This window comes from Rhodanobacter sp. OK091 (genome assembly GCF_900142825.1).
Classification (GTDB): domain Bacteria; phylum Pseudomonadota; class Gammaproteobacteria; order Xanthomonadales; family Rhodanobacteraceae; genus Rhodanobacter.
Genome location: NZ_FRCH01000006.1, coordinates 1 through 57,671, shown reverse-complemented (window position 1 = coordinate 57,671; position 57,671 = coordinate 1). Strand labels below are relative to the sequence as shown.

At 62.0% G+C, this 57,671-nt stretch carries 34 protein-coding genes (1 of these 34 running past the window's edge); 11 read left to right on the top strand and 23 right to left on the bottom strand.

The window, feature by feature from the left end; translation table 11 throughout:
* The 4 genes in view from BUA26_RS18945 to rffA are tightly spaced (at most 49 nt apart) and all read left to right on the top strand, a layout consistent with a single transcriptional unit that may run on beyond the window.
* Positions 1 to 360, top strand: the end of a protein-coding gene (locus tag BUA26_RS18945; RefSeq protein WP_083573100.1) for a GNAT family N-acetyltransferase. Its footprint begins 423 nt before the window's first position; 360 of the gene's 783 nt are visible here — the last part of the coding sequence; the start codon falls outside the window, past its left edge; the stop codon is at positions 358 to 360.
* Positions 357 to 743, top strand: a complete 387-nt coding sequence (locus BUA26_RS18940; protein WP_083573099.1) for an EamA family transporter — start codon at positions 357 to 359, stop codon at positions 741 to 743. Before BUA26_RS18945 ends, BUA26_RS18940 begins: the two co-directional genes overlap by 4 nt.
* A 49-nt stretch (positions 744 to 792) precedes the next feature.
* Positions 793 to 1,413 carry an SAM-dependent methyltransferase gene (locus tag BUA26_RS18935; protein WP_072762463.1) on the top strand — a complete coding sequence of 207 codons (621 nt, stop codon included), beginning with the start codon at positions 793 to 795 and terminating at the stop codon, positions 1,411 to 1,413.
* A gap of 39 nt (positions 1,414 to 1,452) precedes the next feature.
* A complete protein-coding gene (rffA, locus tag BUA26_RS18930; protein WP_072762533.1) occupies positions 1,453 to 2,577 on the top strand; it encodes a dTDP-4-amino-4,6-dideoxygalactose transaminase in 1,125 nt (374 codons plus the stop codon).
* On the opposite strand, the gene BUA26_RS18925 is transcribed toward rffA, so the two are convergent.
* The 9 genes from BUA26_RS18925 to BUA26_RS18880 all read right to left on the bottom strand — a co-directional run bounded on the left by BUA26_RS18925 (position 2,574) and on the right by BUA26_RS18880 (position 16,311).
* Positions 2,574 to 4,235 (bottom strand): hypothetical protein, encoded by a 1,662-nt coding sequence (locus tag BUA26_RS18925; RefSeq protein ID WP_072762462.1) that lies wholly within the window; start codon positions 4,233 to 4,235, stop codon positions 2,574 to 2,576. The genes rffA and BUA26_RS18925 overlap by 4 nt on opposite strands.
* A gap of 2 nt (positions 4,236 to 4,237) precedes the next feature.
* Positions 4,238 to 5,806, bottom strand: coding sequence for a hypothetical protein (locus BUA26_RS18920; RefSeq protein ID WP_143154341.1), 1,569 nt, complete (start codon positions 5,804 to 5,806; stop codon positions 4,238 to 4,240).
* 208 nt (positions 5,807 to 6,014) lie between these two features.
* A complete protein-coding gene (locus BUA26_RS18915; RefSeq protein WP_072762460.1) occupies positions 6,015 to 7,328 on the bottom strand; it encodes a glycosyltransferase in 1,314 nt (437 codons plus the stop codon).
* Positions 7,329 to 7,353: 25 nt separating this feature from the next.
* Entirely contained in the window at positions 7,354 to 8,511 is a 1,158-nt protein-coding gene (wecB, locus tag BUA26_RS18910; protein WP_304442124.1) for a non-hydrolyzing UDP-N-acetylglucosamine 2-epimerase, read from the bottom strand.
* 172 nt (positions 8,512 to 8,683) lie between these two features.
* Positions 8,684 to 9,118 carry a hypothetical protein gene (locus BUA26_RS20305; RefSeq protein WP_143154340.1) on the bottom strand — a complete coding sequence of 145 codons (435 nt, stop codon included), beginning with the start codon at positions 9,116 to 9,118 and terminating at the stop codon, positions 8,684 to 8,686.
* 28 nt (positions 9,119 to 9,146) lie between these two features.
* A complete protein-coding gene (locus BUA26_RS20300) occupies positions 9,147 to 12,869 on the bottom strand; it encodes a glycosyltransferase (RefSeq protein ID WP_143154339.1) in 3,723 nt (1,240 codons plus the stop codon).
* The gene (locus BUA26_RS18890; RefSeq protein WP_072762456.1) at positions 12,866 to 14,281 is read right to left on the bottom strand and encodes an ABC transporter ATP-binding protein; all 1,416 of its coding nucleotides are present in this window, start codon (positions 14,279 to 14,281) and stop codon (positions 12,866 to 12,868) included. The genes BUA26_RS20300 and BUA26_RS18890 overlap by 4 nt, the downstream gene beginning before the upstream one ends.
* Positions 14,271 to 15,104, bottom strand: a complete 834-nt coding sequence (locus BUA26_RS18885) for an ABC transporter permease (protein WP_143154338.1) — start codon at positions 15,102 to 15,104, stop codon at positions 14,271 to 14,273. Before BUA26_RS18885 ends, BUA26_RS18890 begins: the two co-directional genes overlap by 11 nt.
* 40 nt (positions 15,105 to 15,144) lie before the next feature.
* A complete protein-coding gene (locus tag BUA26_RS18880; protein ID WP_072762455.1) occupies positions 15,145 to 16,311 on the bottom strand; it encodes a trans-sulfuration enzyme family protein in 1,167 nt (388 codons plus the stop codon).
* 261 nt (positions 16,312 to 16,572) lie between these two features.
* Here BUA26_RS18880 and rfbB point away from each other — a divergent pair, with 261 nt between their 5' ends.
* Genes rfbB through BUA26_RS18855 form a run of 5 tightly spaced genes read left to right on the top strand, consistent with a single transcriptional unit; the run spans position 16,573 to position 21,432 of the window.
* On the top strand, positions 16,573 to 17,643 hold the full coding sequence (gene rfbB, locus BUA26_RS18875; RefSeq protein WP_178368635.1) for a dTDP-glucose 4,6-dehydratase: 1,071 nt from the start codon (positions 16,573 to 16,575) through the stop codon (positions 17,641 to 17,643).
* Positions 17,640 to 18,530, top strand: coding sequence for a glucose-1-phosphate thymidylyltransferase RfbA (rfbA, locus tag BUA26_RS18870; RefSeq protein WP_072762454.1), 891 nt, complete (start codon positions 17,640 to 17,642; stop codon positions 18,528 to 18,530). Before rfbB ends, rfbA begins: the two co-directional genes overlap by 4 nt.
* The gene (gene rfbC, locus BUA26_RS18865; RefSeq protein ID WP_072762453.1) at positions 18,527 to 19,084 is read left to right on the top strand and encodes a dTDP-4-dehydrorhamnose 3,5-epimerase; all 558 of its coding nucleotides are present in this window, start codon (positions 18,527 to 18,529) and stop codon (positions 19,082 to 19,084) included. The genes rfbA and rfbC overlap by 4 nt, the downstream gene beginning before the upstream one ends.
* Positions 19,081 to 20,016, top strand: a complete 936-nt coding sequence (gene rfbD / locus BUA26_RS18860) for a dTDP-4-dehydrorhamnose reductase (RefSeq protein ID WP_072762452.1) — start codon at positions 19,081 to 19,083, stop codon at positions 20,014 to 20,016. Before rfbC ends, rfbD begins: the two co-directional genes overlap by 4 nt.
* 3 nt (positions 20,017 to 20,019) lie before the next feature.
* A complete protein-coding gene (locus BUA26_RS18855; protein WP_072762451.1) occupies positions 20,020 to 21,432 on the top strand; it encodes a mannose-1-phosphate guanylyltransferase/mannose-6-phosphate isomerase in 1,413 nt (470 codons plus the stop codon).
* Positions 21,433 to 21,641: 209 nt separating this feature from the next.
* Here the strand turns inward: BUA26_RS18855 and BUA26_RS18850 are convergent, their stop codons facing one another.
* From BUA26_RS18850 to xylA, 11 genes are all read right to left on the bottom strand, one after another.
* The gene (locus BUA26_RS18850) at positions 21,642 to 24,542 is read right to left on the bottom strand and encodes a TIM-barrel domain-containing protein (RefSeq protein WP_083573098.1); all 2,901 of its coding nucleotides are present in this window, start codon (positions 24,540 to 24,542) and stop codon (positions 21,642 to 21,644) included.
* 3 nt (positions 24,543 to 24,545) lie between these two features.
* Positions 24,546 to 27,083 carry a beta-glucosidase gene (locus BUA26_RS18845; RefSeq protein ID WP_072762450.1) on the bottom strand — a complete coding sequence of 846 codons (2,538 nt, stop codon included), beginning with the start codon at positions 27,081 to 27,083 and terminating at the stop codon, positions 24,546 to 24,548.
* An 18-nt stretch (positions 27,084 to 27,101) separates the two neighbouring features.
* Complete coding sequence (locus tag BUA26_RS18840) at positions 27,102 to 28,706, bottom strand: DUF5597 domain-containing protein (RefSeq protein ID WP_218587863.1); 1,605 nt, start codon at positions 28,704 to 28,706, stop codon at positions 27,102 to 27,104.
* A gap of 8 nt (positions 28,707 to 28,714) precedes the next feature.
* The gene (locus BUA26_RS18835; protein WP_072762448.1) at positions 28,715 to 30,655 is read right to left on the bottom strand and encodes a sialate O-acetylesterase; all 1,941 of its coding nucleotides are present in this window, start codon (positions 30,653 to 30,655) and stop codon (positions 28,715 to 28,717) included.
* On the bottom strand, positions 30,652 to 32,892 hold the full coding sequence (locus BUA26_RS18830) for a cellulase (protein WP_083573110.1): 2,241 nt from the start codon (positions 32,890 to 32,892) through the stop codon (positions 30,652 to 30,654). The genes BUA26_RS18835 and BUA26_RS18830 overlap by 4 nt, the downstream gene beginning before the upstream one ends.
* A gap of 403 nt (positions 32,893 to 33,295) precedes the next feature.
* A complete protein-coding gene (locus BUA26_RS18825) occupies positions 33,296 to 36,211 on the bottom strand; it encodes a TonB-dependent receptor (RefSeq protein WP_255368421.1) in 2,916 nt (971 codons plus the stop codon).
* A 1,361-nt stretch (positions 36,212 to 37,572) separates the two neighbouring features.
* On the bottom strand, positions 37,573 to 38,745 hold the full coding sequence (locus BUA26_RS18820) for a sugar ABC transporter permease (RefSeq protein ID WP_072762446.1): 1,173 nt from the start codon (positions 38,743 to 38,745) through the stop codon (positions 37,573 to 37,575).
* Positions 38,742 to 40,262: a D-xylose ABC transporter ATP-binding protein gene (gene xylG / locus BUA26_RS18815; RefSeq protein ID WP_083573109.1), complete on the bottom strand. Its 1,521-nt coding sequence runs from the start codon at positions 40,260 to 40,262 to the stop codon at positions 38,742 to 38,744. Before xylG ends, BUA26_RS18820 begins: the two co-directional genes overlap by 4 nt.
* Positions 40,263 to 40,305: 43 nt before the next feature.
* Positions 40,306 to 41,319: a D-xylose ABC transporter substrate-binding protein gene (xylF, locus tag BUA26_RS18810; protein WP_072762444.1), complete on the bottom strand. Its 1,014-nt coding sequence runs from the start codon at positions 41,317 to 41,319 to the stop codon at positions 40,306 to 40,308.
* Between the two features lie 10 nt (positions 41,320 to 41,329).
* Positions 41,330 to 42,826, bottom strand: coding sequence for a xylulokinase (gene xylB / locus BUA26_RS18805; RefSeq protein WP_072762443.1), 1,497 nt, complete (start codon positions 42,824 to 42,826; stop codon positions 41,330 to 41,332).
* Positions 42,827 to 42,869: 43 nt separating this feature from the next.
* Positions 42,870 to 44,186, bottom strand: a complete 1,317-nt coding sequence (xylA, locus tag BUA26_RS18800; RefSeq protein ID WP_072762442.1) for a xylose isomerase — start codon at positions 44,184 to 44,186, stop codon at positions 42,870 to 42,872.
* Between the two features lie 515 nt (positions 44,187 to 44,701).
* Here xylA and BUA26_RS18795 point away from each other — a divergent pair.
* A complete protein-coding gene (locus BUA26_RS18795; RefSeq protein WP_072762441.1) occupies positions 44,702 to 45,892 on the top strand; it encodes a XylR family transcriptional regulator in 1,191 nt (396 codons plus the stop codon).
* Between the two features lie 113 nt (positions 45,893 to 46,005).
* On the opposite strand, the gene BUA26_RS18790 is transcribed toward BUA26_RS18795, so the two are convergent.
* Entirely contained in the window at positions 46,006 to 48,888 is a 2,883-nt protein-coding gene (locus BUA26_RS18790; RefSeq protein WP_255368420.1) for a TonB-dependent receptor, read from the bottom strand.
* On the opposite strand from BUA26_RS18790, the gene BUA26_RS20795 reads away from it, so the two are divergent.
* The gene (locus BUA26_RS20795; RefSeq protein ID WP_255368419.1) at positions 48,835 to 49,371 is read left to right on the top strand and encodes a hypothetical protein; all 537 of its coding nucleotides are present in this window, start codon (positions 48,835 to 48,837) and stop codon (positions 49,369 to 49,371) included. The two genes, BUA26_RS18790 and BUA26_RS20795, sit on opposite strands and share 54 nt — an antisense overlap.
* Positions 49,372 to 49,392: 21 nt before the next feature.
* Here BUA26_RS20795 and BUA26_RS18785 read toward each other — a convergent pair whose 3' ends face one another.
* Positions 49,393 to 50,235 carry an OmpA family protein gene (locus tag BUA26_RS18785; RefSeq protein WP_218587862.1) on the bottom strand — a complete coding sequence of 281 codons (843 nt, stop codon included), beginning with the start codon at positions 50,233 to 50,235 and terminating at the stop codon, positions 49,393 to 49,395.
* A gap of 11 nt (positions 50,236 to 50,246) precedes the next feature.
* On the bottom strand, positions 50,247 to 56,231 hold the full coding sequence (locus BUA26_RS18780) for an ESPR-type extended signal peptide-containing protein (protein ID WP_072762439.1): 5,985 nt from the start codon (positions 56,229 to 56,231) through the stop codon (positions 50,247 to 50,249).
* Positions 56,232 to 57,671 lie beyond the last annotated feature (1,440 nt).

Below are 57,671 nucleotides of genomic sequence, written 5' to 3'. Positions count from 1 at the left end.
GAATGGGCCATTGATTATATCTCTAGTGAGCCATCAGACCGGGAAACCTGGATAGTACGCAATCGTGGTGCGGTGATAGCATTCGCAACTTGCTCATTGATTGTCGGCGATGAAGTCGTGGAAGTCGTACTAAATGCGGTTGACCCAGCGCATGCTGGACACGGCGTCTACGGGCATCTGCTACGCCATATGCTGCGCACGTATCAACGACGCGGTTTGAGGGCAATCAGAATTTCGACCCAAGTGTGGAACTATGTCGTTCAGCGTGCGTGGACTCGCGAAGGTCTGGCTATCACGCATGCATATGACACTTATCACATCAATTCTTTATTCGGATCGAAGACAAGGGATCTACCATGAATGCCTCTGTAAGCACTCCAATCGCCTGGCTAATGGTATTTTGTACCGTCCTACTCACGGCATATGGGCAACTTGTTTTGAAATGGCAGGTTTCAACACCAGCGTCGGCTCCATTTGCATGGGCGGATAAATGGCCACCCCTCTTGCTACTTTTTCTGCGGCCTTGGGTAATATCAGCATTTGTGGCCGCCTTCGCTGCCTCACTTTGCTGGATGCTGGCCTTATCCAAGCTCGAACTCAATCGTGTTTATCCATTCATGGCATTAAATTTTTTGTTGGTTTGTCTGCTGGCGGTTCCGCTATTCGGGGAGACAATGACACTTGCGAAGCTTACGGGCCTAGGCCTTATCATCGTCGGACTCGTAGTTCTCAATCAAGGATGAACCCGGTGTCATAGAAGCTGCTCACTCCTACCGCTTCAGGAGCATTAGGATGGCCCAAATCACCAGCGGTATCCGAACAATCCTGTCAAATCCTTCAGCGTATGATTTTCTGCAGTCCGCATTAGGGGCTAGTCGTGCACGCAAACGCTTGATACGTGATCACATTCGCCCAAGGCCTGATGATCATCTTCTCGATATCGGCTGCGGTACAGGTGAGTTGCTGAAATACCTGCCCGCTAATGTTCATTACATAGGCTTCGATCTTTCCCCGGACTACATCAATGCTGCGCGCGAACGCTATGGCAACCGCGGTCGTTTCGAATGTTCTGATGTCGCAGACTTTGAGCCGACCGATCTCCTTGGTGTCGATCTCGTACTTGCAATTGGTGTCCTCCACCACCTTGACGACGACCAAGTAGTACACCTGTTACTGACCGCATGGAACAAGCTTCGCCCAGGCGGCCGATTCATTTCGCTGGATGGCACGTTAGTGAAAGGTCAGTCGCGAATTGCGCGCGCACTGATCCTCCGCGATCGTGGACAGAACATCCGCTCACCAGATGGTTATCAGGCGCTCGCAGCATCGAAATTCTCCATTACCGCATGCACGGTCCGCCACGACCTACTGTATGTCCCCTATACGCACTGCATCTTGGAGTGCACGCGCTGATTGCCACTGCAAACGCAAGCGCTTAGCAAGGATTTAGCAATGATTCCATTCAACAAGCCCTACATGACTGGTCGCGAGCTGTCGCAGATTGCCCAGGCGCACGCCAATGGCCATTTGTCGGGTGATGGTCCATTTACGAAACGATGCCACGCTTGGCTTGAGACGAGTACCCGCGCCAGCAAGGCATTGCTTACGCACAGCTGCACCGCAGCACTCGAAATTTGCGCGCTGCTACTCGACTTGCAGCCCGGTGACGAGGTGATCATGCCGTCCTACACTTTCGTCTCTACGGCAAACGCCTTCGTATTGCGCGGCGCAGTGCCCGTTTTTGTCGATATACGCGAAGATACGATCAATCTCGACGAATGCCAGATTGAGGCTGCTATCACACCACGCACCAAGGCGATCTGCGTCGTGCATTATGCTGGCGTTGCCTGCGAGATGGACGCCATCATGGATATCGCGCAGCGGTACGGGCTGAAGGTTGTGGAGGACGCAGCGCAGGGGATCATGTCCACGTATCGCGGCCACCCATTGGGTACTATCGGCGACCTCGGCGCGTTGAGCTTCCACGAAACAAAAAACATCATTGCTGGTGAAGGTGGCGCCCTGCTTTGCCGCGATCCGGACTTAGCAGAACGCGCGGAAATCATTCGGGAAAAGGGCACTAACCGCAGCCTATTTTTCCGTGGCCAAGTAGACAAGTACACCTGGGTGGATATTGGCTCGTCATTTCTTCCGGGTGAAATTACCGCTGCATTTCTAGCAGCCCAGATGGATGCAGCCGATGACATTACTAGTCGCCGCATGGCGCTATGGAATCGCTATCACACATGGGCTGCCTCACATGAAGAAGCCAGACGGCTGCGCCGACCGATAGTACCCGCGCATTGCACTCACAATGCCCACATGTACTACTTGTTACTTCCATCGCTGAAGGCACGGACTGCGTTTATCGACTCACTCAAGAAGGCAGGCGTACAAAGCGTATTCCATTACATTCCTTTGCACACATCACCGGCGGGTTTGCGCTACAGCCGCGCCCACGGCGACCTGCCAGTTACTCGTGGCATAAGCGATCGGTTGGTACGCATGCCCCTATGGATCGGGCTTGAAGATGTGTTTCAACAGGTAATCGATGCTGCCGATGGCGCTCTTCTTTAATCACACTCGCTGACGGCTCCGGCTCCAAAGGTTGCGGATTGACCTGGGGTCGTCTTCGGAACATAAACAAGCAGTTCGGTCCGGTCGCGTGAAGTTGGCACCATGCGATAATTCGTGTTCACGAATTGCCATACTAACGGATGGGTATTCGCGTAGCGGAGTTCATTCCGTCCATCAACAGCAATATCGTAGATAAACAGCAGCGCGGGGTCTGCTCGCCGCAAGCGATTTATTTCCTGCTGCTGGAATGCCTCATTGCGCGGCATAAGCGGATAGATCTCCCATACTGGAGACTTGGTCCCAAGCAGCGTATAAACCCCAGGCCACACTGGTGCCGCGAATACGCTACCCCCCGGGGGAACATAACGCTTTGCCAAGCACTTAATGTTTCCAATCGCGGCTGCCGTAAATCGATCTACAAGTAGACTGTCACCACGCACGTCGATAGCCTGCCAGTCATCCGGATTCTGGGTGTGTACCACAAAGCCGGAGTGCAGTGGCAGCGTTACCGATAGCGACGCTATGGCCAGAAGTGGAAGTACTACCCGGCGATGCACAGTTCTAGTACTGCCTTGGATCGGACAAATAATCAGTCCGATGATGCATGGGAATATCGCTTGCGCTAAATGCGCGACATCTGCTCGGGAGAACGCCACGTTTAGATAGGGAATCGCGGTCGCGACACAAGCGACGAAAGCCGGATTTTGGATTCTTCGTTCATGACGCATCTGTCGAAAAACAAACAACGCCCCTCCAATGCACAGAGCTGGAAGCGCCACAAAAAAACTCCCAATAAACCACTCCCTTGCAGTCATGGAAACAGATTCACCGGCACTGTGGATGGCCCACGGCCATGGCACGGGAAGCGGCAAGTTGGTGCCCTTGTACTCAAAAAGGGTGAAACGGATCCCATCCCAGAACATGGCCGTAAAACGGTGGTCCATCAGAAACCCGATCAGCATGGGACTATAGCCCGCGGTCACGCCTCCGATCCACGCCGGTATGAAACGGTGCCATTGCGGCTTTGGGTCGGCAAATAGCAGTATTGGGATTACGAGCAAGCAAGCGACAATGCCATAAAGTCCATGGTTGCGCCCCAGGATCGCTGCCACACCAACTACCACTCCATGCTGAAAGAAGAGCGTGACAGTGGGGCGAGTCAATAGTCTAGTCAGACTCGCAATCAGGATGATGGAGATTGCCGCATCATAGCCCTTCCAACGTGGTACCAGCCACAGCAGGAACATAACGGTTGCAAATGCGCATAGCCCTATACGAGCCGTTCTACCATCCGATGATCCGCGCAGTACCAGCAAGGTTCCCGTTATGACCCCTAGCATGGAAAACGCGGCCGTCGTCGCACGCACCGCGACGATGCCATTTATCTGTAGCAACCACATTAAGCCAGCTGCCCAGTAGTACCGACCGGGATCATAAGACATGAAGTCCCGGATCGGAATTTCTCCTAGCAATGTGTGTTGCACACCGTACCAAAGAAATCCCTCGTCCCAAAGATTGAAGTCAAGATGCGCTTCCAGAAAAAAGGCTCCGACACACGCTAGGACACTCGACACCACCACGATGACAACCATGGTTTTGTCTGTGACAGGATTCAGCCACGATCGGATTAAGCGAACTGGCGTGGTGGTCTTCGTCATCACTAATGGGTACCGGCAGGCACCGGTACCGACGGAAGCAGAGGCGGAACCGCAGCAGCAGTCGGCAACCGCGGCAGATAGCTATATCGCGCCTGCACCTTCGGCGAAAACACGTTCAGATGATTCACGCGGAGAAACTGCACAAGCTGTTGGCGTTTCTCCAGTGACCAACCGCAAACAACCAATTCGGGGAGGCACCCTTCCGTGTTCGCCGGATTCTCGGCTAGCTGGCCGATCTGGATTGCCAGCTGTTGATAGTAATGGGGTAGATAACGCTGCCTATGCCAAGCATCACTTGACAGCGGAACCTGTATGGCCAACATCGCAAGACAACCCGCGATCGGAAATACCGTGAGAAGCGTGTGTCGCCACGAGACGATCTTCGGCCCTAACTCGCTAGCCGTCGCCCACATGAGCAACAGCGCTACCAAATTGAACTGGAAAAACTGAACGTAGCGATCCTGATATAGATAGTCGCTGCCAAAATAGGAAACTCGTACCAACAGGATACCGGCCAGCCAGGCATACGAAAGCAGCATCAAGCATATGGCAACGAACATTGGCAAATTGTACTTTCCGCGCCACGCCCGCCACCAGAATGCTATATGCGCGGCTAGCAGAAGCGCGACCATGGTCGCCCTGACAATCGGCCACAGCACCCATGAAGAAATCATCCGGTCAGGAAATTCGTACACTACCGGCAGTGATAACGGAAGCGAAAACCATTTCCACCAATCCCCGGCCGACAGGCGTCCGACCAATTTCGACAGTTGAGCCGACATCGAGGGGTCTTGGGATGCGCCAATCACCGGTGCAAATCTATAACCAATCCTTACCACTACAATGCATGCAACGATCGTAATGATCGCTCTCCAGACCCCGGCACGTTGCGACCCATCGGAAAACGCCACAACCAATAACGCCAGAATGGTAGCAATCGCCGCAATCAATGCACTGTCATCTGCGACAACTCCAAGCAACAATGTCGCGGCTATCAAGACAACATAGCGTCGTCTTTGCAGAGCGTGCCACGCCGCTCCCATAAACAGCAAGACAGGCACTATAGTAAGGTAACCGATTGCGACCAATGACCATGTCCAGATGCCAACGGCATTCAGCGAGAGCAGCAATACGCACATTGCAACCCAAGCCAAATATCGCCTGTTATCTGTTACGTCACCGCACCTACCCGCCATCACGAATTGATGAAGAATCAGCACGCAGGCAGCGGCTGCGAATACTCCCACGACAGCTTCCATCGTGAAATCCAGATCGAAATATCGCCAATCGATCAGCAACAATAGCTTCAAGAGAGGTTGTGCATGGTCGTCACCATAACGTTTTACAAAGAAATCAGTGATTCCAAGACTGCCGTCTGCCGCCTTGCTCAGAAAAATATCCAAAAAATACCAGTCATCCGAACGAATAACCGGATTGGTTGTACGCAAGACATAGCAAAGCGTATTTAGGAGGGCCGCGACAGCGATCATCCATGCAGTCACACGCACCCATACGGAGTGGACTGTCGACAATGCCATGGTCGAACGATATTCTTCCTTAATCGAACTCACAAAATTTCCCTTAAGTAATTGTTCTGGTGGACACAACGTAACCAAAGTCGTAAAACCAACGTATAGCGAGCCCCACCATGCGCATCGTTAGTCAAATTGCGAAGTCAATCGATATTATTGACAAAAATGTACATCTCTTCGAAGTAGTGACAGACGGTACCGCCCTTCCGCAGAGACTATTGCCGCAACTGGAAATTGCTTAGATGATTCAGGTTCCTTCTACCTGAGTAACTTGTTGACAACGTGCAAGTAGGCATCGGGCCAAATTCGACCAACCGTAAGCAGAGGCAGTACAGCTGTCATCCGTCAGTAGCGCGTACAACCGTTCTGGTGCCTCAACAAGTGTCGTCAGAAAAATCCGCAGACTGGGCAGGTCATTGGCACACGACCAGCCCCGGCGCCATTCATCGAGCAGGCTTACGGCCGGATCATCTTCTACCGAATGGCAATGCAGGATCGGTTTACCACTGCCCAAATATTCATACAGCTTGCCGGGGATCTGGGCACTAAGCGCGTTGCCGATATTCACTAGCACGTCGCATTCCTGTTGCAACTTGAGTACCTTGGCGTGCGGTTGTTCACCAAGAAACACTATTCGGCCACCACTTCGTGCCGCATAGGCCAAATATTCCGGTCTCACCTCGGGCGCAGCAATGGTCAGCCAGATCTGCTTCAACTCAAGCACAGCCTCAAGCAGTGCGGTTGGGTCCCGAAACGGATAGAACCGCCCCGTGTAAAGCAAACGTAGTTCCCCTGGATGGGATTTTTGCGCCGAGTCTATTGTGGGTGATACCGTATCGTCAAAACCCTGGCTGATCGTGAAGATCTTCGACGGATCCATGGTGTCGTACCGCGCCATTAACAACTCACGGGTACTCGCAGTAGTCACACTGACTGCGGTGGCCACACGACATACTTGGGCCTCCAATTCACTGGCGCGGCGGTGCCACCGTCTTGGGGTGTACCCAGCAAGCACCGGATCTCCAAGATCAGCAAACCATGCCTGTACGCGTCCCGCTACTTGCAGGCCGAGTTGCAGTGTCACGGCTGGTTCGTGTGAGCTGATCAGTACGTCCGGCCTGATTGTTTCGATCAATTCATCGAGGGCTGCACTGGCGGGGGCGCGCCACTGTCCGCGGCTATCGGGGTACACCCAATGACTCAGACATCGCTCCAACCAATGATGCAGGCGCCCCTTCCAGTTCAACGTGGTTGAACCCACATGCGTGGCCTCGCCAATGTGAGACTGCTGTGGTGCCAAGACAGTCGCCAGCGGACGCGCTTGCTGACGGCGCGCAAGCCATCCCGCCAGGCCGCCAGCATCGCACCGATGCATTGTCACACCGCTCGGTATATCGAGGCTGTTTCCATCACGCGCAGGAATATCCGGCGCGAGTACATGCATCTCCACACCAAGATGTACCAGTTCGCGACTGAGGTAATACCAACGAATTGCCTGCGGCGAATTCAGCGGTGGATAATCGTAAGCGACAAGAAGAATCCGCATATCTGGCACCTTCATCGATTACGATCAGCAAGCGACATCGCTAGGCTACTGAAAGTAGAGCATCACGTAATACCGCCGCGATGCGTTGCGATGCTTTGCCGTCGCCATAGGGAGAAACTCCCCGCGCCATTTCCCGATACGCATCTGGATCATCCAGCAATCGCGATGCCTCGGCCACGATGCGAGCTTCATCGGTACCAACCAATCGTACAACGCCTTCGTCCACCGCTTCTGGGCGCTCGGTTTCCGAGCGCATCACCAGCACCGGCTTGCCCAATGCTGGAGCCTCTTCCTGCACGCCACCCGAATCAGTAAGGATTAGATACGCCCGCTTTTGAGCTTCGACAAACGGTGCGTAATCAAGCGGAGCACACAGACGGATACGCGGATGACCTCCCAATAACTCATGCGCCACCGAACTGATATTGGGATTCGGATGTACCGGATAGACCACTTCGATATCCGCATAGCGGTCTACCAGCGTGCGAATCGCCCTACATACTGCCCGGAACGGCTCACCGAAGTTCTCACGCCGGTGAGCCGTCACGAGCACAAGCCTCTTGTCGGAATCCAACGGGATATCGAGTGGCCAGTCAGTGGCAGCAACTTCAAGAAGGGCATCGATCACTGTATTGCCGGTAACGTGAATCGCCGAATCGGGGATTCCCTCTCGCAGCAGATTTTTCCGTGAACGTTCGGTAGGTACGAAATGCCATCGGGCCAAATGACCCGCCACCAATCGGTTCATCTCTTCGGGGAAAGGATTGTCCAGATCGTGTGTGCGCAGACCGGCCTCGACGTGGCCGAATGGAATGCGTCGATAAAACGCCACTAGCGCAGCTGTCATTACCGTGGTGGTGTCACCTTGAGCGAGAACTACGTCTGGTGAAAACTCGGCGAACTTTTCATCCAGCGCTGTAATCAGCCGTGCAGTCAATTCGGGCAGCGCCTGATTGGCTCGCATGATATTCAGATCCACATCCGGCTGAATATCGAACAAGGAAAGCACCTGATCCAACAAGCCACGATGCTGCGCCGTCGCCAACACGGTCACCTGTGCCCACGGCTCACGTTTGAGCGCCTTAATCAAGGGCGCCATCTTGATGCCTTCGGGGCGCGTGCCGACGATGCAAAGGATGTGCTTTTGATGATTCATGTATTTCCGAAACTTGATCGATAAACGGGTCGACATGGCCATGGCAGCCGATGCCAACGTATGATCGGCAGCACAAGTCCACGATATCTCTCACCAAATGAGAGGCTACTAAATAGCAGCTCAGGAGCAAGAAGGATGTTTGGATTCGCAAGAAAAAAGCGTAAGCATCGAATAGCGTGCAACTTGCTTTCCACCACTCTTTGCAAATCGTCCGTCATTTCACGACGAAGTAGACAACATTGCTTCTTTTGTCATTCGCGCCGCTCCCAACGCGAACTTGAATTGGATATTTTCCCACGGTTGTATAGCGTTCTGCAGGTACCACGGCACTGATCACATTGCCTGAAACAGCACTTTCCAGACGATGATCTCCCCACCATATCGCCGCACTGGAGCCAGTTGCAGGGTGATCCAGCTCTACCCACAGAGCCGCTTGGCCAGACGACTGTGTGTTGAAAGCCACTCCCGCACCGCTTTCTTTTGGACCATATTGAACGATCTGAAAATTGGATTGACCCTGCCGGTCAATTGCCGTCAAGGCCGGAGGTGATGAGGTTGCCGTAGTGGACTTGTCTTCCTTGCCGCAAGAAACGATGGCTACGAGAGCGAGGCAAATTGGTAATGTGGTGCACAGGCTTTTTATGCGCATCTCTTTGGACTCCTAGTTACTAGTTCTTCTACGGTTTAGGTCGATAGACGTGAGGCACCCACTTGCCCCATTTCTTTTCGTAGATGATCTTGTTCTGTTCGAATAGCTCTTGCCGCGTTTCCTGCTTGAGCTTGTTGAATGAAGCGGACAGGTTGTGATGTATGAACACATCCTCTGCACAGGCAATGGTCCAGCCGGCGTCTTCCACTCGCCGGCAATAGTCATCATCCTCGAAGAAGCCGATGCCGAACGCCTCGTCTAGCTCACCCACTTTGACATACACCTCACGTGGCATCATCACGCAGAAGAACGCCGCTGTGCGCAACGGCATGAGCTGGCCTGCATGGCGTACGGTATAGTCCGCGGCGATGTGCAACATTTCATCCATGTTGGCGTAGTGGATATCGATGCGCGCCTCGTTGCCGATGTTATTCGTGACAGGCCCGAGCATGCCAAGTGTCGCCGTGCGACGCAGATGACCGACCAGGGTAGCGATCCAGCCTGGCGTGACATAGGTATCATTGTTGAGCATCACCAGGTAATCACCGGTGGCTGCGGCCAGTCCCTGATTGTTGGCGGCGGCGAAACCGCGATTGTCCTGATTGAGGATGACGTGCCGATTCTCGCCGCTCGCGGCCCATGCGATGAGACACGCCGGCGTGCCGTCCGCCGATGCATTGTCGACTACGATAACCTCGAGATCGGGGTAATCGCTATAAAGTTCGATGCTGTGCAGGCATGCCTTGGTCAGTTCAAGATTGTTGTAGGTCACCACGACTACGCTAACTCGCGGTGCGGGTAGCGAATCGACACTCGCGATCAGATCGTGCACGCGATGCGCCCAGGTCTGTCCGGCGGCGAACTGCTGGCGTCGCGCGATCACCGCCGGCTCCGGTGCGGTCGTCAGCGCTTCGTTCACGGCATGCAGAAATGAGGCGTGATCGGTACCGGTGCGCACCAATTCGCCGAACTGGCGGATCTCCGGCAGAGAGATCGATACGACTTCTTTGCCAGCACTCAAGTACTCGTAGACCTTGACCGGATTGGTGGCGAGCGTCAATGGAATCACCTGAAAAGGCAGCAGGCAGACATCAAAGGCATGGAGATAGTGCGGCAACGTGCTATAGGACACCTCGCCGGTGAACTCGACGTTGGAAAGATGTCGCAGGCGCTGTTGCGCTCCGGTGGTGTCGGCACCCACCAGCAGTATTAGGCAGTCATCGAAACGCTGTGCCAGCTTTTCCAGCAGATCGAGATCGAACCATTCGGCGATGGCGCCGTAGTAGCCGATTATGCGGCGACCTTTGTCATCCTTGAATTTCTGCGCTGGAGGCTTGAAAAAGTGCTCGTATTGGCACGCGTTGCGGATCATCACGCGATGGGGGTTGTACTTGCCAGATTCTTCATACAGCCAGTCAGACGTCACCACCAAGAGGTCAGCGTCGCGCATGAGTTCGTGTTCGCGTGCCAGCACGTCCACACTGTTGTCGGCAAAACCGCCGTGATGATCCATACAGTCGTAAACCAAGCGCGAATCTGGCAGCACCTGTGCAGTCTCCAGCCAGTAGGGATGCTGCACCAGCGATGCGCAGCCACGGCTGCGCGTCCAACCTAACAGCAAGCCGATGCCGGCGCGCAACTGCTCCCGTGCCGGCATGTCGGGTGCGGCATGGTAGATCGCCGGGCTTCCCTTGAGATGCAGGTTGATCTGGAACAGCCGGCCGTCGCTATCGAGGGCCTCGACACTGAATCCAGGCTCATCGCGATTAATGAAATTGTTCGAAATGTAGAACACTCGATGACTCGCTGCCGCCAATTCACGCGCCAGATGCTGCGGCCGCTGGATACGGAAATGCCAGTCAATCACCGACCAGACGAATACGTCACGTTTGCCGTCGATCTGCAAAGCAAATCGCGTTGTGGATTGTGTCATCGGCATAGGGACAGCCACGGCCGTCATCGCAACCACGGTATCAACGGAAGTTGGCACAGCTGGGAGCGCAGCATGCGTCGGCAATGCGGAAGTCTGTATCTGGGAGCGCCTCAACCGGCGGCGCAACTGCTCGCGATCGGCCTCGCCAAGGCGCCCCCCGCTGCGCAGCATGCGTAAAGCCACTCGCATCGGCCGCGTCCAGCGCCAGGAACGGCTGGCTTTGATCATATCCAGCTCATCACTCACCTGCTCCAGCATGCGGATACGCGCATTGCGCTTGGCCAGCTCACCACGGATCACAATCAGCTCACCATGAAGTACTTCACGCGCCTGAGCTTCTGTCCGCCTTGCGCTTTCCAATTCCTCTCTCACGCTCACCGTTTCCTTCCTTGCATTTTCCAGTTCCTCTCTCACGCTTGCGGTTTCCTTCCTTGCATTTTTCAATTCCTCTTGCACGCTTGCTGCTTGCCGTGTTGCATTTGCTGCTTCCTGTCTTGCGCTTGCCGTTTCCCGCGTTGCACTTGCCACTTCCTGTCTTGCGCTCGCCGCCTCCTGTGTAGCATTTGCTGCTTCCTGCGTAGCACTTGCTGCTTCCTGTCTTGCGCTTGCTGCTTCCTGTCTTGCGCTTGCTGCCTCCTGCCTCGCGCTTGCTGCTTCCTGCATTGCACTTGCAGCATGCTGCCTTGCGTTTGCCGCTTCCTGCGTTGCACTTGCAGCTTCCTGTCTCGCGCTTGCTGCTTCCTGCATTGCACTTGCGGCATGCTGCCTTGCGTTTGCCGATTCCTGCATTGCATTTGCGGCTTCCTGCCTAGCGATTACCGCTTCCTGCTGACCATGTCGCTGGGCAGCCGCACTTTCTTCAAACAGTCGAGCAGCCTCGGCCCGGTAAGCTTCTTTGCCGTTCTCAGCCTCGATTAACTGTGACTGAATCTGGTCCCGTTGAGATTTTGGTTGTAAATCCATGATCAGCGGCCGCGCGAACTCGAGCCGCATCATTACTACATGTAACTGCGCATCGAGATCAGCCCAATCACCTCTGTCTCGTACTACTGTTTGGCTGGCGGCATAGACGTCAAGCAGGGGCTCGCGCCATACGACTGGCAGCAGGTCGCGCGTTGCCGCCATGTGCTGATGTCGCAGGTCATGACGCAGGTGCACGTCAACTTCGACTTCGCAGTCCTGCGAAGGGATCGGCCACGCCACGTCGAGGTCGGATGCGATCCTCGACATGCTGACATGCCAGTTGTCCAACAACTCGTTGTAATCGACAAGGCAACGACGCATATTCTGCGTGAGGCGCACGGGTTCGGCCAGATGTCGTAGCCACAATAGCGAGGCCGTCGCCGCAGACAGTCCATTGCGGTGCATTAGCGAACCCACCACCTCGCTTGGATCGCGCATCGCAAAAATTAGCTTGGGTTCAATTCCCATACGCCCCAGTGCCTTCAGCCACAAGGGTAACAGTCGACACAGGCGCGGATCCTTGACTGCCCAGATTCTGGCATCACCGAACTCGGAGGCTATCAGTGCTATCAGTTCGTCAATATAGGCCGCAGTGAGCGCCTCATCGGCCCACCCCAGGCGCAGCTCACGTGGGTCATCCCAGCTGGATCCGATATCTGCAAGCAGACGCTCGTGCAGATTCACCACGCGCTGGTTTTCCCAGAATCCTGCTTCATTGTCGAAGGCCCCTCCCGGCAGTTTGGAGCCCAAGGTAACGCCGTGCAAATTAATGACTCGGGTCAACGCCGAGGTACCACTGCGATGCATGCCGATGACCAGCAATGCTTGCTTACCGCTGGACCGTCTTAGCGTCATGCGTGCACCTCGCTGGGACCCAACACAGTGGCATATGACGTAATACAGAAATCAATGAAGCCTGTAGCCAGGCGTTCTGGCTGTGACATGACGCGGAACATCGCTGCATCGATCAAACGATCGATGTAGGTTTCTTCCCCTGCGAGGCAGGCAAGCACCCCCGCGTTTAAGAAATAGGTACCAGCATCGAGCAAGCAACGGAATCGAAAGCGTACCTCGACGGTTTGCCCAGCCTCGACCAATGGCATCGAATTTTGCGGCAGAGCAGTAGCGCCACCGCCCAATTCGAGACCGGTCAGGGTCTTGATCAACATGCCGAAGCGCACTTCGGTGGCGCTGTCATGGAAGTCCACCCGATACACATAAAGATATGTATCCCCCGCATGCAGCACATTGACTTTACGTCCTTCTGGCGTCTCGATGTGCGGTACGCCGATCCGAGCACCACGGGTGTCGTAGCGCACCGTACTCTTCGGTACCAGACCCTCGTCAAACCAGCCGCGCGATCCGCTGTCTTCCAGCAACGCGGACGGTGCGCTCACCGAGGAAACCAGTCGCGCATCCTCGCGATCCACCACCGACAGACTGGAAAGCTCCGTGCTAGCTGGAAGTGCATCGTCCTCGCGTTCAGCGCGAATCGCCGCGCGCACGGCCTCGGCTCGATCGGGTGGTACGTACAGCATCTTGTGATAGCGCGACACCACGAATTTTGGCGAGCCGCTCGAAAGCAATTCGCCGCGATCCAGCAGCACTGCACGATCACACAACTGTGTAACGATGCCAGCGGAGTGCGAGACGAACAGTACCGTGGCACCATCATCACGGATACGATTGATACGTGCGAAGCACTTGCGCTGAAATGCCTCGTCCCCCACAGACAATGCCTCATCCACGACCAAAATGTCCGGCGTCACATTGATCGCCACGGCAAACGCCAGACGTACATACATGCCACTGGAGTAGCACTTGACGGGCTGATCGATGAACTCCCCGATCTCAGCGAACGCAGCGATCTCGTCGAAACGTTCCTCGACCTGGCTGCGGCTGAGCCCAAGGACGGTGCCATACAGCATGACATTCTCGCGACCGGTGAACTCAGGATTAAATCCGGCACCCAATTCCAGCAATGCGGCAATACGTCCACTGACCTGCACCGTGCCCGCCGACGGCTCGAGCGTGCCGCAGATGATTTGCAACAAAGTCGACTTGCCCGAACCATTACGACCGACCACACCCAGTGTCTCGCCCTTGCGAACAGTGATATCGATGTTCTGGAGCGCGTGGAACTCCCGATACCAACGTTGCTTCGCCGCACGTGGAGACAGCATCTGATAGAGCCGATGCATCGGTTTGTCGTAGACCGGAAACGCCTTGCTCACCCGTTCGACGCGGATCGCCAGCTCAGAGGACATCGGCGAACCCCCGTCGAGTCAAACGGAAAACCATGTATCCGAGGTAGAGCACGATCAGAGCACACAGGGTATAGATACCCAACCCGGTCCAGTCCGGCATATGCCCCCACAACGCAACTGCGCGTGCCTGGTCGATAATGAAAGTCAGTGGATTGATGATCAAGAGCCATCGGTATTGCGGTGGAAGTGCCTCGATCGGGAACATCGCCGTTGAAAGAAAAAGCATCGCAGTAGCTAGTACGCCTGTAATCTGACTGATATCACGTAGGTATACGCCCAAAGCCGCCAGTAACCAGGACACCCCAAGCGTAAGCAGCACCAGCGGCAACAATACAAGCGGCAGCAGGACAATCGTCCAGGTTACGGTGTGATCAAGCACAAGATGCAGAGCCAGAAATACCAGAAAATTCATGAAGGTGTGAAACAACGCGGACGCCACCATTGGCCATGGCAGAATCTCTAGCGGGAAGATCACTCGTTTGACGAAGTTGGCATTGCTAGTGATCAGCTGCGGGGACCGGCTTAGACATTCTGCAAAGAACCCATGCACGATCAGCCCGACAAACAGGATGATCGAATAATGTGCATGACTTTGTTCGGCTTGCGGCCATTTCGCTTTCATCACGAAGCCGAACGCGAACGAGTAGACCATCAACATCAGAAACGGACTGATCAGCGACCATAGCAAACCGAAGCTGGCGCCACGATAGCGCCCCAGTACATCTCGTTTGGCCAACTCGAAAGTAAGCGATCGATATGTGCCGAGCGCGCCAAACGGTCCCGGCTTCGATCGCGGTGTAGTGGATATTGCATGAAACTCCAAGTCAAAACCCTCGTTCTCTCGTTCAGCTCATTGATCGCAATCAACCCAGCGCAACGGTCAATTCATTGCGCAGATCTTCGATGTTCTCCACCCCCACCGACAATCGTATCAATCCGTCGCTGATGCCCAGCCGCTTGCGGTTGGCCGCCGGCACCGACGCGTGGGTCATGATCGCCGGATGCTCGATCAGGCTCTCGACACCCCCGAGCGACTCGGCCAACGCGAACAGCTCGCAGCGCTCGAGCATGCGCTTGGCTTTTTTCAGGCCGCCCTTCACCTCGATGCTGATGATGCCGCCGAAGCCATCCATCTGGCGTTTCGCCAGAGCGTGCTGCGGATGACTCTTGAGACCTGGGTAGATCACCCGCTCCACGGCCGGATGCTTTTCCAGCCACTTCGCCAGTTCCAGCGCGCTCTCGCAGTGCGCCTTCATGCGCAGATGCAGTGTCTTCAGGCCGCGCATGGCGAGGAACGAGTCGAACGGGCCGGCCACCGCGCCGACCGAGTTCTGCAGAAAGCCCATCTGCTCGGCCAGTTCCTTGCTGCGGGCGACCACAATGCCGCCGACCATGTCGGAATGGCCGTTGAGGTATTTGGTGGCCGAATGCAGCACCAGGTCCGCACCGTATTCCAGTGGGCGCTGGATCATCGGTGAGCAGAACGTGTTGTCCACCACCAGGATCAGGCCATGTTTCTTGGCGAACGCAGCGACCTTGGCCAAGTCGACCAGCTTCAACATCGGATTGGTCGGCGTTTCGGCCCAGATCATCCGCGTGTTGGGCTTGAGCGCTGCCTTCATGGCCGCGCTTTCGTTCAGATCGATGAAGCTGAAATCCAGTCCAGCGGAACGCCGCCGTACCTTTTCGAACAGCCGGTAGCTGCCGCCATAAAGATCGTCCATCGCGATGACGTGGCTGCCCGAATCGAGCAGATCCAGCACCGTCGCTGCAGCAGCCAGACCGGAAGCGAACGCAAAGCCGGCCACGCCACCTTCCAGATCGGCCACGCAGCGCTCGTACGCCATGCGGGTGGGGTTCTGCGTGCGCGAATACTCATAGCCTTTGTGCTTGCCGGGGCTTTCCTGCACATAGGTCGAGGTAGCGTAGATCGGCGTCATGATCGCGCCGGTGCTGGGATCCGGGTGCTGACCGGCATGAATGGCCCGGGTTCCCATGCCGTGTTGGCTACGCTTTGCAGCAGTTTTCATCGCTGTCCTTGCAGCCCGCCGGACGGGCTGCCTCGTGATATGAAGTCCAGCATCTTAGCTTTTATGCAGGCCGTTGCCGACCGACGCAAGAACTTGGCGTTCATGTAGAAATGGGCAAACTGCGGCCCTCGCACCCCGTAACGCCATGCCGACTGCCCACCAATGCTTGGTCGACAAGGCAAGAACAGGCATCATTTGCCGTCTGTTGGATGGCCGAGATGTCTTGGCCGCCCCTCTTTCGTCAAACCATGGACGTACTCGATGAACAATTCATCCGCAGGGATCAAAACGCTACTGGTCACCGGCGGCGCCGGCTTTATCGGCGCCAATTTCGTCCTTCAGGCGGTGGCGGACGGCTTGCATGTGATCAATCTGGACAAGCTGACCTATGCCGGTAACCTGGACACGCTCAGCTCGCTGAAAGAAGTCCCTGCCCACACGTTCGTCCAAGGCGACATAGGCGATCGCGAGTTGATCGTCAGGCTACTGTCCGAGCATCGTCCCGATGCCATTGTGAACTTCGCCGCCGAATCGCATGTGGATCGGTCGATCGACGGCCCCGCCGAATTCGTGCAGACCAATGTGGTCGGCACGCTGGGCCTGCTGGAAGGTGCGCGCGACTACTGGCGCAGTCTCGACGGCGCCGCTCGCGATGCGTTCCGTTTCCTGCACGTGTCGACCGACGAGGTCTACGGCTCGCTCGGTGACGAAGGCAAGTTCACCGAAACCACGCCCTACGCACCAAACTCGCCGTACTCCGCCTCCAAGGCAGCCTCCGATCATCTGGTGCGCGCGTTCCAGCACACGTACGGCCTGCCCACGCTGACCACTAACTGCTCCAACAACTACGGGCCGTACCAATTCCCGGAAAAACTGATCCCACTGATCATCCAGAAGGCGCTGGCCGGCGAACCGCTACCGGTCTACGGCGATGGCAAAAACATCCGCGATTGGCTGTTCGTGGGCGATCACTGCAGCGCGATCCGCCGGGTGCTGGAAGCGGGCCGCATCGGTGAGACCTACAACGTGGGCGGCAATGCCGAACGGGAGAACATCGTGGTGGTGAAGACCATCTGCACGCTGCTCGATGCGCGCCGCCCGCTGGCCGATGGTCGTGCCCGCGGGTCGCTGATCACCTATGTCAAGGATCGCCCCGGCCACGATCGACGCTACGCGATCGACTCCAGCAAGCTGCAGAACGAACTGGGCTGGCGGCCATCGCAGACGTTCGAAAGCGGTATCGCGCAGACGGTGGACTGGTATCTCGCCAACCAGCCGTGGAGCCAGCGCGTGCTCGACGGCAGCTATCGGATGGAGCGTCTGGGGTCATGAGCAACACACAGAAAGGCATCATCCTCGCCGGCGGCTCCGGCACCCGGCTGCACCCGATCACACGCGCGGTCAGCAAGCAGCTGCTGCCGGTATACGACAAGCCGATGATCTACTACCCGCTGGCCACTTTGATGTTGGCCGGCATCCGCGAGGTGTTGGTGATCAATACCCCGCATGAGCAGGCAATGTTCCAGCGCCTGCTCGGCGACGGTTCGCAGTGGGGCCTCGACATCCGCTACGCGGTGCAACCGTCGCCGGACGGATTGGCGCAGGCATTCACCATTGGCCGCGATTTCGTCGATGGCAAGCCCAGCTGCCTGGTGCTCGGTGACAACATCTTCTATGGCGGGGGCCTGACCGAACGGCTGAAGCATGCGGCAGCTCGCGACCACGGTGCCACGGTGTTCGGCTACTGGGTGAAAGACCCGGAACGTTACGGTGTGGCCGAATTCGATGCCGCAGGCCGGGTGATCGGACTGGAGGAAAAACCGGCCCAGCCGAAGTCCCATTACGCGGTGACGGGTTTGTATTTCTACGACGGCCGCGTCTGCGATTACGCAGCGGTACTGAAACCCTCGGCCCGCGGCGAACTGGAAATCACCGACCTCAACCGCTGCTACCTCGACGACAACTCGCTGCATCTGGAGCAGCTCGGCCGTGGCTTCGCCTGGCTCGACACCGGTACCCACGAGTCGCTGATGGAAGCGGGAAGCTACATCGAGACGATTGAAAACCGGCAGGGACTCAAGGTGTGTTGCCCGGAGGAGATCGCCTACGTCAACGGCTGGATCAATGCGGAGCAATTGCTGGCACTGGCTGCGCCGCTAGCCAAGACCGGTTACGGCCAATACCTGGAGCAGTTGATCAAGCAGGGGCTCGTACGATGAAAGTGATCGAAACCGCGTTGCCCGGCGCCCTGATCCTCGAACCGCAGGTGTTCGGTGATGCCCGCGGCTTCTTCTACGAGAGCTACAACAAGGCCAAGTGGCAGGAAGCCGGCATCGACGCTGATTTCGTTCAATCCAACGTCTCGCGCTCAGCCAGGGGCGTATTGCGCGGTCTGCATTACCAGTGGCCAAACCCGCAGGGCAAACTGGTCAGCGTGCTCGAGGGCGAGGTATACGACGTGGCAGTGGATATCCGCCGCGGCTCGCCTACGTTCGGGCAGTCGATCGGCGTGATGCTGACTGCCGACAACCACCGCCATTTCTGGGTGCCGGAAGGCTTTGCGCACGGCTTCTGTGTGCTGTCCGAATTCGCCACCTTCACTTATCAGTGCACCGCGCTGTACGACGCCAAGGCCGATGCCGGCATCCGCTGGAACGACGCCGACCTCGGTATCGACTGGCCACTCAGTGCGCCACTGCTGTCGGACAAGGACGGCAAGACGCCGCTGCTGAAGGACGTCGCGCCCGAGCGATTGCCGATTTTCGTGTCATGAGAGTCTTGCTGCTCGGCGCCAATGGTCAGCTTGGCCGCACGTTTCTCGAGCACGCCGGCCAGATCGCAGATGCTGAAGTCATCGCTGCCAGCCGGGACGGCGTGCTGACCACCGGCGGCTACGGCGAAATCGCCGATCTTGCCGAACCAGCCAGCTTGCCCATCTTGCTCGACCGCGTGCAGCCCGACGTGATCATCAATGCCGCCGCCTATACCGCCGTCGATCGGGCCGAGCAGGAGGAGGCGCTGGCCACCCGCGTCAACGGCGAGGCGGTCGGCGTGGCCGGTGTATGGGCAGCCGCGCACGGCACCCTAGTGATGCATTACTCTACCGATTACGTGTTCGACGGCAGCCAGTCACAGCCGTATGCCATCGATGCACCCACCGGCCCGCTGGGCGCGTACGGGCGCAGCAAGCTGGCTGGCGAACACGCATTGCGCGACAGCGGTGCCGACCATCTGACCTTTCGCACGGCGTGGGTGTATGCCGCACATGGCCAGAATTTCCTGCGCACCATGTTGCGGCTCGGCGCCGAGCGCGAGGAATTGCGCGTGGTGGACGACCAGCACGGCGCACCTACCGATACCACGCTGATCGTCAACGCCAGCCTGGCGGCACTCGCTTGCTGGCAACACGCCGATCCAGTACAGCGTCGCCAGCTCAGTGGCACTCATCATCTGGTCGCCAGTGGCACCACCACCTGGCATGGCTTCGCCAGCGCGATCTTCGAGCAGGCCGCTGCGCATGGGCTGATCCAGCGGCAACCGCGCGTGATCCCGATCGCCAGCGCTGAATTCCCCACTCCGGCAGTGCGCCCGGCGTGGTCGCTGCTGGACAATCGCGGCTTCCAGCAGCATTTCGATTTTCCGCTGCCCGATTGGCGGCACGGTCTGAATGATGTCATCCGCCAGCTGGCCACTTCAGGATCCTGAGTCATGTTGATACCCATCATCCTCAGCGGCGGCAGCGGCACTCGTTTGTGGCCGGTCTCACGCAAGAATCTGCCCAAGCAATTCCTGGAACTGGCCGGCAAAGGCACGCTGTTCCAACAGACCATCGCGCGCACGCGCCAACTGCCTGACGTAGCGGCACCGATCGTGGTGGCCAGCGAGGATCATCGCTTCCTCGCCGCCGACCAGTTGCTGGAAGCCGGTATCGAGGACGCGACCATCGTGCTGGAGCCGCTGGCCCGCAACACCGCGCCGGCGATCGCGCTGGGTGCTTTGCAGGCGCTGCAGCGCGATGCCGACGCCGTGCTGCTGGTGTTGCCGGCCGACCACCTGATCGGCAATACCACTGCCTTTGTCGACGCGGTGAAACAAGCCATGCCGCTGGCCGCGCAGGGCTGGCTGGTGACGTTCGGTATCCGGCCGGATCGTCCGGAAATCGGTTTCGGTTATATCCGTCGTGCCGAGGCGATCGGCAGCGACGGTTACCGGGTGGAGCAGTTTGTCGAGAAGCCTGGCCTGAGTACCGCCGAGTCGTATCTCGCCGATGGCGGCTACGACTGGAACTCCGGCATGTTCCTGTTCAAGGCGTCACGCTACCTGGAAGAATTGGCCGCGCACGCGCCGGCCATGCTTGCCGCCGTGCGCGAGGCGCACGCCAAGGCGTCCACCGATCTGGATTTCGTGCGGATCGACCGCGATGCGTTCGCTCTGGTGCCGGACGATTCGATCGACTACGCGGTGATGGAAAAGACCCAACACGCGGCCGTGATTCCGGTCAGCTGCGCATGGAGCGACATCGGCTCGTGGTCGGCGCTATGGCTGACCGGTGACAAGGACGCGCAAGGCAATCTGCGCGAAGGCGACACGATGGCGATCGACACGCGCAACTCGTTGCTGCGTTCACACGACCGCCATCTGATCGCCACCGTCGGCGTCGACGACCTGATCGTGGTCACCACACCCGATGCCACCCTGGTGGCTCATCGTGATGCCGCGCAGGACGTCAAGAAGATCGTCGAGCAGCTCAAGGCTGCGGGACGCAGCGAGCATTCGCTGCATCGGGTGGTGCATCGGCCATGGGGCAGTTACGACTCGCTGGAAGCGGGTGAACGATTCCAGGTCAAACGTATCCAGGTCAAACCGGGCGCCAGCCTGAGCCTGCAGAAACATCATCATCGCGCCGAGCACTGGATCGTTGTCTCCGGCACCGCTGAAGTCACCTGTGACGACAAGGTGTTCCTGCTCGGTGAAAACCAGAGCACCTACATCCCGCTTGGCAGCAAGCATCGCCTGCGCAATCCGGGCAAGGTGGCGCTGGAACTGATCGAGGTGCAGTCCGGCAGCTATCTCGGTGAAGACGACATCGTGCGTTACGACGACGTTTACGGCCGCGCCTGACGCCGATCGAGATTAGGACGGCCAGCACGTCTATCGAAGCCGGCGGTATCGAAACCGGCGGCGCCTAAGCCGCCGAGCGGCAACCGGCGGATGCCCCAGCCGCGCTCACACGTTTTCAGGGGCCTGCCCTGCTCGTCCAACAAGTATGCGCGCAAGGGTGGTGCCCCAGCCCAGACCGACCAATTCCACTCGCAGCGCGCTGGCGTTCATCAAGCCTGCTTGTCCCTGCGGACGGTGATCGCCTCACCGGTGTAGTCGACGCCCTGCTCCACCTTGGCGTCGAAATCCGACGCCGTCGGCGTCGGGCCGGAAATCCAGCGGATGTTGAAACGACGTGTCACCGGCATGCCGGGATAACTGCCTTCGCGCTTGCCGATACTGAGCATGCCGCTGGCCTCGTCGTAGCTGAGCGGGATGCGCGAGTACGCGCCGTGCTCGTAGTCGTAGGTCGTGCCCTGATCCTCGTATAGCGAGAACGTGCTATCGGCGCCGGTGTAGACGACCAGCGTGATCGGCGCGTCCGGCTTCTCGCCGGTGTACTGGATCGCCGGACCGATCGGCACGATGGCACCGGCGCGCACGAACAGCGGCATGCGCTCCAGCGGCGCATCGGCCTTGATCGTGTTGCCGCCCTCGTAGCGCCTGCCGGTGTGGAAGTCGTACCAGCTACTGCCGACCGGCAGGTAGACGTCGCGGCTGCGTGCCTTGTACTCGGTCACCGGTGCGACTAGGAAGGCCGGGCCGAACATGTACTCGTCGTCGATGTTGCGCACTTTGACGTCGTTCGGAAAATCCATCACCAGGCCGCGCATGATGGTACCGTCGCGGAAGTAGGTGTCGGCCGCCAGCGTGTAGATGTACGGCATCAGGCGATAGCGCAGTTTGTCGTACCAGGCCAGCGCGTTATAGACGTCCGAACCGACCGGCGCGAGGTTGTAGATCTCGCGGTTCACGCCTTGGCCGTGCGAGCGGAACAACGGCATGAACGCACCGAACTGGAACCAGCGCAGGTTGATCTCGCGCCACTCCTTCAGATCTTTCGCGTCCGGTTTTTCGTAGCGCGTCTCCAGTGCATAGCCGCCGATGTCGGTGGTCCAGTTGGGGATGCCCGACAGCGAGAAGTTGATGCCCGCGGAGATCTGGTCGCGCAGGTTGCTCCAGCGCGCCACCACGTCGCCGCTCCAGCCGGCCGCCGCGTTGCGCTGCTCGCCGGCGAACATGGAGCGGGTGAGGATGAATACGCGCTTGTCCGGATATGACTCGCGGCTACCCTGATAGACACCTGTGGTAGTCATCAGCGGATAGGAGTTGAAGAACGCCGCGCCCGGACCTTGCGCGGTCGGGCCCATGCGCAGCTTGCGCTCGTCGATGTCGAGATTGGACTCGATGTCCGGCTCGGTGGCGTCCATCCACCAGGCATCGACGCCGAGGTCGCCGAGATTCTCACGGATCTGCCGCCAGTAGATCTGCCGCCCCTCGACCGAATACGGATCGTAGAACGAGCTGAGGTAGCCCGGGCCGACCCAGTCCTTGGCGCCGGCTTCGACATTGCGGCGATACATGTGGCCCTTGGCGTCGAGCTCCTTGTAGTTCGCAGTGGTCGGGTAGAACTTCGGCCACACCGAGATCATCAGGTTCGCATGTTCGGCATGCACCTTGTCGATCATGCCCTTCGGGTCGGGGAAGCGCGCCTTGTCGAACTGGTGCGAACCCCAGGCATCGTCCTTCCAGTAGCGCCAGTCCTGCACGATGTTGTCCAGCGGCAGCTGCAGCTCGCGGTAGCGCTTCACCACGCCGAGCAATTCATCCTGCGTCAGGTAATGATCGCGGCTCTGCCAGAAGCCGTACGCCCAGCTTGGCAACATCACCGACTTGCCGGTGATATCGCGGTAACCGGCGATCACCTCGTCGAGATTGTTGCCGCCGATGAAGTAGTAGTCGACCGCGTGGCCCAGCTCGGAGGACAGCGACAGCTCGTTCTGCTCGGCTGCCGGCAACGGATCCTGATGATCGAGCGCGATGTAGCCCGACTGCGGTGTCCACTCGATGCGGATCGCATGCTTCTCGCCGGGCTTCATCGCCACGGAGAAATCGCGGTACCACGGGTTCCAGCTCTGCCGCCAGTCGTCCAGTACCAGCTTGTCGTCGACATACAGTTTGAAGTAGCCGCTGACGTACAGGCGGAACTTGTGCAGACCGGCCACATCGGACGCCACCGCACCCTTCCACTCCACCGTCTGGCCTGGTCCGCCGGTGATGCCCTTGTCGTCCTTGAGCTGGTCCGGCCAGTGCTTAAGATCCTTGATGTACTCGTAGTTGACCGCGGACTCGACCCGGCTGAGCTTGAGCTTGCCGTCGACGTAGTAGTTCGCGGTGAGGCCGCCCGGCTTGCCGTCGGCGTCGAACACTTTCAGCTGCTTGTCCAGCATCTGGTACGGGCGCGGATCGCCGAAACGGGTGATCGAGTTGTTGTCCCACAGCAGACCGTAGTTGCGGCTGGACACCACGAACGGGATGCCGATGTCCATATTGTGCTGGGCCAGTTCGACGTCCTTGCCCTTGTAATTCATCGTGCCCTTCTGATGCTGGCCCAGGCCGTAGAACGCCTCGTCGTCGGGCGAGGCGAACTGCTGGCGCACGGCGTAGAACGCCTTGTCGTCTACTTTCGCCGGCGTGAACGTGCGTCCGTTCGGCTGCTCGGCCAGGATCACTTTGCCGTCCTTGTCGAGAAACTGCACGGCCCCGGTGGCGGTCGCCACGTCGGCGGTGATCGCGGCGGTTTTCAGGCGCACGTGACCGGCATCGCTGCTCACGGCGAACTGCTTGCCACCACCGCTCTTCACGGCCATCAAACTGGCCGGCAGGTCGAAGCCGCCGCCGGGAATCGCGGTGACGTGGATGATCCTGTCGCCGACCACTTCAAGGCGAACCTGCTTCGCCGCGCCACCGACATCGACGATTACGCCATCGGCGATCTGCCGGAATGTCGCCTGCGCTGCGCTGCTGTCATGGGGTGCCGCGATCTCGGTCGAGCCGCTGTTGCCGCTGCAACCGGACACCAGGCCGATGGCGAGCAGGCCGGCCAGCATATTCATGGGAATGCGATACATGATTCAGTCTCCAAGCGTCAGGTCGGCTGACAGCGGGGTGTGGTTCGAGGCGTCGCCCACGTAGACCTTGAAACGGCCCGGGTCGACCTGCCATGCGTGTTGCTTCACGTCGTAGTACGCGAACGAGCGGCGATCCAGAACCAGCGTGACGTGCTCGGTCTGGCCCGGCTGCAGCCGTACTTTGCGGAACGCCTTCAGCTCGCGCGCCGGCCGTGCCACTTTGGCCGACGGATCGCCCACGTATACCTGCGCCACCTCGGCGCCAACACGCTGGCCGGTGTTGGTCACGTCGAACGACACACTCACCGTATCGCCGGCCTTCGCTGCCGCCGGCGATAGCTGCAGGTTGGCGAACGTGAACGTGGTGTAGGAAAGCCCGTAGCCGAACGCGAACAGCGGCTGTGCTTTCTCCGGATACGAGGTGTACCAGCGGTAGCCTAGGAACACGCCTTCGCCGTACTTCACGGTGGGATTGCTTCCGGCCGGATGCGGCGGGGCGTCGTAGAAATCGCGGGTGGGGTTGTCCTTCCATTCGCGGCCGAAGCTGATCGGCAACTTGCCTTCCGGCGTGTGGGCGCCGAACAGCACCTCGGCGATCGCGCGGCCGCCTTGCTGGCCCGGGTACCAGCTCTGCAGCAGCGCGGGCACCTTGGCCAGCCAGCTGTCGGTGGCATAGGCGTCACCGGAATTCACCGTCACCACGGTTTTCTTGTTGGCCGCTGCCACTGCCTCTATCAGTGCCTCCTGGCCCCATGGCAGCTGGAACGTGCGATCGAACGCCTCGCTCTCGGAGGTGGGATCGAAGCCCACCGCGACCACGGCAGCATCCGCCATCGCCGCCATCTTCCTGGCGTCCGGGGAGATCAGCTCATCCAGCGCGATCACGCCCAGGCCCATGCGGCTGTAGCTCACGTCGGGTTTGTAGTCGAGGCGGATCGTCACCGGCTTGCCGGCGACCAGGTCGAGCGTGACGTACAGCGGCGCCTGGCCCTCGCGCTGCGGCTGTTCGATCACGTTCCTGCCGTCGACGAACAACTGGTAGGTATCCAGGCTGGCGGCGGCCGTGAGGAACAGATACTTGCCGCTATGCGTGGGTACGAAGCGGCCGCTCCAGCGGATGCTCTGGCGCTCGGTCGCCGATGTCGTCCACAGCTCCGGCTTCCACTGGTCGACATGCGCGTCCACGCCGGATTCGGCGGGCTTGCCCTGGAAATCGCTGTTGGCGAAGGTCTGCCTCTGCAAGCCCTTGCCACCGTCCGGGCTGACGAACACCGATTGCTTGAACACGTCGTCCGCGGACGGCAGCCCGCGGCTGTACAGCACGCGCACCTTGTCGCCGAGCTGATGGGTGATGCCGCTGAGCACGCTCTGCGCCTCGAACGTATCGACGTGCGAACTGCCGCCGGCACTGGAGATCGCCGGAAAGGCGTTGGGACCGATCACCGCGATGGTCTTCAGCTTGCCCGCGTCGAGCGGCAGCACGTTGAGCTCGTTCTTCAGCAGCACCAGCCCCTCGCGCGCGGACTGCAGCGCCACCGCATCATTGTCGAGACTCAACAGCGGCAGCGACAGATCCTTCTGCGACCGGTCGAGGAAGCCGAAACGCACCGCCGTGCGCAGGATGCGGCACACCTTGTCGTTCAATACGTCCGGCGACAGCTTGCCGTCCTTCAGCTGAGGCAACAGCCGTTGCGGCGTCATCGCCTCGGCCGATGGCATCTCCAGGTCGAGGCCGGCGTTGAATGCCTTGATACCGTCGTGAGTCGCCTGCCAGTCGGACATGAAGATGCCGTCGAAACCCCATTCCTGCTTCAGGATGTCGTGGCTGATCGCGCGGTTCTCGCTGAGATGGTCGCCATTGACCAGGTTGTAGCTGCTCATCACCGCGCCGACATGCGCGTCCTTCACCGCCATCTCGAACGCCGGCAGATAGATCTCGCGCAAGGTGCGCTCGTCGATCAGCGTGTCCAGGTGGCGGCGGTCGTACTCGGAATTGTTGGCCACGAAGTGCTTGATGGTGGCGACCACACCCTGGCTCTGGATGCCGTCGATGAAGCCGACACCCATGCTGCCGGCAAGAAACGGATCCTCGCTGTAGTACTCCATGTTGCGGCCGTTCTGCGGGGCACGATGGATGTTCGCGCCCGGGCCGAGAAAGAAGTGCACGCCACGCGCGCGCGCATCGCGGCCCATCGCCTCGCCTACCTGCTGCGCCAGTTGCGGATCCCATGACGCAGCCAGGCCGACACCGGCCATGTACGCGGTGGACGGACCTACCGAGCGCACGCCGAACGGGCCATCGGACATCTGCATGCGCGGCAGCCCGGCGGCAGGTTCGGCACGGATGAACATGTTGTCGACGCCACCGATCAGGTCGACTTTCTGTTCCAGCGTCAGCTTGCCCAGCATCGCATTCACTCGTTGCTCGACGGCCGGCGAGTCCACGACCGGACCCGACGCAGCGGGCACGGCGGCGTGGGCGAAGATCGGGCCCAGGCAGGTCAGCAGGAGTGCCGGCAAGATGCGGGACAGGGGTTTCATGCGCACAAGCGGCATCCTTTAATACGTGGCCAGCTTGACCCGCAGGACCTGCGGCTGGCTGGTGAAGTTGAGTCCGTAGTCGGTCTGGTCGCCGTTCCACTCGCGGATGAAATGCCACTGCCCGTTTTCGTAGCGGCCTTCCTCGACCCGCTCCAACAGGAAGCGCACGCTGTTGCTCCCCTTGGCCGGCATGAAGTTGACCCGTGCGTGATAGCCGGTCACCAGGTATTCGTTCTTGCCCAGTTGCGCGATCAACACACCGCCCAGCTTCTTCTCGTTGCCCTTGGGCGCATCCATGCCGAACTGCGGCTGGCCATAACCGATGTGCACGCGCCAGTCGGCCAGGTCCAGCGTCTGCTCGTGGATGTCGTCCGGCTCGGACGCACCCCACACCTTGCCTTCGATACTGAGCCCGGCGATGAGGCTGCCCAGCGGAGCCAGCAACTCGTAGTTGGCCGCGAACGGCGCGATTGTGTCCGCGTCGATCGTTTTCGCGCCCAGCGGCCAGTTCGAATACCGGGTGTAATCCATGCCGAACGGCGAGAAGCCGATGCTCTGCTGACCCAATGCGGCGAATACATAGCGCGCATAGGCCACATCGTTGCCGGTTTCGGCGACGAACAAGGCATTGTCGTCGCGGCGATAGCGGCTCAGTACGGCGTTGTATTTCGGGTACTCGCGCATGTAGATGTCGGGCGCGACGAAGTCCAGCGACGGTGCCGCCGCACGCCATATGTCGAGCACGTTGTCGGTGGGACCACCGCTGGAGTAGCCGCCCGGCGGACCGGGATGGAACGGATCGCGCAGCGCCGCATTCGCGTACATCGGCAAGTCGTAGACGGCCTTGCCGGCGGTCGCCACTTCGTTGATGTAGTGCGCGACCGCCCAGGCAAACGAATACTCCGGCGCATTCTTGCCGAACACCTGGCTCCAGCTGCCGGCCGCGTTGCCGGTCTTCTGCAGCACCACCGGCGGCACCGGCGACTGCAGCAGCTTGTCGCCGGCCGCGGAGTAGTCGCGGTCGGTGCCGTAGGTGCCCGACTCGTTCTCCACCTGCACCATGATCACCGTATGGCGATCACCGTCGATCTTGCGCAGATGCGTCATCAGCGCCACGAACGCGCTGCGGTCGGCATCCATCGTGGCGGTGCCGAACGGCGACAGCGAATTGAGCGTCGAGCCGTCTTTCTTCAGCACGCGCGGGTAGCGCCGGTTGTCCAGTTTCACCCAGGCCGGCGCATAGCTCGGCCCGTTGTTCTTCCAGGTCGCGAACCACAGCAGCACCAGCCGCACCTTGTGCTCGCGCGCCTGCGTCAGCAGCGTGTCCAGAAAACTGAAATCGAACTGGCCCTGTGTCGCCTCGATCTGACCCCAGCTGATCGGCACCTGCACGGTGTTGGCATGCAGCGCATCGATCGCCGGCCACACTTGCGGCAGCATCTCCGGCCAGCCGCTGGAGTTGTTGACCTGCGCACCGAGAACCAGGTACGGCTTGCCGTCCACCATCAAAGCATGACGGCCGTCGCGGTTGACGATGTGCGGCGGCTCGGTGGCACGCGCGGCGCACGACAAGCCGGCGGCGAACAAGGCGCAGGCCATGTATCGAAGCATCAAGGTGCGCATGGGCGTTCTCATGGCGAAGCCGTGGTGCGGAATGGCACGGCCGGCAAGCCGTCGCGATGGGCCAGGTTGGCCTGGTCGGGGTTGTCGCTCCACGCATAGCGCACCGCGACGGGATGCGCGACGGCGTCGCTCGACACCACCACGCGGTCGCCGTCGATGCGCGCTTGCGCGGGCTGGTAGCGCATGTCGGCGCCGGCGATCTCGAAACCATTCACCGCGTTGCCCCCGCCGCGCACCGCCAGCGGCTCGCCCCGCGTGTCGAAGGACACGATGGCCTCTCCCTTCTCGACCCGCAGCTCGCGGAAGGTCGGCCCGGCATCCACCACAGCATCGCCGAACACCACACGGCGTGCGACCCCTGCGAGCCGATGTCCCACGTCCTGTTTGTCGGTCGGATGGATGTTGTCGGGATTGCCGATGTCGATGGTCACCGCCTGGCCGGTGTATGGCAGCGACAACGCGGCGGACTGCGACTCGCGCAGCTCGGCCCATGGACTGCTCTGCGCCGTATCGCCGCTGCTCTTGAAGTTGGCCAACTGCACCCAGAGGAACGGCAGCCGCGGCTGGTTCCAGTGCGCGCGCCATGCCGCGATCATCGCCTTGAACTGCGCGCGGTAAGTCATCGCCTGCCCGGCCAGCGCATTGGCCTCGCCCTGATACCAGAGCACGCCGCGCAGCGGATAGCCGAGCAGCGGATGGATCATGCTGTTGTAGAGCAGCGTAGGCGTCACGTTGCGGGTTTCGGTGGCCACCAGGCTCACGTCGGCGGGGCGAAATCGCCACACGCCGCTCAGCGAGCGCCGCGCACCGCCCACCGGCTGCACATAGAGCTCGGCGGCATCGCCATGAATGCCGCCGCCGTTACCGAGGTCGTCCACGCGGATCGCGATGCTGTTGCTGCCTGCACGCAGGGCTTCCGGCGGCACGCGATAGACACGCGCCTGGTCCCACTGTTTTTCGGTTTCGCCGACCAGCCGGCCGTTGACGTAGCTGCGGTCGGAGTCGTCGACTTCTCCCAGGCCTAGCGTCACGCCTTGCGCCGCTTCCGCCGCGCTCAGCGTGAACTGCGTGCGATACCACGCCACGCCGTCCATGCCGTAGTAGCCCACGGTTTCCCAGTACGCCGGCACGGCGATGGTCGCCCACGGCGACTCGTCGATTTTTTCGGCGGCCCAGGCCGGCTTGCCGCTGGCGTCCGGCATGTCGCCGTGCTGCGTGGGCCAGCGTGCGAGGTGCTGGCGTGTCTGCGCCAGCTTCGCTTCCTCGCCGGCGTTTCCCTGCTTCAGCCTGGCGACGAGCGCCTGCGGATCGACGTGGCCGGTGCGCGCATCCGTCCAGGCTTCGATGCTGCTGCCGCCCCAGCTGCTGTTGATCAGGCCTTGCGGCACGCCGGTGCGTACCTTCATGTCTTTGGCGAAGAACCAGCATACGGCGGAGAATTTACCCACCGTGGCGGGACTGGCGGCCACCCAGCTACCGCCGGCTAGCTTTTCCTGCGGCTGTACCGACGCGCTATTGGGAATCTTGAAATGGCGGATGGAAGAGTCGTTCGCCTTCGCTTCCTCGGCGGCCGCATCGCGCCCTTCCGACACCATGAATTCCATGTTCGACTGGCCCGAGCACAGCCACACGTCGCCCACCAGCACGTCGCGAACCACACGGTGTTCGCTGCCGTCGTCGATGTCCAGCGCGTATGGACCACCCGCCGCATGGCGCGGCAGCGTCGCATCCCAGCGGCCCTTCGCATCGGCCAGCGCCGTGGCGTGCGCGCCGTCGAAACCGAGCCTGACTCGCGCACCCGGCATGGACCAGCCCCATACGTGCATGGGCTGGTCACGCTGCAGCACGGCCCCTTGCGAAAACATCAGCGGCAGTTCGAGCTTCGCCTGCGCCGCCGCCGGCGACAGCAGGCCCAGCGCCAGTGCGCCGGACAGGAACAGATGCTTCATGGCGTGGACTCCGCAGGTTCGCCGTCGATGAGGCCGCGCCCGCTGGTGGCGAAATACACGCGGCCGAATACGCGCGGATCGCCGGTGAGATGGCTGATCCGTCCATAGCGATGCGCATCGTCGTCGATGCGCCGCCATTGACGCCCGCCATCGACCGAGCGGAACAGGCCTTGCAGGTCGCCATGCCTTCCGGCCGCGAACAGTGTTGGCGTGGAGCTGCCAGCGGCAGGCTTGCCGAAACCGAAAGCGTCGACACCGGTCAGCCCGGGCAGACGCTGCTGCAGATGGCCCTGATCATCTCCGCGCAGCAAGGGCAGATCGCGGGCGGCGAGGTACAACACGCCGGCGGCGTCCGGTGCGGCCTGCAGTTGCACCTGATCGTGTCCGCGCGCGGCGTCGCCCAACGCGCCGGCGATCGGCACGAACGTCACGCCGCCATCGCGGCTGGCGAAGAGTCTGCCGGCATGTTTATCGAACGCGTAGAAACGTTTGGGATCGACACGATCGCCCAGCACGTTCATGCGCCCACTCAAGCCCCGCACTGCTTGCCAGTGCTTGCCGAAATCATGTGTCAGATAGACGTGCTGCGCATGATCAGGCGCCCACAGCGTGCTGCGGCCGTCGGCAGCCAGCGCGATACTTCCCGCGCCCTCGCCTTCAGATGGCTCGCTGGCAAACGCTTGCCAGTGCTGGCCGCCATCGCTGGACCAGGCCGCGCGAATCGCGGGCCCGAAAGGCTTGCGCAGGTAGCCGCTGCGCACGATCACCGCAGGCTGCTGGCCGGCATAGTCGATGCTCTCGGCATTCGCATAGCGCGGTGGGGCCTGGAACTGCAGCGGCGCGACATCGAGATCGTCGTGGCGGTAGCCGTCCAGATCGCCTACCGCGCTGAGCAGATGCGCGCCTTGCGGCGGACTGATCAGGCCCAGCGGCACGGTTTCTTCCAGGCCGCGATCCTGGAACCGCCAGTGCGCGGTGCCGCCCTTGTCGAAGGCGCGCATGTCGCGCGATGCCCAGATGCCGTAGCCGGTCACGAACATCACGTGGTCCGGATCGAACGGATCGATTACTACCGTGCTCATCCAATGTGGGGTGTGTTCGGCCGTCCAGATCGCTTCGCCGTGATCGAACGACGAGCGCGCGAAGATCTCGTTCCAGTGCGCGCCACGGTCCGTACTGCGGAACAGCAGGTCGTGCGGCTCGTAGCGATGGAAGGTGCTGGCGACCAGCACGTTCGGGTCGGAAGGATCGACCGCGATATCGCCCCAGCCGAAACCCGATGGCGTGCTTTTGCTTGGCACCGGCGTGATGTCGGTCCAGCGGCCGCTCGTGGGCTGCCAGCGCCACACGGCGCCGTCGCTCATGGTGTCCGGGCCCGGCTCGTCGCCGTAGCTGAGGTAATAATCGCCGTCGCTGGCGCGATGCATGTGGCTGGGTCGCAAACCCTTGGGCTGGCCCGGAACCTCGCTCCAGCTGCGGCCACCGTCGGTGGAGCGGAACAAGCTGGCGTCGCCAGTGGACACGCCGGCGTAGATCGCCGGTGTCGGCCTGCCCCGCCGGCCGCTGGTCGGCTCGAACACCACGAACACGATACCGATGGGTTGCGTGCGCCAGTTGTTCCGCGCACTGGCAGACGGCGACGTCGCTACCGACGGAAAGCCATCCACTCTCACCCAGTGCGCGCCTCGATCTTCGCTGCGCCACAGGCCGGCGTTGCGGGAGCCGAGGAACAGCACGCGGCCGTCGTTCGGGTCGACCACCAGGCGTTCGCCGTTGCCCCGACCCAGCTCATTGCCGCCCAGCTTGAACGGCAAGTCGGCGCGCTCGAAGCTGTGGCCGCGATCGTGCGAGCGCAGGATGGCGGCGTTGCCCGCCTGTGGGCTGGTATAGGTACCGGCGGCGAGATATACGCGTTCGGGATCGGAAGGGTCCAGCGCCACGCTGTCGATGCCGAACAGGTTTTCATCGCGCGCTTCGAGCCAGTCGGTCAGCGGCACCCATTGCGCGCTGGCCCGGTCCCACCGATATGCGCCACCCACGTCGGTGCGCGCGTAACAGAGACCCCGCTCGGCCGGATGGCAGACCAGTCCGCTGACGTAGCCGCCACCGCCGATGCGTACGTTGTGCCACGCATAGGGAGCCGGTTGCGCAGCCACCGGCAGCGACGCCGACAGGCAGAGCAGCAACAGGCAGCGGGAAACCACACGAATAATGTTGGTCGGTTTTGGAAGGCGCATCATTTCGTCAGCAAGAGCGGACCGGCAACCCGCGAGGGAACAGGGTTGCTGGCAGATGGGCGAGGAGCAGGGATGTCGACCTGGGCCTTCAAGCTCAACACGCGGTCATTGGTCTGCCCGTCACGCGGAAGTGTTCGAAGACCGAATCTGCCCGCCCGCCTGGTATGGATCGGATTCGAGGCGGCAGTCAGCGACACAGCGGTACTGCCGAACCCGTCGTTCACTTGGCTCCCCTCCAATGATTGTTTGCTGACCGCGGGACTTGAACATGTCGACCCGCTCGCCAGCGATGGCCTGGGCGACATGCCGGAACGGGCGAGGTTTTCTGGCGCCAGGCAAGGCACCCAACGCTGGATGCCTTGCCCCATCCCGGAACCTTATCGACTGCTCAGGCACTGCACGATCAGAACGCCACGCGCAGCGTCAGCGCATAACGGGCATCGTTCACGTACCAGGAAGTGATGTGCTTGCCGGAGGCATTCTGGTACATGATCGTGCGCTGTTCGGCGTTATTGAGGTTGTTCATCTCCAGGCCGAGCTTCACGTGGTCGTTGAACGAGTAGAAGATCGAGCCGTCCAGTTGTCCGTAGGCATCGGCGAATACCGGCAGCTTCCACGGAATGTTGTTGTCGGTACCGTTGTAACCATTCGGACCGATCGACAGCAGATACTGGCTGCGCCAGTTGTAGGCCAGCCGGATTTGCCACGGACCGTGCTCGTAGAAGCCGGCGACATTGAGGGAATCCCTCGACAGGCCATCCGCCGGGAGGTTGCCGTATTTGGAGCCATCCGTATCCACCGGCACCGCCGTAGTGTCGTTCGGCACATGGGTCCTGCTCCGGATGTAGGTGTAGTTCGCCGACATGCCGAAGCCCTTGACCGGCAGGAAATCGAAGAACTGGTTCCAGCCGATTTCCGCGCCATCGATCGTCGCCTTGCCGACGTTCACCGGACGGGTGATCAGATACTGGTAGTTGTTGCCGTCGACACCTGGATACGTCACAAAGTGCGACTCGCGGCGGAAATAGTCGCGTATCCCCTTGTGGAAGAAGTTGACCCAGGCCATGCCGCCGCGGTCCGGATCGAAGTACCACTCCAGCGACAGATCGAACTGGTTGGCCTTCATCGGCGTCAGGTAGGGGTTGCTGTAGGAATCGCCCGTTAGAGCCAGCTTGTCGACCGGCACGGAGGTCGTGCCGGCCGGCGGTGTATAGCCGGGCTGCACGGCGGCATTGAGAACCTGATAGGCCTGCATCTGGCTGAAGTCCGGCCGCGCGATCGCCTTGGAAAAGGCAAAACGCGTGATCAGGTTCGGAGCGAACTCCCACTTCAGGTTCAAGCTGGGCAGGACGTCGGTGTACTCGTTGCGGGCCGTGATGGGCGCGGTCTGGCCTGCACCCAGATAGGGCGCCAACACCTGGTTGGGATATACCAGGAAGCCCTGGGCGGTATTCGTGGTCCTCACCGCACGCACGCCGACGTTGCCGCTCAGGTTGGCATTGTCCACCCCGAAGTCGAGCATGGCGTACGCCGCGTAGGTTTTCTCGTGCTGAACATTGGTGTGCGCGGCATCGAGCACCGTGTTCTGATACGTGCCGGCATAGCAGCAGGTGTAGAAAGGATCGGCGGCGGCGTGGATGTCCTGGTAGCTGGCCGGGTAGCCCAGCGCGGTCGACGGCACCGGCGCATAGAACGCACTCGGTATGTTGGCGTCGCCCTTGTAGAAATTGTTGAACTTATCCAGGTGCACGAGGCTGGTATTGACCGTGCTGTTCAAGTTCAGGCCAGGCAGCGGAACGCCGCCGGGCACCGCCCAATATTGCATCCAGGTCTGGAACACGGGCTTCCAGTTGTAGCCGGTATCGATGTTGTTGGCATAGCGGTTGGTCAGGCGCACGCCTGCCTTCACCCCCTGCACGAACCCGTCGGCGAAGCTGTGCTCGATGTCGGCGCGCCAGGCCAGTTCTTTGGCGTAGTTCTGGTCCTGGTGATCCATGGTGAACCCCCAGTAGTAATTGGCGGGGTTCGTGGTGTAGCTGGAATCGACGCCGAGGCGCGGCGGGTTGCTGCCGTTCAGGGCGACGTCGATGTAGGGCACGTTGACACCTAGCGCCACCGTGGAATCCAGACTGTTGGTGGTGGCCCTGACGAACTGCAACGAACTCGTGACTTCGGTGCTCGTGCCCAGCCGCCACTTCATCCCGGTGGAGAAGTCCGTGGTCTTGGAGTGGCTGTTGGAGGCGCGGATGTCGGTGCCCATCGGCACGCCGCCGGGCTGTGTGAGACGACCGGACTGGAACACGCCGCCATTGACCTGGCTCGGCTGACTGGCGTCCACCATCACCTTCGTCGGATCGTTGCTTACGAAGATCGCATCCTCGTTCCAGACTTCGTGGTACTTGCTCTGGAACGCAGTGGCGTAAAGGTCAAGACTGTTGCTGGGACGCCATTGGAAAGCCAGGTAGGCACCATCGCGCTTGCGATCGTAGAGCAAGGTGCGCCAGTCGGCGCCGCGCGGCACCCAGGTGCCACTTGCGTTCTTGAAGAACGGACGCACGAACAGGCCATCGGTACGCGTCGCCAACCGGGAATCGGCGACGTCGACGAGAACTCCCATTTCGCCGATGCTGGTGTTCCAGCGATTGCTGTAGAGCGCGGAGGCGGACGGCTTGTACTTCTTGCTGAAGTCGCCGTAGTTCTCGCTGACTGAAGCGGCGATCTTCTGGCCCTGGAAGTCGAAGGGCATGAAGGTGCGCAGGTTCACCGTGCCGCCCAGGCCGCCCTCGATCATCTGGGCCGTCTGGTTCTTGTAGACGTCGACGCCGGACATCAATTCCGACGGAACGTCCTGGAAGCTGAGGGCGCGCCCGCCGTTGGCGGAGAAACTGTCGCGGCCATTCAATTCGGAACGCACCTGCGTGAGGCCGCGCACCTGCACGCCATTGCCTTCGGCAGAGAAGTGTTCCGGATCGCCTTGGGAGAGGAAATGGTCGATGGTGACGCCGGGAATGCGCGACAGGGTTTCAGTGACGCTGCGATCCGGCAGCGCGCCGATGTCCGTGGCGGATAACGAATCGACGAAGGTGTCGGCGTCGCGTTTGGTGTCCTGCGCCTTCTCGACTGATGCGCGGATGCCGGTCACCACGACCGCGCTGAGTTGGGTCGCTGCCTTCTTCTGGTCCGCCTTGGCCTTCTTGGCGGCCGTGTTAGACGGGACGGCCTGGTCGGCGCCTTGGCTGTCGGCGGCGGTGGGCGTGGCCTGCTGTGCCCAGGCCTGCGCCGGCACATAGAGCAGCGCCACGCTCATCGCAATGGCCATCGAAAGACCCGTGCGCCGCAACTGCGCGGATGTCTGTTGCCGAACACTGTTGCTGGACCGATTATTCACTCTGATACCCTCCCCATAATTGCTAGCTGCCGAAGGAGCTGCGCTCGCGAGCCAGCGCATCGATGATGGCCAGGCCGCAGTACGCATTTCCCGGATAATCTCGCCGCACCGTCTGTTTCGGTTTGAAACACGCCATACGGTCTAAACGGTACGTGCTGCAATGCATGCTGCGGTCGCAGCCGCAGGGGCGCAATTACGAAATTGCTCAGTCCGGCTGACGTTTCTTCTTTTGCACTTGCCGCAAAAACCGCGGGGAAACGGGCTTTTTTTTGTCGGCCGGAGACGCCTCTCGAATTGGCGAGAAGACGTCTTTTGTGGGAGCGACTTCAGTCGCGATGGCTTTGCGTTTGATGGGTGGTTTGAGGCGAAGAGCTTTCGTCCTCCTGCGGAGGGCGGGTCACTATCTCTCGCTTGCCCGAGAGAAAGTAACCAAAGAGAGGAGTACCCGATGACGCGTCTACCGGGCATCCGTCCTATTTGTGGGAGCGACTTCAGTCGCGATAGCTCTTGCTCATTTTTGTTGATTAAGTGCAGAGCTTTCACCCTCCTGCGGAGGGCGAGTTACTTCTCTTTTGCTTGTCCAAAAGAGAAGTAACCAAGAGAAAACGACACCCCGCTTACGCGCCTTGCGGGCATCCCTGCCCGCAAGGTCCGCGGGTGGGTTACGGGGTTTGTCGACAGCACATCCTGTGCTGACGCCAAACTGGCCGGCATCCGTGCCGGCCACCCTGCGGGCTGTTCCTCCACCCACCCGCCGCTGCAGAGGGGCCCCGGGTAGAGCAGCGGGCCATCGTGGCCCGCACTTTTCAGAAGAGCCAGAGCAACAGCAGAGCGACGCTTTGCTTCGGCTTTTCACCGAGTGCGGGCCAGGATGGCCCGCTGCTCTACCCGGGGCCCCTGTGCGGCGGTGAGACGGGGACGACAGGCCGCGCAGCGGGAGTCGACAAGGAGGTCGACTCCTTTTCGCCAGGACAGGAGTCCTGTCGAAAAGCCCGGCCCCGGCTCACGGACTTGCCGAGCAGGAGCCCGGCAAGCGCCAAGCGGGGTGGCCTTCTCTTTTGGTTACTTTTCTCTTGGCCACACAAGAGAAAAGTGACTCGGGCGCCACAGGCGCACGAAAGCTCTTTGCTTCAAACCACCAACCAAAGAGCAAAGGGCATCGCCCGCCAGCGGGCTCCTACAAGAATCGGCGACATGGAGTAGCTCGATAGACGAAGGTGTTTGGCTCTGATTCGGCAGCGAAGCGGCAAAAGCATCGCGACTGAAGCCGCTCCCACAGATAGGCGACGCCCTCAGCGCCGGCGCCCGCTGGACACCACGTCAGCCCACACCGCCAACACCAGAATCAGACCCTTCACGATCATCTGCCAGTACGCATCCACATCGATCATCGACATGCCGTTGTCGAGGCTGGCCATCACCAGCACGCCGACCAGCGCGCCGTGCACCGTACCGACGCCACCACGCATCGAGGCGCCGCCGATGAAACATGCAGCGATCGCGTCCAGTTCGCCATTGGTGCCGGCCGAAGGCGCTCCCGCGGCCAGCCGTGCAGTATTGACCAGGCCGGCGAACGCGCACATCACACCCATCAGCACGAACACCGCCAGACGTACCCGATCGACATTGATGCCGGACAGCCGGGTCGCTTCGATATTGCTGCCGATAGCGTAGATGCGCCGGCCGAACACGGTCTGCGAAGCGATGAAGGAAAACACCGCCAGCAACCCCAACAGCAACAGCACCGGCACCGGGATGCCGCCGTAATCGTTGAGCACATGCACGAACACGAACAACACCACGCCCGCCGCAACCAGCTTGGCGGCGTCCAGCCACAGCGCATTGATCTTCAGCTCCAGCCGCTGTCGCGCCACACGCCGACGCCAGGTGATGAACACCAGCAAAGCAAGGATCAGCACGGCCAGCACGTTGCCGGTGACCGGCGACACATAACCTTGCCCGATCACCACGAACGCGTCGGACGATGGCGCGATGGTCGAGCCGCCGGTGATGCCCAGCAGCACGCCGCGATAAGCCAGCATGCCGCCCAGGCCGACGATGAACGACGGCACCCGCAGCCAGGTCACCCACAAGCCGTTGAGCGCGCCCACCGCGGCGCCGAGCAGCAGCACCAGCGCGATGGTGGCCGGCAGCGGCAGATGCCGGCTGATGTCCAGGATCGCCGCTACGCCGCCCAGCAGGCCCAGCAGCGAACCCACCGACAAGTCGATCTCGCCGGCGATGATCACGAACACCATGCCCAGCGCCAGCATGCCGGTGATCGCCATCTGCCGGAACAGGTTGGAGATGTTGCGCGAGGTCAGGAACGCGCCGTCGGTGGCGTGCCAGAAGTACAGCCAGATCAGGGCGACGGCCACCAGCAGCGCGATGATCTTGTACTGCGAAAAGATTTGCCGGAAACGCGCCGCGTATCCGATGGCCTGTGTGTCGATGCTGGAGCTCATGCGTTCTCTATCCTGTGCGGCAACGCCAGTGCGGCGGCCAGCAGATCTTCCTGGCGCAGCCCGTCGTTGATGAAGTCGCCGCATACACGGCCATCGGCCATCACCAGCACGCGGTCGCTGAGACCGAGCACCTCCGGCATTTCGGAACTGACCACGATGATGGCGATACCGCGCGCCGCCAGGTCGAAGATCAGCCGGTAGATTTCCTGCTTGGCGCCGACATCGACGCCGCGGGTGGGCTCGTCGAGAATCAGCACCTTCGGCTCGGGCAGCAGCATGCGGGTGAGCACGGCCTTCTGCTGGTTGCCGCCGGACAGGCTGGCGATCGGCAGCATCGGGCTGCTGGCGCGCACGTTGAGGCGGCGCATCTCGTGATGAAACGCATGCGCCTCGCGATTGCCGTCGATCACTCCGGCGCGCGCGTAATGGCCGAGCACGCTGAGCGTGATGTTGGGCCCCACCCCCATCAGCGGCACGATGCCGTGATGCTTTCGATCCTCCGGCACCATGCATAGCCCGGCGCGCACCGCCGCCTGCGGCGAGCGCACGCGCACCGGTTTGCCGTCGATGCGCAACTCGCCCTGCCAGGTCCCTGGATAAGCACCGTAGATCGCGGACACCAGTTCGGTACGGCCGGCGCCGATCAAGCCGGCAATGCCGAGGATTTCGCCGCGACGCACCTGCAACGATACGTCGTCGACCCGCTTGCGCCGCGGATTGACCACGTCCAGGCAGGTGACGTGGCTGGCTTCCAGCACCACCTCGCCGATCGCATGCGGCTTGCGCTCGAACATCTGTCCCAGTTCGCGGCCCACCATCATTGTGACGATCCGATGGGTATCCAGCTCCGCCATCGGCTGCGTGCCGATGTGCCGGCCGTCGCGGATCACGGTCACCCGGTCGCATACTTCGGCCACTTCGTCGAGCTTGTGCGAGATGTAGACGCAGGCCACGCCGCGCCGCTTGAGGTCAGCCACGATGGCCAGCAAGGTGCGCGTTTCGGTCGCGGTCAACGACGACGACGGCTCGTCGAAAATGATCAGCCGCGCCTGCTTGCCTAGCGCCTTGGCGATCTCGATCAGTTGCTGGTGGCCGCTGCCGTAATACAGCACCGGCTGCCCCACCTTGATGCCATCGATGCCCAGCTCGCGCAGCAGCGCCTCGGCGCGCTGGTGCATCGCCGGATAATCCATGCGCCCGCCGAAACGGCGGATTTCGCGGCCGAGAAAGATGTTCTCGGTGACGCTCAGCTCCGGCACCAGCATCAATTCCTGATGGATGATCGCGATACCGGCGCGCTCGCTGTCGGCTACCGAATGCGCGTGCAGCGGCACACCGTCGATCAGGATTTCGCCGCCATAGCTGCCGTGCGGATAGACGCCGGACAGCACTTTCATCAAGGTGGACTTGCCCGCCCCGTTCTCACCGCACAGTCCCAGGCATTCGCCGGCGCGCACCTGCAGGTCGACGCCGTCGACGGCCACCACGCCGGCGAACGACTTGCTGATGCCGCGCATCCGGAGCAAGCAGGCATCGCCGTCGACGACAGCGTGTTGCGGCTCAGTTCCCATAGACCTGCTGATGGGTATAGAAGCCGTCGCTGATCACCTTGTCGACCTTGGCGCGGGTCAGATCGATCGGCTGCAGCAAAATGGTATTGACGGATTTTTTGCCGTTCTCGTAATGCGCGTTGTAGACCGGCGTCTTGCCGGTCGCCAGGCCCACCGCGAGGCCGGCGGCCTGCGTGGCGAGCTGATCGAGCGGCTTGTATACCGTCATGGTCTGCGTGCCGGCCACCACGCGCTTGACCCCCGCCAGATCGGCGTCCTGCCCCGACACCGCGACCTTGCCCGCCAGCCGCTGCGCGGCCAGTGCCTGTACCGCGCCGCCTGCGATGGCATCGTTGGAGGCCACCACGGCGTCGATGCGATTGGCGTTGGCGGTCAGCGCATCCTCGATGATGCTCAGCGCTTTGGCCGGACTCCAGTCGGGCACCCATTGGTCACCGACAACCTTGATGTCGCCCTTGTCGATCAGTGGCTTCAACACCTGCATCTGGCCCTGGCGCAGCACCTTGGCATTGTTGTCGGTGGGCGCGCCGCCGAGCAGGAAATAATTGCCTTTCGGCTTCACGTCCACCAGCCCTTGCGCCTGCATCTGGCCGACCTTGAGGTTGTCGAACGAGATGTAGGCATCGATGTCGGCGTCGAGGATCAGGCGGTCGTACGAGAGCACCTTGACCCCGTTGCGGTGTGCCTCGGCGATCACGTTGCCGAGCACTTTGGAGTTCTGCGGCACGATCACCAGCACATCGACGCCGCGCGAAATCATGTTCTCGATCTGCGCCACCTGGCGCTCCTCGCTGCCGTTGGCCGATTGCACCAGCACCTTGGCGCCCAGTTTGGTCGCCGCGGCGTTGAAGAAATCGCGGTCGCGCGCCCAACGCTCGAGCCGCATGTCGTCGATGCTGAAGCCGATCAGCGGATGCGCCTTGTCGGCATGTGCCGGCGCGGCGAAGCCCAGCATGCCGAGGCCGCACGACAGCGCCAGCGCGCACAGGTTTTTCAGTTTCATGCTTGCTCCATCACTCGCGTGGTTCGTCGGATTCGTCGGCGCGGTGCAATCCGCGCAGCCGTGCATACAATTCGCGGAAGACCGGCCGCCGTTGCCGTGCATGATAGGCATGCCGGCCCTCGCGCGGCTCGAAGCACTGCAGTAGCGGCGGCTGTGGGCACACCGATGCCGCCGCGGCGGCGCCGTCGACGGCCAGTTGTGCCAGCCGCGCCGCACCGAGCGCCGGACCCACCTCGCCGCCCGCGCGCAGCTCCAGCGGCCGGCCCAGGATGTCGGCCAACATCGCCAGCCAGAAACTGCTGCGCGCGCCGCCGCCGATCACGCTGATCGTCGGCAAGGCCACGCCGGCGCTTTCCAGCGCGTCGATGCCATCGAGCAGGCCCAACCCCACACCTTCCAGCACCGCATGGGCCATATCGACCCGGCGAGTCGCCGCGTCCATGCCGAACAGCACGCCGCTGGCGTGCGCATCGTTATGCGGCGTGCGCTCGCCGGCCAGGTAAGGCAGAAACCACGGCCGTGCTTCGCGCAGCGGCGCCGACTCGGCATCGCGCAGCAGCTCGGCCACATCGGCATAGCCGCCCAGCCGCGCGGCGAAGTCCAGGCAACTGGCCGCGCTGAGCATCACCGACATAAGGTGCCAGCGGGCAGGCAGCGCGTGACAGAAGCTGTGCACCGCCAGCTCTGGCTGCGCACGATAGCCGTCGGAGACCGCAAAACAGACGCCGGAGGTGCCCAACGACAGCATCGCCTGGCCCGGCTGGATCACTCCGGCGCCGATCGCGCCGGCGGCGTTGTCGCCCCCGCCTGCAGCGATAGCCACCTCGCGCATCGACCAGCGCTGCGCCAGCTCGCCGCGCAGATGGCCGGTCACCTGCGGGCCTTCGGCCAGGGTGGGCATCTGCGCAAGGTCCAGCCCGCAGGCTGCCAGCATGGCCGGGCTCCAGGCACGCCGAGCCACATCCAGCCACAGCGTGCCGGCGGCATCGGACGGATCGCTGGCGAAATCGCCGCTGAGCCGGTAGCGCAGGTAATCCTTGGGCAGCAGCACCTTGTCGATGCGCGCAAAGATCTCGGGTTCGTGCTTGCGCAGCCACAGCAGCTTCGGCGCGGTGAAGCCGGGCATCGCCAGGTTGCCGGTGATCGTACGGAAATCCGGCACCGCCTCCAGCTCGGCGCACTCGGCCTCGCTGCGGCCGTCGTTCCACAGGATCGCCGGGCGCAGCACGCGGCCGGCGGCATCCAGCACGGTGGCGCCGTGCATCTGCCCGCTGAGCCCGATCGATTCGATCGCGGCCGGGTTCAGGCCCTGCTGTGCGGCGGCCAGCATCAGCCGGTCCATCACCTGCAGCGTGGCCTGCCACCAATGTTCGGGATCCTGCTCGGACCAGCGTGGCCGGGGCCGCGAGATCGCCAGCGGTTCGCTCGCACTGGCGCGCAGCGTGCCATCGCGATCGAGCAGCACCGCCTTGACGGCGGAGGTACCAAGATCGATGCCGACGAACATCAGTCGAACGCCTCACGGCAGCGGTGATGCGTGGTCATCGTCATCAACCGTGGATGAAGCGGTTGACCAGATTCTCCAGCCGCTCCTGTTCGCCGCTGATGTGGCGCGGATTGAAGGCCTGCGCCAGCGCCTCTTCGCTGACGCTGGCCAGGCTGCTGGAACCGGCCAGGATGCGCTGGCCCAGTTCGCCGTCCCAATCGGCGTAGCGGCGTGCCTTGAGTTCGCCCAGCAAGTCGCGTTCGACCATGTCGGCCGCGCGCAGCAGCGCCAGCGCCAGCACGTCCATCGCGCCGATGTGGCCATGGAACAGGTCGGCCGGGCTGCTGCTCTGGCGGCGCACCTTGGTGTCGAAGTTCATGCCGCCCTTGCCGAAGCCGCCGGCCTTGAGAATCTCGTACATCACCAGCGTGCATTCCTCCACGCTGTTCGGAAACTGATCGGTGTCCCAGCCGTTCTGCGGATCGCCGCGGTTCGCGTCGATGCTGCCGAACACGCCCAGTGCGATCGCGGTGGCCACTTCATGGTGGAACGAGTGTCCGGCCAAGGTGGCGTGGTTCGCCTCGATATTGGTCTTGATCTCGCCTTCCAGCCCGAAATCCTTGAGGAAGCCGGCGACCGTGGCGACGTCGTAGTCGTACTGGTGCTTGGTCGGCTCCTGCGGCTTCGGCTCGATCAGGATGTCGCCGCCGAAGCCGAGCTTGTACTTGTGCTCGACCGCCATGTTCATGAAACGCCCGAGCTGCTGGCGCTCGCGTTTCAGGTCGGTGTTGAGCAAGGTGTCGTAGCCCTCGCGGCCGCCCCACAGGACGTAGTTGGCGCCGCCCAGCCGCTGCGTGGCGGCCATCGCGTGCACCACCTGGGCCGCCGCATAGGCGAACACCTCAGGCTGCGGATTGGTCGCCGCACCGGCGGCGTAGCGCGGGTGCGAGAACAGGTTCGCGGTGCCCCACAGCAGCTTCACGCCGGTCTGCGTCTGCTTGGCCTCCAGCACGTCGGTCATCCGCGCGAAGTTGTCCACGTACTCGCGCAGGCTGCCGCCCTCCGGCGCCACGTCGGTGTCGTGGAAGGTGTAGAACGGCGCACCGAGGCGGCCGAAGAAATCGAAGGCGGCATCGGCCTTGGCCAGCGCATTCGCCATCGGGTCGCCGGCGGCATGCCATGGCCGCTCGAAGGTGGGCTGGCCGAACATGTCGATGCCCGGCCAGACGAAGCTGTGCCAGTAGCACACCGCGAAGCGCAGGTGCTCGGCCATCGTCTTGCCGAGCACGCGCCGGCCGGCATCGTAATGGCGGAATGCCAGCGGCTGTTCCGTGCCGGGTCCTTCGTAGCGCACCGGGGCGATGGAATCGAAATACGACATGGGAGTTTCCTTGCGATGAACGGGTGGTGAGGACAGTGGCATCGCCGCCACCGCACCCCGGGGATAGGGTCGGACGTTCGCGCCGGCAGCGCGCAGCTACTGCTTCAGTCGAAACATCCAGGTTGATCGCCGCGCCCGGAGTGCGCACCCGGGCTCGGTGGCCGGCCACGCCGGCGGCGTCCAGGCGAGCCAGCCCTTGTCCCGGCGACCCTGCAGCAACCTCATGCGCATGTTCCACCCTCTGTCACGCTGCCGGCCACCGACATCCCGCGGCGACCGTTCATACTAAAACCGTAGTTCATGCTGCGGGCAGCACGAAAACCGCGCAATTACGAAATTGCCCAGAGCGACTGACGTTTCTTATTTTGCACTCGCCGCAAAGCCTCCGCACCCCCCATCCGCCCGTGCTAGCCTCAGGTCGATCCGGGCTTGGCCCGGACCACAATCGATGGTCCTGGGGCCGGCGCCGAGCGCCATGCAACCAGGCCACCGCACGGTGACCGGATGAGCAATCGATGAGCAATCCACGTGGCGTCCATCGCATCGCGTTGCTGTTCAACGCGAACAAGGTATATGACCGGCAGATCATCGCCGGTGTCGGCGCGTACCTGGCATCCACCCGGGTCAGCTGGGATCTGTTCATGGAAGAGGACTTCCGCTGTCGGCTGACTGGACTGGCCGACTGGTGCGGCGACGGCATCATCGCCGACTTCGATGACCCGCAGGTATGCGCGGCGCTGCGCGAGGTGAATGTACCGGTGGTTGCCGTGGGCGGTTCCTATACCGACGCGTCGCGCTACCCCGATGGCCTGCCCTACATCGCCACGGACAACGCTGCGCTGGTGCGGCTGGGCTACGACCACCTGATCGAGCAAGGCCTGGAACACTTCGGTTTCTACTCATTGCCGGTGGCGCCGGCGCACCGCTGGGCGGAGGAGCGCGAACGGCTGTTCGACGGCATGGTCGCGCGCGATGGCCTCAAGAGTTTCATCTACCACGGCCACGCCACCAGCGCGGCGGGTTGGAGCGACGCGCTCGAGGCGCTGATCGCCTGGCTGAAATCGCTGCCGAAACCGGTCGGCATCCTCGCCGCCACCGACGCGCGCGCGCGCCAGCTGCTGCAGGCCTGCATGATGGCGGACATCCCGGTACCCGACGAAGTCGCCATCGTCGGCATCGACAACGATCCGCTGGCGCGCACGCTGAGCCGCATCCCGCTGACCTCGGTGCAGCAAGGCACCGAGGAAATGGGCCGCACCGCCGCGCACCTGCTGCATCGCATGCTGCATGGCGCCGATTGCAGCGACACCCGCGTGGTGGTGCCGCCGGAAGGATTGCACGTGGCCGCGTCCAGCCTGCACCAGACCCGGCGCAGTCCGTACGTGATGCGTGCCATGCACTACATCCGCCAGTACGGCTGCCTCGGCATCCGCACCGAACAGGTGGCTAACTACGTCGGCGTATCGCGCTCGCTGCTGGAGGAACACTTCCGCCGCAGCCTCAAGCGCAGCGTCCATCAGGAAATCCTGCGACACAAGCTGGAGATCGCCCAGGAACTGCTGCGCAGCGGCGAATCCAGTCTCGCCGACATCGCCGTGCGCTGCGGCTTCACTTCGGTGCAATACCTCTACACCGTATTCCGCCGCGAACTCGGCTGCACCCCGAAGGCCTTCCAGGAATCGCAGCAGGCTGTATTGCAGGATTGAGCGGAGAGAAGTGAGAAACGAGTGGAGGGTCGAAAGCCACTCGTGGTCAAACAAAAAGCCAGGCATCCACACCGCGGGGGAGAGGGTCGGCATGGATGCCTGGACGGGGTAACTCAATAATCGTAATTGACGCTCAAGCGTACGTAGCGCGGGTCTTCCCGATACAGCGCCGTGCCGAAGAGCGGGTTGGGCGTAAACGCCTTCTGTTCGGAATTGGGCTGCAGAAAAATCGGCCGCTGTTCGTTGAAGACGTTGAACACGCTGGCGGTGAAGCCGAGCTTGTGGGCGGCGAACGCGGGCCGGTAGGTCAGGCCCAGATCCAGTTGATGGGTCCAGGGCAGTCGGCCATGGCTGCCGGGCGGCGAGGGTTGCCCGTCGCACCAGTGATAAGCGTTGCCGTAGCCGACCGGATCGGTGTGGTCCGGCCCGAAGTAGCCCAGGCAGATACGCGGATTGCCCGATTGCACACGCAGATTGGCGGACGCCACCCATTCCGGACTGAACTGGTAATAGCCGTACAGCTTGAGCTGATGCGTGTGATCGTTGTTCTGCGGACCATTGGTGTTGACCATGATCGCCGAGTTGTCCCAATCCTCACTGGCCGAGGCGCCGCCTTGCAACAGGTCCGAACGCACCTGGCCTTCGGTGTTGCCGTAGCTGCGCGAGAAGGTGTAGTCGACACGGCCATACCAGGTGCCGTCGAACGGATGCTCCAGGAAGGTATCCAGCGCGTAGTAGCGGCGCTTGAGCTGCGGAAAGCCGAGCTCGGCATTGCTCAAGGTCACGCTGAAGGGATTGCCCGCGGCATCCGTGAGGTTGAAGGTGTTTGCCCGTCCCGGATTGATCAGATAGCAGCTGTTGGTCGAGCCCACGGCGTAGCCGAGCGCCGTGGCCTTGTTGGTCACCAGGTTGACGTCGCAGAAGTCGTCGATGGCGGTGCGCAGGATGCGTTGGGTGAGTTTCGCGCCATAAAGCCAATGATCGCCAGCGGTCTTGGTGAAGCCGATGATGAATTCGTCCTGATACTCGGCCTTGATGCCTTTCGCCGTGACCGTATTGGGATCAGGCGGCACGCCGAACGAGTTGTTGGCCGAGACCGGCTGCGAGATTTGCGTCAGGCCGGTCGGCGTGCCGTCCGGCGCGATGCCGCTATAGGTGTAGTACTGCTGGGTCGCGATGTAGCCGGAGGCCGCGCCGGTGGCGGGGTTGAGCGGCAGGCCGAGATAGTAGCGGCCGGCGTTGCCGAACACCTTGAAGCTCGAGTCGCCGTTGACGTCCCAGCTGAAGCCCAGCCGCGGCGCCCATTGCGGCTTGGTTTGCGTGATGAAGGCCTGACCGGCGGGGTTGTAGTCGGTGAACTGGTCGTTGCGCAGGCCCAGCGACAGCAGCCAGCGGTCGCTGACCTGCCACTTGTCCTCGATGTACTGCGCGCGCTGCTCGGAGCGCACGGTGACCAGGTTGCTGGCGATGTTCTTCTGTACGTAATAGCCGCTGGCGCCGTTGGGAAAGCCCGCGGGCGCGGGTACACCGAGGCCGGAGACGATCGGCAATTCGGGATGATCCGTATGACCGTAGCCCCAGCTGTAGCCGGGGCCGCTGTTGACGGTGCCCTGGTCGATGGCTTGCGCTCTCTGGTTGTCGATGCCGACGCTCAGCGTGTGGTCGCCCAGGTGGTAGCTGACGTCCAGGCGCATATTGGTGGTCTTGTTGCTGCGCCCGGGATGCGCCAACGAAGAGACCTGTGAATTGCCGCGGGGCACGCCGCCGTTGAGCGCAGGATTCTGATCGGTGATGCCGGTGATGTAGGTGAGGCCGGGGTCGTAATTGCCGGGCACATCGTAATCGCGCGTTTTCATTTCACCGTACATCGCGCTCAGCGTCAGGTTGTCGGTGAGGTAGCCGGTGTACTTGGCCACGTACAGGTCGCCGCCCTTCTTGGTGTCGTCCAGGGGACGCAGAAACGCGCCGCGCTGCAGCGCGTTGTAGTCATAGGCGTAGACAGAACCCGAACCCTCGCGCTTGTCGGAGGCGCCGGTCAGCTCGAGGATATTGCTGTCGGTGATGTTCCAGTCCAGCTTGCCGTACCAGCGTGGATCGTCGTAGCGGTAGTTCTGGTAGGGCGTGGAATTGTCGACGGCGTTGGTGGACTTGCCGCTCTCGCGCTCGTACTCGCCGGCCAGAAAGAAGAACAGCTTGTCCTTGATCAGCGGGCCACCGACATAAGCGCTCACCGTGGTGCTCGACAGCTTGTTCGTGGCCTTGGGGTTGTAGAGATTTCCCGCGATCGGCGTCTTGGGCGTGCCGTTGGCGTAATAGATGTTGGTGTAGTCGCCGCGCGCGAACGACGGCTCCCACAGCACCTGCGCGCCGAAATGCCAGTCGTTGGTGCCGCGCTTGCCGACCTGGTTGATCACGCCGCCGTCGGAGCGACCGTACTGTGCGCTATAGCCGCCGGTGTACACCTCCTGCTGGTCGATCGCGCCGTAGGGCAGAGTGAGGCCGCCGGCGGCGTTGAGCGGATCGGTGGTGTTGAATCCGTTGATGTAATACGCGTTCTCGCTGGCAGCCGAACCGCCGAAACTCACCAGGGGTTGTCCGGTGGCGCTGGCGAAGTTGGCGGTGTTCCGGGTGACGCCGGGCGCCAGTTGGGCAATGGCTTCCGCCGATCGGCCCAGCGGGAGCTTCGCCAGTTGTTCCGCCGTGATCACCGTGCGCGAATCGACGCTGGTCACATCGATCGCCGGCAATGTGTTTCCATGGACGTTGACCGCACCCAGGCTGGTAGCGCTCGCCACTCCGCCCACCGCCGGTGCGGCGAACGACACGTTGGTCGCCGCACCGACGCGCAGCGTGACATTGGCGTGCGTATCGACCGTCTTTCCCGCTTGCTGCAAGGACACGGTGTAGGTTCCCAAAGGCAACTGCGAAGCCACATAGCGGCCATGCGCATCGACCGGCACCTGACGGGCGAGGCCGTTGCTGCCCTCGATCAGCACGGTATCTCCGGCGTGATCGGCCACCTGTCCGACCAGGGCGCCGGTGGTGGACTGGGCCGAAGCGGTGGCAGCCATGCCGAGACCGGCAGCGAGCGCCATGACCTGGGCCATCGCCCGGAGCAGTGGACGCTTGCGCGAAAAATCCATGCCGTCATTCATGTGCTTGCTCTCCCGTCGATGCTGGATGAACGGGCCAGTGGGCCGACTGCGCTGAGCCGTGAGGTGTTCCCCTGGCTTAATTTAGATCGATCTAAATTCGGGGTGGAAAAAAGCGGCCATGGGGGAGCCGCGTTTTGTATCGATCTAAATTTGGGTTTACATCAAGCCGTCGGCCGTGTCGACAAGCAACCGCCTCAAAATGACAACCGTGTCATAAAACGAAGACTCGTCGTACCTGTCGGCGGTTTCCAGTTCGCCGCTCACTCCATCGACGACAACGCCGTTGCCGGACTAGCCGGCAACGGCGCGAAGGTGACCGATTGAGCCACCTAGACTGACTCGTCCTCACTCCATGCCGTCGATCCATATCTCCACTCTTCGATTCGGCGCCAGGCATGCGATCAGCTGCACACGCGGACCCTCCTGGCAGTCCTTCACCGGATCGGCCTTGCCCAAGCCCTCGGCGGTGACGCGATCGCCCGGCACGCCTCGCGCCACCAGATAGTCCTTCACCGTTTGGGCGCGGCGCTGCGACAAGGTCTGGTTGTAGGCCTCGCCGCCGAGACGATCGGTATAGCCGACGATGCGCACAGAACGCAGCTTGTCGCTCTGCCCGCGCAATTTCGCAGCCAGGTCATCCAGTGCCGTGTGTCCGGCCGGCGAGAGTTCGGCCCGGTCGAACGCGAACAGCGCATCGGCGGACAGCACGCGCGGCTTGGCCGGCGCCCGTGCGGCAGACGCCGCGGGAGCCTGCTCCTTCAGCAGATCGGCGCAAGCTTCCGGCTTCCAGTAGAAGCTGCGCGCGAGCTTGTCCTCGTCGAACAGCACCTTGTACTGGCACACCACGATCTCGTCGCTGCCGGCCTTGCGGAAGTTGAACACGTAGTTCCATTCCCTCACGCCCCATATGCCTTCGCTGAAGTGCGGATAGCCGATCAGGTCCGACACTTGCTGCTTGTTGAGGCCGGCCCTCACCTGCCGCAGGTTGGCGAGGTTGGGGAAAGTGCCTCCCTTGTGCATGGGCGTGGTGTCTGTCGGCGCCGGCCACACCACCTCGCCGGCCGAACGACCATCTTTCGCCACGTTGTGGCTGACGTTGCCGCAGGCGGCGAGCGCCAGAGCCAGCGCGGCCAGAGCGATACCTTTGAACGATGCACGCATGTTGTTGACTCCTGGAATAGCGTTCATGAAATTCTTCCTCACCACACCACGCCAGCGCCGACGCCCGCGCCGGTATCGCCGCGCGAGTTGCTCGTGGCGTTGAGCTTGAACACGTAGTGGCCGCTCTCGGTGATGGTCGACACGCCGATGGCGATGCCGGCCTCGCCGTGGAAACTGCCCAACGCCACCCCCGCCGAGCTCTGGTTCGGCTGGTAGGCCTGCGGCAGGCTGGCCATGGCCATCGCCGCGGCGACGCCCGCGTCAGCGCGGTTGCCGATGCGGTTGAGGTCTCGGTCCACGCCCTGGAAACGCTGATCGACGTAGTCTTTGGACCAGTCCTTGGCAGTCTGGATGGCTTGGTTGAGCTGGCCTACGTTCACTGCGTCGGTGTTGTTCACGCCCGCCGCCACGTTGGTGACGGTGCGCTCGTTGCCTACCGAACCCACCGACACCGAATTGGCTTGCGACGCCACCGAGCCGGCACCGATCGCCACGCTGTTGTCGCCGCTGGCCGTCGAACCCGCACCGACCGCCGTGCTGCTGTTGCCCGACGCGTTGGAGCCGGCACCGACGGCGGTCGAGTTGTTGCCCGTCGCCGAGGCGTTCGACGTGTTGTCCGCGCTGGTCTGGTACGTGTTGATGTTGGTGACAGTGCCGCCTTGCGGCAGGTTGTTGACGATGTTGTTGAGGCTGATGAGCTGTGAATAGAGCGCCGACAGCGTCTGATTGGTAGCGAACAGCTGCGAGCCGTTGATCGCGTCGGTGCTGGCTCCACTGATGCGGCCGGCCGCCACGTTGGTAAGCGTGCGCTCCGCACCCACGCTGCCCACGCTCACCGTCGAGCCCGGCGTTGTGCCGGCGAAGTTGTACGTGACGCCGGCGAGCGTGGTGCTGGCGGTGCCGACCGCTGCGTCCGTCACCGAACCCGCGCCGAGCGCTACGCTGCCCGCATAAGCCGCCTGCGTGCCCGCGCCCAACGCCATCGCCTGGATACCGTTGGAAGTGGCGTTGGTGCCAAGTGCCACGCCGTCGGCCAGGTTCACTGTCGCGTTCTGGCCGATCGCGGTGCCGCCCGGCGCCGTCTGCTGCACGATCGCACCGTTGCCGATACCGACGCCGTTGTCGCCGTTCACTGTGGTCTTGGGACCGACCGCCACCGATTCCGCGCCGGCGGCGAGCGAATCGGAAGCCGTGGAGTTGGCGTGGAAATACTTGGTCGGCGTGACCGAGAACGAGCTCATCGCGCCCTTGAGCTGGCGCAAGGTCACTGCGTCCTGGTCCAGCGTGCCGTCCGCCACATTGGTGATCTGACGGAAGTCGGTGGCGTTGCCTACCGATACGGCGCCCAGCAAGTTGCGATCCGTCGTGTTGTACGGAATCACATTGGTGCCGACGAGGATCGAGCCCGAGGTCGGTACGATCGCGCGGTCGGATACCGCGCCCGAACCCAGCGCCACGCCGCCCCGTATCGACACGCCCGTGTTCTGACCCAGCGCCGTACTGCTATCCGCCGTCGCCGCGGCTCCCACACCTGCCGCCAGCGCGTCGAGTCCGGTAGCGCCGTTGTTGGCGTAATTGCCGCCCTGCGTGCCGCCGTCATTCACGCTGTAGTAGTGCGTGGCGCTGGCCATCACCGTGTTGCTGAGCGTATCCAGCGCCTGGTTGGTGGCAAACAGCTGCGAGCCATTGATGGCATCCGTGCTGTTCCCATTCACCTGGCCCGCCGCCACGTTGGTGATGGTGCGCTCTGCCCCTGCCGTGCCTACGCTCACCGTGCTGCTGGGCGTAGTGCCGGCGTAGGTGTAGGCGTTACCCGCGATGGTGCCGCCGGTAGTGGCAACCACCGCGCCGGTGACGCTGCCCGCGCCCAGCGCCACGTCGCCGGCATTGGTGCCTGCAGTGGCGCCATTGCCAATGGAGACCGCATTGGCTGTATTAGCCGTGGACACCGGACCGATCGCCACGCTGTTGACGCCGTTCGCCAGCGAGTCGGCAAGAGTGGAATTGGCGTGGAAATACTTGATGCCGCCGGTGTCGATCTGGTTGAAGATCTGCTGCAGCGAGCTGTACGTATTGCCGCCATAGGTAAGGCTGGTGTTGAGCGTGCCGGTAGCCGGATCGTAGGTGGTGCTGCCGCCGTAGCTGTTGGCGATGGTCGTGCCCAGGTTGGTCACCGTATTGCCCAGATTGGTGACACTGCTGCCCACGGCGCCGATCGCCTGATTGGCGGCGAACAGCTGGCTGCCGTTGATCGCATCCGTGCTGTTCTGATCGACGCGGCCGGCGGCCACGTTGGTGATGGTGCGCTCCGCGCCAACTGCGCCCACGCTCACCGTCGAACCCGGCGTCGTACCCGCGAAGGCGTACGTGGTGCCGTTGATGGACGTGCTTGGAGTACCGACCGCCGCCGCTGTCGCCGAGCCCGCGCCCAACGCTACGCTGCCGGCGAACGACGCCTGCGTACCCGCGCCCAGCGCCATCGCCTGGATGCCGTTGGAAGTGGCGTTGGTGCCCAGCGCCACACCATCGGCCAGGTTCACCGTGGCGTTCTGGCCGATCGCGGTGCCGCCCGGCGCGGTCTGCTGCACGATCGCGCCATTGCCCATGCCGATGCCATTGTCACCGTTCACCGTCGTCTGCGGACCGATGGCCACCGACTCGGCACCCGCCGCCAGCGAATCGGTGGCAGTGGAGTTGGCGTGGAAGTACTTGATCGGCGTGACCGAGAACGAACTCATCGCGCCCTTCAACTGGCGCAGGGTCACTGCGTCCTGGTCCAGCGTGCCGTCCGCCACATTGGTGATCTGACGGAAGTCGGTGGCGTTGCCTACCGATACGGCGCCCAGCAAGTTGCGATCCGTCGTGTTGTACGGAATCACATTGGTGCCGACGAGGATCGAGCCCGAGGTCGGTGCGATCGCGCGGTCGGATACCGCGCCCGAGCCCAGCGCCACGCCGCCCAGCACCGAAACGCCGGTGCCTTGGCCGAGTGCGGTGGCGTTGTTGGCGGTGGCGGTGGAGCCCACGCCAGCGGCCAGCGCATCGAGGCCGGTGGCGCCGTTGTTGGTGTAGTTGCCGCCCTGCGTGCCGCCGTCGTTGACGCTGTAGTAGTGCGTCGTGTTGGCGGTGACCGTGCTGCTCAGGCTGTCGATGGCCTGGTTGGTAGCGAACAACTGCGAACCATTGATCGCATCCGTGCTGCCGCCATTGATGCGACCCGCCGCCACGTTGGTGATGGTGCGCTCGGCACCGCCCGCGCCCACGCTCACCGTGCTGTTCGGCGTGGTACCGGCGAAGTTGTACGTGGTGCCAGCGATGACGTAGTTCGGCGTGCCCACCGCCGTGGTGGTGGTGGAACCCGAACCCAGCGCCACGTCATTCGCATTGTTGGCAGTGGCCGTGTTGCCGAACGCCAGCGAGCCGGCGCCCAGCGCGCTGCTGGTATTGCCGATCGCTACCGAGCCCACGCCTTGCGCATTGTTGGTATTGCCCAACGCCACCGCGCCGTCGCCGTTGGCGGTGTTGTTCGCACCCACGGTGACGGCGCCGTTACCCGTGGACGAATTCGGATCGCCGATCGCCACCGCGCCATTGCCGTTGACGGTCTGGCTTTCGCCCAACGCCACCGCGCCGGTGCCACCCAGCACCTGCGAGTTATGGCCGCCGGCGATGGAACCGGTCCCCGCCGCCGCGGCGACGGTATTGCCGTCACCTAGCGCAACCGTCGATACCGCCAGCGCCTGCGAAAGATTGCCGAGCGCTGTGGCGCTCGCCGCCGCGGCGTTCGCGCCGGGGCCGACGGCCGAGGCACCCACGCCGGACGCACTGGCGAACTCGCCGAGCGCAAGACTGTTGGTGGCGCTGGCGTTGGCGAAGGCGCCAACCGCCGTAGAGCCGCTGACCCCCGATGCCGTGGCGTTGACGCCGATCGCGGTGCTGCTGACGGCCGAAGCGTTGGTGCGGGTGCCGAGCGCAATGGCATCGCCGCCCGACGCGTTCGCCTGATAGCCCTGCGCTACGGCTTGACTGCCCGACGCCGCGGCCGCGATGCCTGCCGCCATCGAATTGGCGCCGGTAGCGCCGTTGTTGAGGTAGTTGCCCCCCTGCGTGCCGCCGTCGTTGACGCTGTAGTAGTGAAGTGGCGTATTGGTCGCGAGCGACTGCACCGCCTGCGTCACTGCGTAGAGCTGCGACCCGTTGATCGCATCCGTGCTGCTGCCGCTGATGCGACCCGCCGCCACGTTGGTGATGGTGCGCTCGGCGTTCAATGCGCCCACGCTCACCGTACTGGTCGGCGTAGTACCGGCGAAGTTGTACGTGGTGCCGCCGATGACGTAGCTCGGCGTGCCCACCGCCGTGGTGGTGGTGGAGCCCGAGCCCAGCGCCACGTCATTCGCATTGTTGGCGGTGGCCGCGTTGCCGAAGGCTAACGCGCCAGCGGCCAGCGCCTTGCTGGTATCGCCCAGCGCGACCGAGCCCTGGCCGATCGCCTGGTTGCTGTTGCCGATCGCTACGGCGCCATCCGCCGCGGTGGTGCCGGCGGCATCGCCTGCGGCGACGTTGTTGGAGCCCATCGCCACGGCGCCGTTGCCATTGGCGATGTTCGGATCGCCGATCGCCACCGCACCGTTGCCGGTGGCGGTCTGTGCCTCGCCGAGTGCGACGGCTCCGAGACCGCCGCGCACTTGCGAGTTATGGCCGCCGGCGATGGAGCCGGTGCCGGCCGCGGCGGCAACGGTATTGCTGTCGCCGAACGCGACGGTAGAAACCGCCTGTGCCTTCGATGCAAAACCGATCGCCGTGGCATTGGCAGCCGATGCACCGGACTGTTGCCCGACCGCCACGGCGTTCTGAGCCGTCGCGGAACTGGCGCCCAATGCAAGGCTGTTCGTACCCGACGCAACCGTAAAATTGCCTAATCCGACTGCCCCTGTCCCACTGGCGGTGATATCCGTGCCGACAGCAATCGCATTGTTCGCCGTGGCGCCTGCGCCGGCGATACCGCTCTGGAGCGCCCCTAAATAGATGGAGTTAATGCCAGTCGCAACTGCCTGCCTACCGATGGCAATGGCGTCACCCTGGCTTGCGTTCGCCTGCAGCCCCATGCCGATGGAATAGATGCCTGAAGCAGTCACATCCGTGCCGATGGCGATAGCCGATTCGGCCGATGCGCCGGTCCCGACCGTGCGGGCGCCCAGATAGACGGCGTTGAGGGCGGTCGCATAGGCTTGCCAGCCAACGGCGGTTGCATGGGAAGCAAGACTTTGCGATGAAAGTCCGACCGCCGTTGCGCCATCACCGGTGGTCTTCGTAAAGGCACCCAGTGCGGTGCCTTGCCCCGCGCTCGCCGAGGCCGACGAACCGAGGGCGACGGCATTGATGGCCCCCACCGCGCTGGCCGAAGGACCAATGGCAACGCTGTTGCCGGAGTTTGCATCGACGGAACTGAGGACGCCGATGGCAACGGCATTGCCGCCAATGCCTTTCGCGGTCGACCCAAAAGCGAGGGCATTGCTGCCGGAAGCCGTGACATCCGTGCCGATAGCGATCGCGCCACCCGCCAGCGCACCGGTTCCAGCAGCCGTGCGTGCGCCCAGATAGATGGAATTGATGGCCGAGCTGTAGGCCTGGAAGCCAACGGAGATACTGTTCTGGCCCGCCGAATGTGCGACATATCCCACAGCCAAACCGCCAAGCACATCGGTGAGCGCAGATCCGCCAAGCGCGGTGGCACCCAGACCGTTGGCCTTGGCGCCATAACCCATGCACGACGTCGCGCTGCTGTAGAGATTGTAGGGCGCCGCGGTGCAATCCAACGACTGCGCATCCGCCCGCTCAACCCATCCCGCTCCGCCCAATGCGATCAGCCCGGTCAGAATGCCCAGGCTGAGTCGGCTTGGGGATAGCCGATGACGTGCTCCGCGCCGGTCGACCATGCCGCCGCGATGACGCGCGGCAAGCTCCGAAGCGACGACGACTTGCGCCAAGGCGCAATTCCAAACTTTGCTGTAGATCTTGTTCATACCTTCTCCGTGTGCGGGGGGGACAGGGTGTGGGGGACAGAGGCCGGAAGCCGGAGGGCACGAATCGCGGGCGCGCAGAAGCCCGAGGCGCAAAACCGCTATGGGTTTCAAGCCGGTATTCGACGCGAACGACGTGTGCCCCTGTTTTTTCCGCGCCCCTGCTTGCTTACGCGCGCGATCGCCGACCGCACGCAATGGTCAAGACGGGACGGAGTCCCGGATCAATCGCTCAGGCGAGCTGTGGGGAAACGGTCAGACCTGGCGAGGCGCGGGTGGCGCATGCAGGAGCGGGGCATGGCGAAGAAAATCATCGAACCATGGGGCGCGAAAGTAGTGCGATTCAATCATCGACATTGGGTACTCCCATGTCTTGTCCATCTCGATGGATACATGTCCTTTGTGTATGCCACTTCCCGTCCCGGGAAGCCGTTCCCTTCATCTATTGCTGCAGCACCTGCCCTGTTCGCAGAGCCGGCAGGCGCCCTCGCTGCGCCGGACGACGCAGCGGTTGTATGAACCAGAAAAACAGGCGGCCGCGTGGGCCGCGTAAGATGCGCGGATGCGACCATCCCCTGTATGTCGTGCGCTACGCGACTGTCTACGGTCCGATGTGCCGGCATGAACGTCCAAGTTCGCTGATGCGATGCCATAGGGAGTTCGCCTGAGGAAGTCGGCTCCCGTGAGGCGAACACCTTCGCGCGACGACAGGACATGCGACCCCGTGCCGGATAGATGAGGTGTTCGACCCGCGATTCGCGGAAGCCTGCCCCCGATGCCCCCTGTGAGCACCTGTGTGGTGTAGCCATGAGTTCCCCGGGAGCGCCTCGCATCATCGCCGCGGGCATCGTCCGGGCACTCCCGATTTGAATCGATCTTATTCAAGCCTTGTGCAGACTTGAAAGCCGCATCGCGAAAAAATGTGATGAACTCCACTGAATTTTCGTGCATGCGGTCATGTCCCCTGCGCGCCGTCCATGGTGATCGCCTTTGTCGTGGCACTCGGCCCGGACAAATTTCCCCTTCACTCTGCAGCCCTGTCTAGTCCAAGGCGATAGCGGCAGGGGCGCCACGTATCTTTGATCAGAGTGGGATTGTGATTGCGACCAATCGCGCTTGCTTTTTTTCTGCGACATGGTCGTGAAGATTAGGTGGACTTTCATGTTCGAGAGGAACAGCCATAGGGCGACAACGGCGCGGCGCCGTTCGCCCTCGACCATGTTTCATTGAAGCCGGACCAGCCAATGACGGTTCACTACCGCGCACGTTTTTGGCGGAAAACTACCGGGTCACAAGCGCGAGCAGCGATATGGAAGTCATCCAGCCATGAGCGAGAGATCACCGTGACCGGTTTTATTCCACCGTCACGGACTTCGCCAGATTGCGCGGCTGATCGACGTCGGTGCCGCGCAGCACGGCGACGTGATAGGCCAGCAGTTGCAG

Bases quoted from the DNA above. Each gene is read 5' to 3' on its own strand.
- BUA26_RS18940 (WP_083573099.1), top strand. From the start codon at position 357: ATGAATGCCTCTGTAAGCACTCCAATCGCCTGGCTAATGGTATTTTGT.
- BUA26_RS18935 (WP_072762463.1), top strand. From the start codon at position 793: ATGGCCCAAATCACCAGCGGTATCCGAACAATCCTGTCAAATCCTTCA.
- rffA (WP_072762533.1), top strand. From the start codon at position 1,453: ATGATTCCATTCAACAAGCCCTACATGACTGGTCGCGAGCTGTCGCAG.
- BUA26_RS18925 (WP_072762462.1), bottom strand. From the start codon at position 4,235: ATGACGAAGACCACCACGCCAGTTCGCTTAATCCGATCGTGGCTGAAT.
- BUA26_RS18915 (WP_072762460.1), bottom strand. From the start codon at position 7,328: ATGAAGGTGCCAGATATGCGGATTCTTCTTGTCGCTTACGATTATCCA.
- wecB (WP_304442124.1), bottom strand. From the start codon at position 8,511: ATGGCCATGTCGACCCGTTTATCGATCAAGTTTCGGAAATACATGAAT.
- BUA26_RS20305 (WP_143154340.1), bottom strand. From the start codon at position 9,118: ATGCGCATAAAAAGCCTGTGCACCACATTACCAATTTGCCTCGCTCTC.
- BUA26_RS20300 (WP_143154339.1), bottom strand. From the start codon at position 12,869: ATGACGCTAAGACGGTCCAGCGGTAAGCAAGCATTGCTGGTCATCGGC.
- BUA26_RS18890 (WP_072762456.1), bottom strand. From the start codon at position 14,281: ATGTCCTCTGAGCTGGCGATCCGCGTCGAACGGGTGAGCAAGGCGTTT.
- BUA26_RS18880 (WP_072762455.1), bottom strand. From the start codon at position 16,311: ATGAAAACTGCTGCAAAGCGTAGCCAACACGGCATGGGAACCCGGGCC.
- rfbB (WP_178368635.1), top strand. From the start codon at position 16,573: ATGAACAATTCATCCGCAGGGATCAAAACGCTACTGGTCACCGGCGGC.
- rfbA (WP_072762454.1), top strand. From the start codon at position 17,640: ATGAGCAACACACAGAAAGGCATCATCCTCGCCGGCGGCTCCGGCACC.
- rfbC (WP_072762453.1), top strand. From the start codon at position 18,527: ATGAAAGTGATCGAAACCGCGTTGCCCGGCGCCCTGATCCTCGAACCG.
- rfbD (WP_072762452.1), top strand. From the start codon at position 19,081: ATGAGAGTCTTGCTGCTCGGCGCCAATGGTCAGCTTGGCCGCACGTTT.
- BUA26_RS18855 (WP_072762451.1), top strand. From the start codon at position 20,020: ATGTTGATACCCATCATCCTCAGCGGCGGCAGCGGCACTCGTTTGTGG.
- BUA26_RS18850 (WP_083573098.1), bottom strand. From the start codon at position 24,542: ATGTATCGCATTCCCATGAATATGCTGGCCGGCCTGCTCGCCATCGGC.
- BUA26_RS18845 (WP_072762450.1), bottom strand. From the start codon at position 27,083: ATGAAACCCCTGTCCCGCATCTTGCCGGCACTCCTGCTGACCTGCCTG.
- BUA26_RS18840 (WP_218587863.1), bottom strand. From the start codon at position 28,706: ATGCGCACCTTGATGCTTCGATACATGGCCTGCGCCTTGTTCGCCGCC.
- BUA26_RS18835 (WP_072762448.1), bottom strand. From the start codon at position 30,655: ATGAAGCATCTGTTCCTGTCCGGCGCACTGGCGCTGGGCCTGCTGTCG.
- BUA26_RS18830 (WP_083573110.1), bottom strand. From the start codon at position 32,892: ATGCGCCTTCCAAAACCGACCAACATTATTCGTGTGGTTTCCCGCTGC.
- BUA26_RS18825 (WP_255368421.1), bottom strand. From the start codon at position 36,211: ATGGCCATTGCGATGAGCGTGGCGCTGCTCTATGTGCCGGCGCAGGCC.
- BUA26_RS18820 (WP_072762446.1), bottom strand. From the start codon at position 38,745: ATGAGCTCCAGCATCGACACACAGGCCATCGGATACGCGGCGCGTTTC.
- xylG (WP_083573109.1), bottom strand. From the start codon at position 40,262: ATGCGCGGCATCAGCAAGTCGTTCGCCGGCGTGGTGGCCGTCGACGGC.
- xylF (WP_072762444.1), bottom strand. From the start codon at position 41,319: ATGAAACTGAAAAACCTGTGCGCGCTGGCGCTGTCGTGCGGCCTCGGC.
- xylB (WP_072762443.1), bottom strand. From the start codon at position 42,826: ATGTTCGTCGGCATCGATCTTGGTACCTCCGCCGTCAAGGCGGTGCTG.
- xylA (WP_072762442.1), bottom strand. From the start codon at position 44,186: ATGTCGTATTTCGATTCCATCGCCCCGGTGCGCTACGAAGGACCCGGC.
- BUA26_RS18795 (WP_072762441.1), top strand. From the start codon at position 44,702: ATGAGCAATCCACGTGGCGTCCATCGCATCGCGTTGCTGTTCAACGCG.
- BUA26_RS20795 (WP_255368419.1), top strand. From the start codon at position 48,835: ATGCGCATCGACCGGCACCTGACGGGCGAGGCCGTTGCTGCCCTCGAT.
- BUA26_RS18785 (WP_218587862.1), bottom strand. From the start codon at position 50,235: ATGAACGCTATTCCAGGAGTCAACAACATGCGTGCATCGTTCAAAGGT.
- BUA26_RS18780 (WP_072762439.1), bottom strand. From the start codon at position 56,231: ATGAACAAGATCTACAGCAAAGTTTGGAATTGCGCCTTGGCGCAAGTC.